Here is a 55,850-nt window from a genome sequence, read left to right on the forward strand (position 1 = left end):
TGTCAACGCCGGACGAAAACTGACCCCCTGTTGCCGATCGAAAATTGACCCCTCTCATGGTTGTTGTTGGTTCTACTTGGTTGGTTGGCGACGGTGGCCGCGGGTGCGGTAGGAGTCGCCGTCGAGCCCGATGACGTGGGCGTGGTGGACGAGGCGGTCGATGGTCGCGGCGGCGACGACGTCGTCGCCGAGGGTTTCGCCCCAGCGGCTGAAGGGCAGGTTTGAGGTCACGATGACGGTGCCGGTCTCGTAGCGTGAGGCGATCAGTTGGAAGAACAGGGCCGCGGCGGTGGTGTCGAAGGGCAGGTAGCCGACCTCGTCGATGATCAAGGCGCGGTAGCGTTTCAGCCGGCGCAGCTCGCGTTCGAGGGCGCCGGAGGCGTGGGCGGCGGCGAGCCGGTTGATCCAGCCGGTGGCAGAGTCGAACAGCACGGGATGGGCTGCTTCGGCGGCCTTGATGCCCAACGCGATCGCCAGGTGCGTCTTCCCGGTGCCGGGTGGGCCGAGGAGGACCACGTTCTCGCGTTTCGGGATGAACGTGCAGGTGGCCAGGTGCGCGATCAGGTCACGGGACGCGGCGGGGATGTGGTCGAAGACGAAGTCCTCGACGGTCTTGACGGCTGGAAGGTGAGCGGCCGAGATCCGCAGCCGGGTGCCGTTGGCGGTGCGGGAGGCGACCTGGCGGCCGAGGACGGCGGCGAGGTACTCCTCGTGGGACCAGCCCTCGGCGCGGGCCCGGTCACCGAGGTCGGTGAACGTCTCAGCGATCACCGGGGTCTTCAGCTCCCGGGCCAGGAACCCGATCTCGCCGGTCAGGTCCCTCGCGGTGAGGCTCATCAGGCCACCGCCCCGGACGCGCTCGCCGGGTCGATGCCGGGCAGGTCGAACAGGTCGTCGTAGACGCTCAACGGCCGGAGTCCGACGTCTTCGCCCACGCCGCGGGCATCGACGCGGACAGCCTTCTGGTGCGCCGCCCGCAGCGTCTTCGCGGTCGCGACGTGGGCAGGGTCGGTGAGGGTGCGCCGCTGGTCCCAACACCGCGCATGAGAGGCCACGGGTTGGCCGGCGCAGGTGACGGTGACGGTGTCCATGTCACAGCCGACGTCGACGAACCGGCCGATCACGGCGGGGTCGACCGAGTAGTCGTTACCCGCGACCCGCACGTAGTAGTCACGGCCCAGCCGGACCCGGCTACTCGACCCGACCAGCGGCGCCACCGGCGGCAGGCTGCTCATCGCCGCCACCTCCGACGCCAGCATGTCTGCTGGTCTAGCGCCGGTGCGGCGCAGCAGCCGCTGATTCGCCCGCGGTAACCAGTCCGCGAGTTGGGTGTTGAAGTCGGCCGGGGAGACGAACTCGCGGCCCGGCATGAACGACGTCTGCAGGAACCCGTTGGCCCGCTCCACCACCCCCTTCGCCTCCGGGTCACGGGGATTGGTCTGATAGATCCTGGTCCCCAACGTTCCGGCGAAGCCCCTCGCGGGCACCGTGAGGCGTCGGTGCTGCCCGATCCCTGCCTCGTTGTCCCACACCAGCATCCGCGGGACCGCCCCGAAGCTCCCCGCCAATAGCTGCCACATGCCCGCCAGCAGGTCCCCGGTCTGACGGGTCGGCAGCAACAGGGCGGCGATGAACCCCGACCAGGCGGCCACCATCGTCAACACCGGCGGCGCCGCGAGCACCCCGTCAGCCACCGGCACGACCCTCGGCGGGAACCACAGATCGCACTGCACGATCTCCCCGGCCCGATACTGGGTCCGATCCGCCGGGTCCGCCGGCAGATACAACGGCCGCAACTCAGCCACCCTCGCCCGCAGCACCGACGACGAATGCTCCCAGCTGATCCGCTCCGCGATCACCGTCGCCGGCATCCGCGGCGTCGCCGCCAACAACGCCCGGATCTGCGGCTCGACGGCATCGACCAACGACCCCGGCGACTCCCGCTCATACCTGGGCGGAACGTCCGAGGCCAACGCCGACCTCACCGTGTTCCTTGCCACCCCCAACTGGCGCGCGATCGCCTTGATCGCCAACCCCTCCGACCTATGAAGCCGTCGGATCTCGGCCCAATCCTCCACACTGATCACTCCCTCACTCTGACGGAGAGGGGTCAAAATTCACTCGGCGCCACGGGGTCAGTATTCACTCGGCATCGACAGCAGTCTCTGGTTCGATCACTCACACACCCGCGAAGAGGGCTACCTCATGTGGCACTGTCCGCACTGCCAAGCCAAGCAAGGAGACTTCTATCTTCGCCCCAGCCGTGCGGAGATCGTTCATGGGGGCACAGTGATCCCTGACCCCAGAGGCATGTCCCTCTGGAACGCGTTGGAGGAACGCCTCGCCTGGGCAGGAATCGACCCCGTTGAACGGGTAGCCGATGAGCGGCCCGCAGCACCGTCCGACCCTGAGAGTCGCGACGAGGCCGCCGAGAAGTCCCCGCGCCAAGTCGACGCCCTCCCCCACGCTCTCCCGATTGGCACGCAACTCGATCACCGGAACAAGACAGAACCAACCTCAACAGGTCAGGCGCGCGCCCAGAGGACCAGCATCCAACAAGCCGAGATCGACGCCATCAACAAAGAGGCGGAAGCAGACACCAGGTCCCCAGACGACCCCGGCCGGATCCAGGCGTTCTACGCGCGGACCCTGCGAGCCGCAAAGCTCCATGACCCCGGGCAGGTGTGATGTGGGTCTAGTGGCCAGCCAGACCGACATTCAATTGGTGAAGAAACAGTCCGAGGGTGCTCCGCACCGATTCGGGTTGGGTCATGCCCTTTTCGCGGTTGGTCAGCTCGATCAGGCGTACCAGACGATGACCGGTCCAGTTCGTGGGGTCGATGGGGAGCCGCATCAGGCCGCGGGCCAGGTTGCCCAGGTGTCGGTGCCCGAGGTGAGGGAGCACTGTGACCACCTGTGCGGCTAGTTTTTGCCAGGCCAGGGGGATCGGTGGCAGCTGCGGTCGCTTTTTGGAGGTTCCTGCGCGTCTTGGTGAGTTAGAACTCTCTAGAGCTGTAGGCCTAACGGAACCACTACGTGGTAGGTGGCGGGCCGCTAGGCGAGCCATTCCGCGGGGCATGGTCAGGTGTCGGGTGGAGGCGATGCGACGCTGCCGGCCGCCGTGGTGGGCATGGGCTGCGGCACGCTCGTTCGCGGTGAGGTAGCGGCCTTGGACGACGGTGACGGACATGCCGATGGCTTCTAGGACGTAGCGGGCGTGACGGACGGCGTCGCGGCTGACACCGAGCTGACGGGCAACGGTTTCGTGTGAGGTTCGCACTCCTCGGCCGGTAGAGCCGTCGGCGCTGTCGGCGTCGTGGCGGGCGACCTTCATCACGAGGGGTCGGCTGGACTTGCAGCGGTTGATGGCGGCCTTGCCGCGGGTGCTGTGCAGCTCGAGCGAGGTAGCGAGGAGCCAGCGTTGCCGGCCGTTCCACACGGGGATGGTGGCGGTTGTGCCGACCGGATCCGGTGCCCACGATCTGCCCAGCTGTTCGAGGCCGGCGATCAGGGACAGTGCGCGTCGGGTGCGTTGGATCAGCGGCGGGGGCCATCCGTGTTTCTTGGCGAGGGTGCGGGCCGAGGTGCGGCCTTCGCGGCACAGCGCGCCGGCGATCTGCAGCACGAGCTGGACTTGGTCGGCGAGGTCGGCGCGATTCAGGACCAGCATCCCGGCGACGCTGGTGATGCGGTCGGTGATCCATGTCGGTGTCTGCGGCGACTCCGGTGTGGTCTGCTCGACGGGGCGTAGTTGGGCCAGGACGTCGCCGAGGAGTCCGTGGAGGGTCATGGGTGGGCGAGGTTCGCGAACCGGGAGAACTGGCCCTGGAATGCGAGGGCGGAGGTTCCGGTTTGGCCGTTGCGGTTCTTCGCGACGATGACGTCGGCCTCTCCCCTGCGGGGGCTGTGGGGGTCGTTGAGGTCGTCGCGGTGGAGCAGCATCACGATGTCGGCGTCCTGCTCCAACGAGCCTGACTCGCGCAGATCCGACAGGGCCGGCTTGCGGTCGGCCCGTGTCTCGGCTGAGCGGTTCAGCTGCGACAGCGCCACCACCGGGACGGCCAACTCTTTGGCCAGCAGTTTGATCTGCCGCGAGAACTCGGAGACCTCGACCTGGCGGGACTCGACGCGTCGCCCTGAGCTGAGCAGCTGCAGGTAGTCCAGAACGATCAGCCCGAGGCCTTGGCGGCGAAGTTGGCGTGCCTTGGAACGCAGCTCGAGCGGGGTGACGCCGGGGCGGTCCTCCAACCACAGCGGCGCGTCCTGGACGGAGGAGGAGTGTTGGGTGATGGCATCCCACTGGCGGGAGTCCAGCTTCCGGTCCTTCAATGCCTGCAGGGGAACTGTTGCTTGTGCGGCGAGGAGCCGCAGCATCAGTTCCTGCCTCGACATCTCCAGCGACAGGAACAGGGTGGGGACGCGGTCGAGGATCGCAGCCCGCCGCGCGATGTCCATCGCGAAGGTGGACTTTCCCATCCCGGGGCGTGCCGCGATGATGACCATGTTGCCGGGCTGCAGCCCGCCGAGCAGGCGGTCCACATCGGTGAACCCGGTGGGTAGCCCGGGTGCGGTGTCGGATTCGAGCCAGTCGAAGGTTTCTTCCAGCAGTGAGCCGGCCAGCGGGGTTGTTTCTCGGCGGCTGTTCTCGGTGGCGGAGTAGATGGCCTGCTGGGCCTGGTCGGCGATGTCGGCGGCCTCCCCGTGCGCGTCGAAGCCCAGCTGGGTGGCTTTCATGCCGGCGGTGATCACTTTGCGGCGCAGTGAGTGGTCGCGGACGATTTCGGCGTAGTGGTTGGCGTTGGCGGAGATCGGGCTCGCGGCCAGCACCTCGTGGAGGTAGACGCTGCCGCCGATGGTGTCGAGGGCTCCGCGTTTCTCCAGCTCGTCGGCCAAGGCGATCGGTTCGGCGGGGCGGCCGGCGTGGGTCAACGACACGATCGCGGTGAAGATCATTTCGTGGCGGGGCTGGTAGAAGTCCTCGCCGGTGAGGATCTCGGTGATGTCGTCGACGACGGTGCCGGTCATCATCATGCCGCCCAGCACGGCCTGCTCGGCTGCGTGGTCGTGGGGCGGGGTCCGAAGGAGGGTGTCGCGACTCGCCGGGGCGTCGGTCGATATAGGGGCCGTATAGGGGGTGCGTGGGCTGCGGGGAGCCGACATGGGAAGTGTCCTATCTGTCCTTGTCAGAGCTGGAATGCTCGGGGGTGACAGACGGGCCGACGGCTTCCTGGCGCACCGAAAATGGGTGCACTGAACCCGGCGTGCCACTAGACACGCCTGATATAGGGGGTAGAATCGGACGCAGAGATCGCGAAACCTAGGTCTTCACCTGGAGCTGCTAACTCCGATAGGTGACCTCTCCTTGGCAGTTGGAGAGTCCGGGGAAAAGCGATCAGACGATGTGTCGATCTACAGGAAGGCCGGTCCCGTCAGGGGCCGGTTTTTCTATGCCATGGGCCTCCTCGCACTGCGTATGAGGCTCATCAGGCCACCAGGCTCGGCTGGTTGGCGCGCTCGCGGGCTGCGTCGTCGATGAGCTTCTGGATGTCAACGGGGACCTTCAGTCCGGCGCCGAGGGCGGCGTAGTAGGCCAGAGTGTCGGTCAGACTGAGACCCAACTCGTCGGCCATGGCCTCGAATCGCATCTTGTCTTCAGGGACGAGGCGCACCGTGGTGCGAGTACGAAGAATTCCCCCACGGGGACTACGGCCTGGGCCGGGAGCTCGACGCGCTGACATGCTGACATCCTGTCGCAGGACACGCATCCCGCCCGGGAGACACGCCGCAGCATCGTAGGACGCATACAAGCCTTTTGCCATTGTCACCACCCTCTCAATTCAAGGAGGCATCCCCGACTCCACAGGTGTGACAGGCAGCACAGCAATTTTCTCATCCCAACCGGGTCACATCGGTGGCCCGCGGGCGGCTTCCTGCTGGGTAGAGGAGGTCCAACAAGATGCTCGACCCTGTCGAGGTGGCCTACCGCCACCACGCCCCCACCGAACCCGCAGCCGTCTCGTCGGTCGGCGTGTGCTGCCGCTGCGGCCAGACCGTTCCCGTGCAGTCGATCAGCAGCGTGGTGTCAGCCAAGTTCACCGGCTTCGACCTGCTCGGCGCCGGCGACGGGCTGTGCCAAGGCTGCGCCTGGGCGTTCAGCACGCCAGCTCGCCGACTGGTGCTGTCGATCACCGCCACCACGGCCACCGTCCTCGACACCCCTTCGCTGTTCGACTCCCTCCTGCGTCCCAGCGGCAGCTCCGCGATCGTGGTTCCCCTGAGCGGCCGCAAACATGTGTTGCCCTACGCGCAGTGGGGCACCGTGCGTGTCGATGACATCAACCTGACGTGGCAACCCAGCGACGTTCACAGGTTGAGGATCGTCGCCGATCTGCGACTCCTGGGCGCCCCGGCCACCTCGTTGCCCGGATCTGCTCCGCCGGCGCGGTGGCTGACCAGTCGGCACCCCTCGGCGTGGGAGGCGATCGGCCGGCAGTGGCGCCAGCTGGACCCGTGGCGCCCCACGCCCCACCTGGATCTCGCGATCAAAGCAACCCATCACCTGAAAGGAACCCTTCGATGAGCCTGGTCACCGCGGCGCTGCTGGTTGTCAGCGACGACAACAAGTTGACCCACCTGGTCGGATCCACCCCGGCTGTCGCCGGCGCCCGCCCCTCCGACCGTGACGTGCTGTGCGGAGCCGACTACGCGTGCGACTCGCAGGTGCCGGTGGTCGAGATCGACTGCGGTGAGTGTCTGATCGCCTCACAGCCCTACTGGGGTCTGCCCAGCTGGACCGAAGCGCAGCTGCCATGACCGGAACCAGGCCAGGCGCAGCCTTCCAGGATGACCTGGTGACGCTGATGCGCAAGCACCAGTTCCGGGGGGTCCCGGCACGGGTCAGCACCACCATCAAGACCGCCGCCCTCAACAACGATCAGCAGAGCCTCCGGGAGTGGCTCCCCCGCGCCGTCTCGCAGATGATCAAGGACCACCGATGACCCTCACCGACACCAGGCCGACCCAGATGTGGCTGCACGCCACCGCCGGCTTCATGCCACCCCTCGAAGGCCCCGCCGGCACAGCGGAGCGTCTCCTGCTCCTGCTCCACTACAGCATCGACTGGGACACCAGCTGGGTCGCCGGCTACCGCACCACCTACTGGGACAAGCTGCTGCCCGACCGGATCCTGGTGGCCTCCCAGCAAGCCGCCAACCTGCGGCAGTGGTGGACCCAACTCGCCGACGATCTGCAAGCCTTCCCCACGACCGCCACCGCCCGCCACGAGCTCGCGCACCTCCTCGACGCCTCGGACCCGGCGGCCGTGCTGCGCGTCCTGCGCCAGGAAACACTGGCCCTCGTGCTGCGGACCCGCATCGTCGCCGAGACCCGCAAGCACCGATGAACATCACCTGGACGGGCACCGCCACCGCCACCTCATCGATCAGCCACGGCAGCGAAACCCGCGGGCTGATCACCATGCTGCGCCGCGAGACCATCATCGGCCCCGACCACACCCCGGTGACCATCCCCCTGATCTCCGGCAACGCCTTCCGCGGCCGGCTGCGCCGCGTCGCCGAACAGCAGCTCGCCGAAGTGCTGCACTACCGCGGGAAACTCACCCTCGCGGCCGCCGCCGCCCTCCGCAGCGGCGGATCGCTGGTCAAGACCAGCGCCGCCCCCATCTCCGGCTCCCGCCTGGCTGAACTACGCCACCTGGTCCCACTGATCGGGATTTTCGGCACCGCCGGCGCCGGCCGCATCATCGACGGCTGCCTCCAAGTCGGCAAACTCCTCCCCCACGCCACCGAAACCGCCCACCTTCTGGGCCAACCAGCCCCCCTCTCCGTCCAGGACCTCACCCAGATCGAGACCTACAGCCGCGTCGACGACAGCTACCGCCACGACGCCGCCACCCCCGCCGTCGATGACCACGCCAGCCAGCTGCAGTACCGCATCGAAACCTTCCGCGCCGGCACCACCTTCGACGTCTGGCTCAACCTCACCTCCCCCACCGACCTCGAGGCTGCCTTCTTCACCGACGTCCTCGCCCACTACAGCCACACCGCCACCATCGCCGGCCGAAGCGCCATCGGCCACGGCCGACTCCGACTCGACATCACCACCACCGCCACACCCCCCACCCGCCTCGACTGGCGCACACAGGTCGCCGCCGACACGGACCGCGCCATCGACGCCCTCAACCAGCTATGACCACGCCCGCCTACCGGCCCCTTCGAGTCACCGCCATCCTTCGACACGGCATCGCCCACGCCTCCCCCTGGACCGTGTCCCTCGACGGACTCCTCGCCTCCCAGCTGTGGACCCGACACAAACACACCCAGCCCCCCGGCCCACCGGCCCTCGAGCAACCCGACCCGCCCGACATGGACCTCCCGCTGGCACGCTGCACCGCAGACCCGCTCTGGTGGCACTGGGCCGCCACCTGCGGCTGGCCCGACCCCGTGCCCCAGGACCCGGAGGTCCGCTACTGGGGAACCAGGCTCGACCACCGCCACGCCGAACACACCACCACCGGCCTGCCCCAGCACCTCCACGACTCGAAAGGCCGCTGGAAAGCATTCTGGATGCCGCTGCCGGTCACCGTGGCCCACAGCCTCACCTGGCACGCCATCGGCGACCCGGAAGCCGTCGCGCGGCTCCTCGAACCCATCACCGCGATCGGGAAGAAACGCTCCCAAGGGGAAGGCCGCATCAGCAGCTGGCAGGTCGATGTCGTCGACACCCTCGACCCGTTCACCGCCGGACACCTCTCCCCCACCGGTGCCCTGGCCCGACCCTGCCCCGCGGCATGCCTGACCGGCCACCCCGACATCGTCGACGCCGGCCCCGGCTATGCCGGCGTGCGGCCACCCCACATGCACCACTCCCGGAGAACCGATGTCCGACTCCCCGCACCCCACTGACCGTGGCCTGGACATCCGGCACCTGGCCGGCCTCCGGAAACCGGCCCACAACACGGCTGATCTGGTCGACCGCATCGCCGGCCACCTCGACCAGCACGACGGCTACCTCGCCTTCTCCGGCGGGAAAGACTCCCTCGTCACCCTCCACCTCGCCCGACAAGCCGACCCCAACGTGCCGGTGTGCTTCTTCGACTCCGGCCTCGAATACCCAGAAACCCTGCGCTACATCGCCGACCTCACCGACACGTGGCACCTCAACCTGGACGTCATCCCAGCCGCCCGCCCCACCCTCGAGGTCCTCGTCGCCAACGGAACCTGGTCACACCACCGCACCGTCGGGGCACACGCCAACCTGTTCAACAACAACATCGCGATCCCCTCCGCCCACGCCCACGACCGGCACGGCCCTGGGGAGCTGTGGGGGCTGCGCAGCTACGAGTCCAGCTCCAGGCGCGTCATGTTCGCCCAAGCCCTGCGCCACGACCCCGCCGGCGGCACAGTCCACCGCACCAACGGCACCGTCACCTACTCGCCGGTGTGGAACTTCACCGAGACCGCGATCTGGGGCCACATCGCCCGCCACCGGTTGCCCACCAACCCGGTCTACGACAAACTCGCCCACCTCGGAGCACCACCCCACGCCGTGCGCGTCTCCAACATGATCGACGCCACCCAGCTCGAGAACGGGCGTCTGGTGTGGCTCAAACGAGGCTGGCCCAGCCTGTACCAGAGCATCGTCGACGCACTCCCGCGGGCTGCGGAGTACGCCTGAGAGTCCCTCAACGTCCCCGCGTGGCGGGTTCGATCATGTGACAAATGTCACCTTGAGGCGTGAGCGATCCATTCAACCTGCTGAGGATGTGAACTACCGACGGTCACCGGGGGGAGGGAGTCTGGAGATACCCCATCGGGCGAGAGAGCGACCCCGAGGTGGACCAGGACTTCGGAGGACACATGAACATGATCGAGGCGCACGGCGTGGTACGCCGGTACGGGAAGGGCCACAGGATGTTCGAGGCGGTTCGTGGCGTCGACATCACACTGGTCCGCGGGGAACTGCTGGCGGTCCTGGGCGTCAATGGGGCGGGCAAGACCTCGCTGCTGGAGATCCTGGAGGGCATGGCCCCAGCCACCGCCGGCGAGGTGCGCGTCTTCGGGTTCGACCCGCACAGGGAGCGGGCCAAGGTCCGCCCCCGCACGGGGATCATGCTTCAGGCGGCCGGCTTTGCCGGCGACCTCACTGTCGCCGAGACCATCACCATGTGGGCGGGCACCCTCTCCGCGCCCCGTCCCCTCACCGAGGCCATGGAGATTGTCAACCTCGCCCACCGCGCAGAGGTCCGCGTCAAGTCGCTATCCGGGGGTGAACGTCGGCGGCTGGACCTCGCGCTGGCAACGCTCGGCCGCCCGGAACTGCTGTTCCTCGACGAACCCACCACCGGTCTGGATCCGGCTTCTCGTGAGGCCACGTGGGAAGTGGTCCAAGGCATGCTCGACCACGGCACTTCGGTTCTGCTCACCACGCACTACCTGGAAGAGGCTGAGCAGTTGGCCGACCGGCTCGTGATCATGGCCGCCGGCCGGATCGTGAGGCAAGGAACCGTCGCGCAGATCACCGCCGAGCAGCCGTCGATGGTCCAGTTCGCCCAGTCGGTGCTCATGAGCATCCCGTTCGACGAGGTCGCGGCGCTGCCCGCCCTCGCGGGTCGCCCGTTGGTGGTGCGCAACGACGTGGTCCTGACCACGCTCGACCTGCAGGTCACGCTCGGGGCCCTGCTCGACGTCGCACAAGCCCGGGGTGCCCGGCTCGACAACCTCGATGCCCGTTCCGGCTCCCTGGAGCAGGCCTTCCTCTCGCTGTCGGCGGCGCACGGACAACCCGTCGTCGACGCTGCCGCTGCCTGAAAGGAACAGATATGACCAGCACAGATTTCCGCTACTCCCCCGCCACCGACCCCCGGCCCAGCAGCCCGCTGCGCAGGACCGCTGCCATTGCCCGCGCCGAGGCCAGGCAGTTGGGTCGCAACCGAACTGCCCTGGCGACGGCGCTGTTGATGGGCCCCACGATGGCGGCCTTCCTGGCCATGGTCAACCTGGGCAACGACCTGTCCGGTGGCACGTTCACCACCTTCGTCATCTGCATGCTGATCACCTGGTGCGTGCTGATGGCCATCTACTACAACCTCACCAGCATCTTCGTGGCACGCCGCGAGGATGGGGTCTTCAAGCGGCTCTCGACTGGAGAGGCAACCAGTTGGGAGGCGCTGGTCGCAGCAGCGGTCCCCTCCGCCGGTATCGTGCTGGCGCAGGTGGCTCTGGGTGGCGCCGCGGCCATCCTGGCCTTTGGGATGCCTTCGGTGACCAACCCGTTGCTGGCACTGGTGGGCCTGGCTGGCGCGATGGTGGTGTGCATCGGCCTCGCCGCCGCGTCAACCGCGATCACCTCATCGGTGGAGGCAGCCCAATACTCGACGATGCCCGTCTTCATGATCCTGGTCTTCTTCTCCGGCACCAACTTCCCGCTCGCCGCGATGCCCGAGATGGTCCAGGCCGTCGCCGCGCTGACCCCTCTGAACGCCGCCTCCCAGCTGGTGTCCATCGGGCTGAACGGCAGCACCCTGCTGGGCGACCGGGTCGACGGCTTCCTCGGATCGTTCCCCGCCGCCGGTTTCCCGCTGCTCGTGTTGGGCGGGTGGGTGGTCGCCTCCGTCCTGCTGGCCCGCCGCAACATGCGCTTCGAGCCCCGGCGCTGAGCCGCGGGAAGTGACAAGGTGGAGAGTATGAGCCACCCGCAAGCATCCGAGGTACGCGCCCACCCGGCGCGACAGTCGGAGCCGTACCGGAGGTTCGACCGCTACACGATGATGTCGCTCTACGCGGTTCCCCCGTTGGCGCCGTTCACCTCTGGCTTGATCCTGGCCAACGCGGCGACGTACTCGTGGCTCACGGTCGCCCACCTGGCGGCGTTGGTCGGGGCTGCGGTTCTGTGTGCGCTTGTGCTGCGGGCTGCCATCGACCGGGTGCTGGAAGGATCGCCTTGGCCGCGGACCCTGGTCGTGGCGTTCATCGCCACTTGCCTGCTGGCGGCCGGGTTCGGCGTCTTCGCCGCCCCACCGACCGGGGACGTCGGGCTGGACCTGCCAACCAGCGCGGTGTTGATCTCCCTGCTGACCTGCGTCTTTGGATTCTCCCCGGCGACCACGTGGCGGGCCCTCCCGCTCCTGGCGCTGGCAGTCGCGGCCCTCACCACGCTCAGCTGGATGGCCCTCCACCCAGGCGACGTCACCGCCGGACGGTGGTTCCCGGCCCTGTTCAGCTCTTTCCTTATCGCCCTGGGTCTGGTCGTGTCTGGCGCGGTGACCACCTGGATGCTCCGCCAGATGCGGGAACAGGCGGAACTCACAGTCGTCCGCTCGGAGTTGGCGGTGGCCGAGGAGCGCCTCCGGTTCTCCCGCGACCTGCACGACATCTTCGGCCGCACCCTGACCGCTGTCGCCGTGAAGTCGGACCTGGCAGCCGAACTCGCCCAGGCCGGCCGGGTGGAGCTCGCCACCGTCGAGATGCGCGAGGTCCAGGGCGTTGCACACGAGGCGCTGCGGGAGGTGCGCGCAGTGGTCGCCGGCTACCGCACCGTGGATCTCCCCGCCGAACTCAAGGGTGCGCGCGCCATGCTGCTCGCAGCAGGGATCCGGGCCAGGCTGCTGGGAGCCGCGGAAGGCATCGACACCCGCGCCGCGGAGGCACTGGCGTGGGTGGTCCGGGAGGGCGCCACGAACGTCGTCCACCATTCCGATGCGACGTCTTGCACCATCTCACTGACCCTGGACCAGGGCTGGGCCACAGTCAACATCACCAACGACGGCGTCGGCTCGGCCCAGCAGCGGCCCCACGGTGGCGGGATCACCGGGCTGCGCGAACGACTCCGGCAGCTCGGCGGCACCGTCGAAACCCACACCAGCGCAGGCACTTTCGCCCTGACCGGCCGCGTCCCCCAGGAGACCGAATGATCCGTGTCCTGATCGCCGACGACGAGACCCTCGTCCGCGACGCACTCGTCACCCTGCTGTCCATGCAGGAGGACTTCGAAGTGGTGGCACAGGCTGCCTCCGGCGACGAGGCGATCACCGCCATCGCACACCACAAACCCGACGTCGCAGTGCTGGACCTCCAAATGCCCGGGCGGGACGGGATAGAGGTGACGCTTGAGGCAGCCCAGGCATCGCCGTCGACGCGGTGCCTGATCGTCACATCACACGGCCGCCCCGGCCACCTCAAGCGTGCACTCGCCGCGGGCGCACGAGGGTTCCTCTCAAAGACCACCCCCGCACGGGTCCTCGCCGACGTCATCCGGCAAGTCCACGACGGTCACCGATACGTCGATCCTGAACTCTCAGCCGCCGCGATCTCCGCCGGCGACTCACCGCTCACCCCGCGCGAGGCCGACGTCCTCGAACTCGCCGACGCCGGGGCAGCGATCGACGAAATCGCCACCCGGGTCCACCTCTCCAGCGGAACTGTGCGCAACTATCTCAGCTCCGCCGCTTCAAAGCTGGGAGCGGTGAACCGCCACGAAGCCGTCCGGATCGCCCGCAGCAACGGCTGGATCTGAGCGCAGACTACCCAGTCGCGGATGCCGCCGCAGAGCCACTCCTCAGCAAGGATCCGGTTGTAGCGCTCCACTTTCCCGTTGGTGGCGCGGGGTGTAGGGAGCGATCCGTTCCGCGTTGAGCGGAGCGTTCGCGTGTGTCATCACCTGACGCCCGGTCAGGCTTGCACAACTTCGCCACGTGCCAGGGCGAAGGGCAGACGGTCGAAGATGATGCGAATCTCGGCAATCCGGCCGTCCTGAACGCGGTAGAGCTCGGCACCTGGAGCGCTCGGCACGGCCAGGTTCGCCGTGTCGTACATGACGAGCGCCTGGTCGCCGTCGCCGAAGGCCGCCAACAGCGTCGAGCTCGTCAGCGAGGCAGCGAATGGACGCATGAATCCACGCAAGGCTTCGGTCCCGGTCAGTGTTCCGGGAGGCGCGTAGCAAACGACGTCGTCCGCGACGTGCTCCAGCGCGGTGTCAAGGTCACCGGCGGTCCATGCTCGGTGGTAGGCCAGTGCAGTGTCCACCGCGGGGGTCTGCTGCTCGGTCATGGTGACTCCTACTCGTGGAAGGTTGATAACCGTGTAGACACCACCGGGTGCGTGATCGGAACGGTCGGGTTCGAATCCTGCGAGGATTGGCTCCGTGGAGTCGTTGCAGATGGAGGCCGCGCAAGGCGGCGACGAGCAGGCTTTCGCCGCGCTCATCGAACCGTTCCGCCGCGAACTCCACCTTCACTGCTATCGGATCTCGGGATCGATCGACGCGGCCGACGACCTCCTCCAGGAGGTTCTCCTGGCGGCATGGAAGGGTCTGCCGCAGTTCGCAGGCAGGTCGTCCGTCCGAACTTGGCTGTACCGGATCGCAACCACCAAGTCGCTCAACGCGGTGCGGGACCAGGCCCGACGGCCAAAATTGGCCCCTGCCCCGCCGTTTGAGCCACCGACACCATCCGACCGATTCGATCTGCCGCACTTGCAGCCCTACCCGGACGTGCTTGTTGATGAGCTCGACCCGGCGATGCGTGTCGTAGCGCGCGAAAGCATCGAATTGGCCTTCGTGGTGATGCTCCAAGCTCTACCGCCCCGTCAGGCGGCAGTCCTCGTGCTCTGTGATGTTCTCGACTTTTCGATTGGCGAGGTTGCCGACGTGCTCGGTGCGAGTCGCACTGCAGCCAAGGGAATTCTTCAACGCGCCCGCTCGGCTATCCCGGTTCCGCGCACGAGGGTCGGCTCGGCCGCCGACGACGAGTTGGCTCGCTCGTTTGCCGATGCCTTCGAGCGCGACGATGTCGATTCCATCATCGCGCTGCTGACCAACGAGAGCTGGCTGGCAATGCCGCCGGCGAGCGAGCGATACGAGTCGTTCCGCCGTCGAAGCTTTCCTGCGCGCGAGCGCAGCCGGCCGCCCAGGTGGCCGCTACACGCTCACCGCCACATCAGCAGCCAGTCGCCCAGCCTTCGTCTGTTACCTGGACGGCCGCGCGCGAGGACTCCTCGTCATTGAGCCATCGGCAGACGGGACACGCATCGCCTCGATCATGCGGTTCCTCGACGACAACCTCCACCGCCACTTCGGAATGCCCGACACCCTCACCTAACGTCAATAACGTCATGGCCAGCAACATCTAGCCCCGCAACATGGCGTACAGCGCCCAGTCAGCCGGCCGTGGTTCAGGGTTCAGCCGTCTGTGTTCGGCCACCGCGTCGATCAGTTGGGTCGTCAACACCGGGGCGGACTGCCAGGCCTTCGTCGTCTGCCTCGATCGGCGGGCTCGGTCGCGGGCGTGGGTGAGGGCTGCCCAGAGCGCGTCGTCCAGGTCGGTGGGGTCGGTGAGGCGGGTGCGGTGTTCAGCGATTCCTAGGGCGAACTGCCCTGCGGTGGTGTGGGGCGCCGGAGGTGCATGCTCGGGTTTGACGTCGACGTCGCGGGCCTTGTTCAGTCGGTTCCATGCGTCGTCGCACATGCGGCGGAACTTCCGCAGCCGCGGCGACTCGGGGTCAACGAGCAGCAACTGGTCAGCTCGATTCAGCCAGTCCTCGAGGACGTCGAAGCACCGGTTGGCCAAGTCGTCGTTGAATGCCAGCAGCATCCAGAGCTCCTGGAATCCGAGTCGGTCGGATCCCGGGACCAGGTTGGAGCGCAGCAGTGCCTCGAACTCGGCCTGTGGGAGCAGCCGGAGCACCGTGGCGGTGCAGGGTTCAGGAATCGGGGTGGGGTCGTGGCGTTCCCAGGGCGCTGGGATGGTCATGCGGCTCCTCGGTTGCGGGCGCGTTGGTTGTGGATCCGGTCATTGTGCGCGTCTTTGCACTCGCGACAGTGGCACCCTTGCCGGTAGAGCGATGCGGAGCCGGGTCCTTCATGGGTGGGTTGCTGGTCGCTGCGGCCGCGGCCTCGGCGCTGGGCCGTGGTGGTGCCGGCCCAGTAGCCATCGGCATCCCAGGCCATCGCCCAGGCGAGGCAGGCGGTTTGGGCGGGACAGGCCTGGCACAGCGTGGCCATGCCGGCGGGAACAGTGTCGGTCTCCACTGCCGGGATCCAGTCGAACTGGGTGTCGCCGGCGCACGCTGCCCCGGAAAGCAAAGGCGCGTTGGAGGGGGATCCCTCCAACGCGACCTGGGTAACTTCAGTGATCTCAGGGTACATCGGTCACGCCCTTCTGCGTGGAGGTGCTGGTCAGACACCTGGTGTGTGCGGGGGGATAGCCCGCTTCAAATCAGACTAGCCCTGGCTCACCACAGCAGGCAACCAGAAACGCCGACTACTAGTGCGGGCCCCAGCGGCAGATGGGACTTGCGTGACCGCCCGACAGCCAGCAGCACGACCGCCGCGGCCGCGGCGAGGATCAACGACACCAGCACCCCGCGCAGCGTCAGAGGCCATCCCCCGACGTGGCCCAGCACCAGCCCAACAGACAATCCGAACTTCACATCCCCCACGCCCAGAGAACCGAACACCGCCCACGCCAGGAGCACACCGGCCACGGCGGCCGCGGCCAGCACAGCTGCCCACCACCGCTCCCAGTGCCCTGACGTCGCCGCGTCCGCGGTGATGATCAGCAGCAACACAACGGCCAGCGGCCACGTGAGCGCGTCGAGCAGCAGATGGGCATCCAGATCAGTCCAGGTGGCTACCACTCCCCCAGCGACGAACACGCACCCCAGCAGCAGGGACACGGGGTCGTCGATGCGCCACGCCATCAGCCCCATCGCAACCGCGCACGAGGAAGCCGCGATGACCACCGCCCACCATCCGAACGCCGGCTGTTCCGCCTCGAGGTAGCGGCGCCGGCGAAGGACTGCGCCCAGCGTGGCCCCCACTGCCGCCCCCGTCGCCAGGAGGAAGAGAGTCACTTTGTCTCTGGCTTGGGCGGTTGCTTCTTGTCGTCGACGCGCAGCAGGTTGTAGCTGCCCGTTACAAGCCACTTAGGCAGGAAGAGCTCCTCTCGCCCGTCGTCCAGCAGTGGGGCTTTGCGCTTTCGGGGCTTGTTCTGGTCGGTGGTGGTCATGGTTGTCATCCTTCCTGATGGATCTCTTGGAGGCGGATCACTCGCCTGGTTCCGGTGTGGCCGTCGGGGCCCTTCCACCGCGCCTCGTAGACCTTCTCGACGGTGAAGCTCATCCCCCGCGGCAACAGATGCTCAGTGGTACTGCCGCCTTCTGACTGACCGAAGTACATGCCGCGGCGGGTGGCCAACTCGATCACGTAGGTGTTGTCATCGGTTTGGCCAGCTTCGGAGAGCTCGTGAAGGTTGTGCGTGCCGGCAGTCCAGCGGTCGAGGTGGACCGCCGGGTAGTTTTCCAGCTTGGAGGCGTCGAAGCCTTCCGGCAGCTGCACGTTCGCGTAGACCAGGTGCTGCCGGTCGTTGCGTTCCTCGTACTGGCGGATGGAGCGGTCGATCCGCTGAACGCTCTGCAGGGCACGTGCAGGCAGCAGGTCGGTGTCACCCTGGGCGGCAGAGAGGTGGTCGGTGAGCTGCTGCCACGACGTCGCCGACGAGGTGGCCTCCTGGACCGCCCGGTACTGCGCCCGTGTCCACCGGCGTTGCGTGGCGCGCTTCAGCTTGGACCGAGCCTTCATCTGACGACCCGACACGGGCGTGCGGATCTCGTCGAACTCGGGCACGCGCATCTTGGTCGCCGCATTGGCAGGCCCGGATGCATCGCGTGGAATGATCCGTTCACGGTCCTTCTGGGCTCGGGTCAGCCGGTTGCTGGCCTCCGTCATCCGATCCAACTCGGCCAGACCTTCACGGTTGGTCTCCTTCGCCTCGAAGTCGGCCAGCGGTGTCGTCGCCGCCATCGCCAGACCCGGCATCGACCCAGCGCCGGCGTCTAGCTCCAAGACACTCTTGCGTGTTCTGCCTGCCATCGTTGATCCCTCTCTCCCCTCGTCTCCAGAAGAAGTGCACGCGCCGAGCTGCGCCCGTGACACAGCACCGCCCTCCACCTTGTTGCGACATAGGGCCCTATATAGGGGGTCATATAGGGCCCCACATAGCCCCCTATATAGGGCCCTATGTCCAGTGACGATCACCGGCCGGCCGAATTCAACCCCCTATATGGAGCCCTATATACGCGCAACATAGGGCCCTATATCAGGCCCGATATAGGGAACTGACCTCCGGACGTGGGAGGCCAAAGCCCTGCAACCCCCATATAGTGCCTATATAGGGCCCTATATTGGGCCCTATACTGCGGGTGTTGGGGTGATTCTGCCTCGCCGGCGGTGTGTTGCGCTACGACTTGTGGCGTCGACGTCGGAGGATGGACCACGATGCTGGGCAAGGACCCGGCTCCAACAAAGTGGGCTGTCACGTCTGGTGACCAGCTCAGGCCTTATCTGAGTCGGAAGGGATCGACGACATGGACCTCTCACGAGTGGTGTCACTCGCCAACGGCAAGGGCGGTGTGGGCAAGACCAGCCTGACCGCCAACCTTGCCGGTGAGTTCGCGCGGGAAGGCTCGCGCACCCTTGTCGTCGACCTCGACGTTTCCGGCAACCTGAAGCTCGACCTCGGGTTGGTCGGCCACGAAGGCGACGACGCCGGACGCGGTGTGGTCGATGCGATCGTTGAGGGAACTCCGCTGAACATCGTCCGCGACGTGCGCCCCGGCATCGACTGGATCCCTGGAGGGGCTCGCCTCAACTGGTTGCTGCCGATGACCTACGGCGCGGGCCCTGGTATCCCTGCCGGTTCGGTGGGGGAGGGGTGGCGTCAAGCGCTGGGGAAGGCCATCGCCGAGGGCGAATACGACATGGTCCTGGTCGACACCCCGCCTGGGAACCGCGAGTTGCAGCAGATGGCCTTGACCGCGGCACGCTGGATCCTGGTCCCGCTGCGAAGCGACCCCGCGTCCTGGGAGGGCCTGCAGGTGCTGGGTCCGCTGGTCAGCCATGCCCGCAAAGACAACACCGAACTGAGATGGCTCGGCATGGTGCTGTTCGGTCATCAGAGCACCGCCACCCGGGTGCGGCAGAACGTGCTGGACAACCTCGCCGACGACCACAGCGCCATTCCGCTGCTGCAGACCGCGATCCGTTCCTCGGAGAAGACCGCGCAGGAATGCCGCCTCAAAGGCCTCCTAGTGCGTGAACTCGTCGACAGGGCAGCCAGCGACCCCAGCGAGAGGTTCCGCGCACTCCGGGCCCGCCGCAGCGACCCCACGGTGAGCATCCCGGAATCGCTGCCCCAGTCCTCCACCTCGATGGCCGAGGACTACGCCGAACTGGCCGCCGAGGTGGCCGCGCTGATCCTCGAGGCGGAGGAGGCGTCGTGAGCGACCAGTACGCCTATCCCGCCAGAAGCCGGCTGGCGCACCCCGAGGATGTCGAGGATCTGGGGGCGCTGCCGGACTACCTCAAGCCCGCCGCGACACCAGCACCCGCCACACCCGCACCCGCCACACCGACCCGAGACGCCGCCGCCTCGGACGAGCACCCTGCCGGGAATCCGGTGCGAGGACTGGCCCGCCGGAAGACCCCTCCGCCGGCGGTTGCGCCCGTGGACACCACGGCCGCGGCCCCCGGATGTGACCCGCCGGTGGGGGAGAATCCCGTGCGGGCAGGAAAGGAGCCGCGAGATCTACACCGAGCCTCATCAGCGAACCTCCCCACCGGTCTCGTCACGGCCGTGGCCCGGCACCGTGAGGCCACCGGCATGTCGGCCGGCGACATCGTCGTGGCCGCCATCGAGAAGCACTTCGACCAGTTGCCGGGGATCCTTGCCGCCACCCAGGAACCGCCACCACCTCACTCCAGCGGGTTCGCCGCGAGGGGACCGAAGGCGGCGCCGGTGGTCGACAACACCAAGCTGTTCGCCTACCGGCTCGTCCCCTCCGACTTCGACTACCTCGATCAGCTGGTCAACCAGCTCGGGGCCCGCGACCGCACCCATCTCATACGAGAAGCCCTCACCACATACTTCAAGGACTGAACCATGTTGAAGACCACCCCACCCACCGCAGAGCCGACCCCGGATGTCGCGCTGACCCAGGTCAAGCACCGCCGCCGCCCGTTGCTGTGGGTGCTGGCAGCACTGCTGATCGCCTTGGGCGCTCTGCTGTCGGGAGCGGTGGTCAACATGGTCAAGGACACCGTGCCGGTGGTCGTGGCAAGCCGAGACATCCCGCGCGGTGCGCAGCTGACCGTCGAGGATCTGGCCACCGTCGACGTGCATCCCGATCCTGCGCTGCGGACCACCCCGGCCGACGGGCTCCCCACCCTGGTGGGACAAACCGCCATGGTCGACCTGCCTCAAGGGGCGCTGCTGGTCCCCGGCTCAACAGGGTCCGGGATCACCCCCACCGAAGGCCAGTCGCTGGTCGGTGTGGCGCTGACCCCACCGCAGATGCCCGCCGGCGGCCTCAAGCAGGGGCAGGTGGTGCAGCTGATCTCGACCCCCCGCCAAGGCGACGACGTCGTGGCCGGCGCCCCGGTGATTGACGTGGAGGCCATGGTGGTGACCACCGAGGCGGTCATCGACACCAACATGACCGTGGTCAACGTCACCGTCGACGCCGACCAGGCGCCGCTGGTGGCCACCCTTTCGGCCACCGGCCGTCTCGCGCTGATCGTGAAGGGGGCCTGATGGCTGTCATCGTGTTGTGCTCCGCCGCCGGGTCGCCTGGGGTGTCCACCACCGCCATCGGTTTGGCGTTGGCCTGGCCGAGGCCGTGCCTGCTGCTCGAGGCCGACCCCACCGGCTCATCGGCCATGCTGACCGGCTACATGCGCCAATACGCCCCCAACGGGGTGGTGTCAGTGTTCGACCTGGCGGTGCGCTACCGCCAAACCGGGACCATCCCGCCCCTGATGGACGTGGCCACCCTGGTCCCCAACACCGAGATCCGGCTGCTGTCCGGACCACGATCCCCCTCCCACGCGGCCGTGATCAACGACGCCTGGAACCCGCTGGTGGCACAGCTGCAGCAGCTCGACGGGGCCGGCATCGACGTCCTCGTCGATCTGGGCAGGCTCGGGATGACCGGGAGCCCGACGGCACTCCTCCAAGGAGCCGACCTGGTGGCCCTGGTCACCCGCAGCACTCTGCCGGCGCTGGTGCCCGCGAAGTACTGGGCAGACCACCTCACCGAAATCGTGGGCGCCGACTCCGGGCGCGCCGGGCTCCTGTTGATCAGTCCCGGGCACCCCTACTCGGCCGATGATGTGGCCAAACAACTCAAGCTGCCCGTGATCACGACACTGCCCAACGACCCGACCACCGCCGATGTGTTCCATCTGGGCGCCAAACCTGGCCGTCGCTTCGATCGCAGCCCGCTGTACAGGTCGCTGCCCCCCGCGGCCTCGGCGATCCGCACCCAGATCGAGGCGTCGCGCCGCAGCGTGCAAGGAGTACAGGCATGAGTCAGCCCATCCCGCTCGATGACTTCGAGTTCTTCCGCGACGGCTGGAACCGCATCGACGCTGCGGATCCGCTGCGGGTCATCGACCCCCAACCCGTCGCCGTCCCAGATGCCGCCCCGTCGGTGGTGGCGTCGACGGTGCGGCATCTGCCAGCCTCGTGGGCGCACACGCCGAAGCGCAGCGCGCCGCGGACTCAGCACACCTTCGGTCCTCCGCCCGGCTACGTCGATGAGGTGTGGGATCAGTCGGATCTGGATTGGGCCCAGATCAAGGCGCTGCGGATCGCGGCGACCAACGCGATCGCCGAGCAGCGGACGGCCAACTCGACCGAGGACGAGGAACAGGCGCTGGGCCGGGGGGTGATCGCCGAGCTGGTTGACCGGATGATCGCTGACGAGATGCGCATGGGGCTGCAGCCCGATGATGCGAAGGCCGGCAAGATCCGTCGGGCGGTGTTCGATGCGCTGTTTGGTCTGGGCCGTCTCCAGCCACTGATCGACTCGAAGTGGATTGAGAACATCGAGCTGCACGGCTGCGATGTGGTGCACATCGAGCTGAAGGACGGCACCATGTGCGACGGGCCGGCGGTGGCCGACAGCGATGAGGAGCTGATCGCCGACCTGCAGTTCTGGGCTTCGCGTTCCAAGGAGCATCCGCGACCGTTCAGCCCCGCCACGCCGGAGATGAACCTGCCGTTGGGGGAGTCGGCCCGGTTGGCGGCGTTCGCCTGGGTGACGCTGCGGCCGATGGTCACCATCCGTCTGCACGGCATGGTCGACGTCGACTTCGACGATCTGATCGCGAAAGGCACCCTCACGCCGCTGGCCGCCAACTTCCTCGGCGCGGTGGTCCGCGCGGGGGAGTCGATCGTGGTGTCCGGTGCGCAGGGCGCTGGGAAGACGACGCTGTGTCGGGCGCTGTGCGCGGCGTTGCCGCCCAGCGAACGGATCATCACGTTCGAGACCGACCGCGAGCTGCATCTGGAGCGGATGCCGAACAAGCATCCGCGGGTGTTTGGGATCGAGGCCCGCCAAGGGCAGGGGGAGTTCCGCCCCGACGGCCGCGAGGCGGGGAAGTTCGAGATCTCTGAGGCGTTGATCGGCTCGCTTCGGCACAACGCCGACCGGCTCCTGGTCGGTGAGGTGCGCGGCGGCGAGATCATGGCGATGATCCAGGCCATGCAGGGTGGCCGTGGCTCGATCTCCACCACCCACGCCCGCTCGGCCCGCGACACGTACAACAAGCTGGTCACCTGCTGCCTCGAGGTCCCTGGCGTGTCGGAGAGCTACGCCACCCGCACCATCGCCTCAGCGATCAACTACGTGGCTTTCATCAAGAAGGTCAACATCGCCGGCAAGGGGGAGCGGGTCCGCCGGGTCCGGCGGGTCACCGAGATCATCGCGATCGAACTCACCGCGGACGGGGTCAGTTTCACCGACGTGTTCAAAGACGACGGCACCGGTGTCGGCAAGGCCAACACGGTCCCGCCCTACGTGGAGGACCTGGTCGATGCCGGCTTCGACTACGACGGCTTCGTCCGCGAACGGGGCCTCAGCTGATGAGCCCCGCGATGATCGCCACGGTGGCGGCTGCGTTGATCGGCGTGGGGATCGCCCTGGCAGTGCTGGGGTTCATGCCTGTGCCGGAGGCCACGTCGAAGCCGCGGCGCACCCACGCCACCGGCACGGGCACACGCGTGTCGCGGGCCACGTGGATCAAGCTGGGCGTCGGCGCCGTCATCGGGTTGGTGACCGGGCTGCTCACCGGATGGGTGATCCTCATCGTGGTGGTGCCGGCCGCGCTCGTCGGGTTGCCGTACCTGCTGGGCAGCGGGGCGGATCAGGCCGGCATCAAGCGGCTCGATGCGCTGGAGGAGTGGACCCGGTCCCTCTCAGGTGTGCTGGGGGCCGGTGTGAGCCTCGAGCAGGCGATCGTCGCGTCGCAGGCCTCGGCCCCGGCAGCCATCCAGACACAGGTCAACACCCTGGTGGCCAGGTTGCGGTCGCGGATGAGCAGCGAGGAGGCCCTCCGTCGATTCGCGCAGGATCTGGGCGACACCACCGCCGACAAGATCGTGTGCGCCCTCATCCTGGGTGCCAGGCGGCGCAACATCGGCCTGACCCGGATCCTGGAAGACCTCGCCGAATCGGTGGCCGAAGACGTGGCCGCTCGCCGGATGGTGCAAGCGGAGCGGGCCCGGCAGACCACCACCGTGCGCTACGTGACCTTGATCACGGTGGTGGTGTTCGGCGGGTTCCTGCTCCTGGGTGGGGCCTACGTCGCGCCCTACGGCACCCCGCTCGGGCAGCCGATTCTGGCCCTGCTGCTGGCCTGCTACGTCGGCGTGCTGGTGTGGCTGAGGAAAATGAACCGGGCCGAGCCCCTGCCGCGCCTCTTGGAGAGGGTTCAGTCATGACGGAGCTGCAGTTGGCGTTGATCGCGGGAACCCTGCTGGCCGCCGGCCCCGTGGTGTTGATCATGCGGTACGCGCCGCGGCACCCCGCGCTGGGCGCCTATCTGGAGTTGGCTGGAAGCAGCGCCGGCGTCAACAACCCCACGGGCACCGGCACGGGTGTGGTGGGGCAGACGGCGGAGGATCGGCTCGGGTTCTGGCTGCAGCGCCGCATTGGGGCCCGGATTCAGGTGCCCCAGGCGGAACTGGAGATGCTGCGCATCCCACCGCACCGGTTCCTGGCGCAGAAGGCCACCTTCGCCGCGGTCGGGTTGATGCTTCCCACCGTCATGTCGGTGCTGCTGTATCTGCTGGGTGTGCCGATGCCGATCGGGATCCCGGTGGTGGGCAGCTTGCTGCTGGCCGTGGTGCTGAGCTTCATCCCCGACTACAACGTGCGCGACAACGCGCGGAAGGCGCGAGCCGAGTTCACCTACGTGCTGGGCTCCTACATGGACCTGGTGGCGATGGAACGTCGCGCCGGCACCTCCCCGAGGCAGGCGCTCGAGGACGCCGCCGAAGTGGCCGACTCGTGGGTGTTTCAACGGCTCGCCGAAGAACTGACCCACTCACGGCTCTCCGGGGTGGCCCCATGGGAACGGCTCGGCGCCTTGGGGGAGCGGTACATGGTCACCGAACTCACCGAGCTCGGCCACATCATGCGCATCGCCGGCACCGAATCAGCGGGCGTCTACGAAACCCTCAAGCAGCGTTCCAAGGCCATGCGCAAGGCCCACCTCGCCCGGGAGCTGACCGCAGCCAACGAAACCTCCACCAAGCGAAGCGCCCCCATCGCGTTGCTGGGGTTGGTGTTCCTCGCACTGCTGGTGGTACCGGCCCTGCTCGCGATGCTCACCATGAACTGACACCGGCGCATCCCCGTTGCCGCTACGCCTCATAGCTGGGTGAACACCTCGCAAGGCAAGATCTGCCAAGTAACCAGCGGTCACCTGTCACACCTGGGTGCCGAAACTGGCCCTCTCGAAGGAGAAGGCCCAACCTTGAAAGGACTTCAACTATGAATGCACTCCACTGGCTGGTCGGCGTCATCGTCGCCGCCCCCGCCGTGCTGCGAGCCAAGAAGCAGCGAGGCGACATCACGCTGCAACAGGTGATCTGGGCCGCCGGTATCGCCGTCGCCGCTGTCGCCGTCATCGCAGCGATCGTCGCCATCATCAACGGCTACGTCGCGAAGATCCCCGTCTAGAACAGATCTGACTGTGTCTCGGCGGCGGTGCGCACCAGGTCGGCAGCGCGGGTCGGTCACCATCGAGATGGTGATCCTGTTTCCCGTGCTGCTGATCATGCTGTTCGGAGCCGTCCAAGCGGGGTTGTATTTCCACGCCCGCAACCTTGCGATGTCGGCCGCCCAGGAAGGCGCCCGAGTCGCAGCAGCCTATGACTCCACCACCGGTCGTGGCGCAGCTGCAGCCCGCGAGTTCGCCACCGCGGCCGGCGCCCGCAACGTGTCGGTGTCCGCGTCAGCCACGGCCACCACCACCACGGTGATGGTCACGGTCGACTCACCCAACCTCCTCGACTTCCTGATCCCCGACATGCCGATCCACCAGAGCGCCACCATGCCGCTGGAGAGGATCACCTGACATGCGCCCCCTCGTCCGCGATCAGCGAGGATCAGCCACCTTGGAGCTGGTCATCGTGATCCCCGCCACCCTGCTGATCCTCAGCGCCATCATCATGGCCGGCCGGCTCGCGCTGGCCCACCAAGCCATCCAAGCCGTCGCCTACGACGCTGCCCGCGCAGCCTCCGTGGCCCGCGACCGCGGCACTGCTGCCAGTGACGCCGCCCGGGTCGCCGGCTTCTCCCTGGCCTCCAACGGGTTGTCCTGCACCCACACCAGCACCGACGTCGACACCTCCGGATTCACCGCCGCCGTCGGACAGGCCGCCGCCGTGACCGTGGCAGTCACCTGCGTCGTCGGCCTCGGCGACCTGTCGCTGCCCGGCATCCCCGGCACGATGACCCTGACCGCCGACGCCATCAGCCCCATCGACACCTACCGGGAACGCTGATGCGCCGCCGCAGGAACGAGCGCGGGTCGGTCACGCTGTGGGCAGTGATCATCACCACCGCCGTGCTGATGATCATGGGCCTGGTCGTCGACGGCGGGGCGCAGCTGCGCGCCACCCAGCGAGCCGATCAGGTCGCCAGGGAAGCAGCCCGAGCAGCCGGGCAGGCCGTCTCCGGCGACCCCATCCTGGGCCGCCCTGGCCTCGTCGACGTCTCCCGCGGCCGCCAGGCCGCCACCGCCTACCTCGCAGCCGCCGACGTTGCCGGCGACATCACCGTCACCGGTGCCACCATCACCGTCACCACCCGGGTGGTGTTCACCCCGGTGATGCTCTCCGCGTTCGGTGTCGGCAGCGTCACCGTCATGGGACGCGCCGAAGCCGAAGCCAAGCAGGTCTACCAAGGAACGACACGATGATGAACTTCACCCGCCGAATCCTCGGAGTCCTCGCCCTCCTGGTCCTAGCCGGGCTGCTGGCAGGCGTCCCCCTGCTGCTGTGGTGGATCACCGCACCACTCCTGCCCACCGGCCTGCCCTCACTCACCCAAATCCTCGCCGCGTTCACCGCCCGCGACGACGGCACCCTGATCTCGGTGATCCTCACGATCATCGCCTGGCTCGCCTGGCTCTACCTCGCCATCGCACTGCTGGTCGAGATCTGGGCAGCCATCCGCCGCGTACCCGCCCCCCGCATGCCCGGCTTCGCGCTCCCACAAGGAGCCGCCAGCCGCCTCGTCGGCGCCGCCATGCTCGCCTTCATCGCCGCCCCCGCTCTCGCCGGCACCGCCAACGCCGACACCACCACAACCAGCCCACAACCCATCACCACCACCACTGCGGTGACCGTGACCAGCCCCACCGACGCTGCCAACACCCCGGCCCCGGCCGCGCCCGCCAGGGCCACCGCGACCCACACCGTGGGCCCCGGCGACTCGCTGTACAGCGTCGCGGCGACCTACCTCGGCGACGGGGACCGCTGGCCCGAGATCTTCGAACAGAACCGGGGCATTACGCAGGCCAACGGCGCCCGCCTCGCCGATCCCGATCTGATCGTCGACGGCACCCAACTGACCATCACCCTCGACACCCCAGCCGCCACCGCCGCTGCTGTGCCGTCGGAGGAGACGATCACCCACACCGTCGGACCCCACGACTCGCTCTACGACATCGCCGAAACACACCTCGGCGACGGCGATCGCTACATGGAGATCTTCGACGACAACCAGGGCATCACCCAGGCCAACGGCGCCCGCCTCGCCGACCCCGACCTGATCGTCAACGGCACCCAACTCACCATCACCCTCGACACCCCCCAACCCCCAACCGTCGACGCCACCCCAGCCGCACCACAAGCTGCCGAGCCGCCGTCCGTCACCCCTTCGACGCCGGACGCGGCCACCCCAACCGAGGACACCGTCGACCAGACGCCACCCGTCGACCACACACCCAGCACACCGCCGACCACCCCGGCGCAAGACCCCGCCACCCCCAGCCGGGCACAGGCGGACCCGCGGCGTGCCGCCGCGGAACCGGTCATCACCGACAACATCGACCAGGACGACAATCTGGTGGGTGTGCGGGCCTCCTTCGGGGTGGGAGCTTTGGCCGCCAGTGGTGTGGTTGGGCTGATCGCCTCGCGCCGGTTCTTCCAGCGCCGACAGCGTGCCCGCGGCGCACAGCTGGCCATGCCCGAAGGCGCCGCCGCGGCCGTCGAGTTCGAACTCCGCGCAGTGCAGAACCCGCTGGCCATCGACGAGGTCGACCTCGCGCTGCGCGGACTCGCCCAGCACTGCCGAGACACCAACACGGCGCTGCCCGAGATCCGAGTCGCCCGCCTCACCGGCACCACCTTCGAGATCTACACCCAGGAGCCCGAGCAGCTCCCCGCGCCCTGGATCGGCACCGCCTCCGGGATGCTGTGGTCCTACCACTCAGACGACGACACCCAGCTCGACCGCGACGCCCTCGCCGAGATCCCCGCGCCCTACCCCTCACTGGTGTGCCTCGGCCAGGACCTCGAAGACGCCCACATCCTGGCCGACCTGGAGTCAGTGGGATCCATCAACGTCGACGGCGACCCCGCCGACGCCGAAGAGATCCTGGCAGCGATGGCCATCGAACTGGCCACCTCCAACTGGGCCGACGACCTGACCGTCACCATCGTCGGCGCCTTCCCCGAAATGGAAGACGTCCTCAAAACAGGCCGCATCCGCTACCTGCCCACCGTCGGACGCCTATTCGACGACCTGCAACGCCGCGCCCAAAGCGATCGCCTCGCCATGCAGCTCGACGACGCACCCGACCTCCACCACGCCCGCGTCACCGCCGTGGCCCCCTCCACCTGGTTCCCCGAAGTGGTCATGCTCACCCAGCCACTCACCCCCACCCAGCAACACCAACTCGAAGGGCTGCTCACCGAACTGCCCCGCGTCGCGATCGCCTCCGTCGCGATCGGCGCCACAGCAGGGGAGTGGACCATCAACCTCCGCGACCAGAACAACGTCATCCTCGAACCCCTCGGCCTGGCCCTCATCCCGCAACGCATCACCACCGAGGGCTACCGCCGCGTCCTCGAAGTCGTCGACGTCGCCAACCACGCCCAACCCATCCACAACGAAACCAGCCCCGACATCATCGACACCCTCCTCGACGACGCCACCGACTGGCTCCACCACCACACCAACCCCGACACCCCCGCCGACCAGCCCACAGCCACCGAACCCGTCGAGCCCCACCAGGACCACACCACCACCGCGCACCCCAACCTCGGGGAAGCGGAGAGCTCCCAGCCGGCTGTCGCCGCGGATCCCGCTGCACCGGCCGTGGGGCCCGTCGTCGGCACCCCCTACCTGCGGGTGCTTGGCACCGTCGAACTGGAAGGCGCCGACGGTGTCGTTGAACCCAACCGGGCCGCACGGCTCACCGAGTACCTGGCCTACCTGGCTTTGACTGACGACGCGATCACAGCGCGCGGCATCGACGACGCGATCTGGCCGAACCGGAGGAAGGAGAACAACTCCACCACCCGGGATCCCGCCACGTCACGTTTGCGGAAGTGGCTGGGCACCATGGCCGACGGGCAGCTGCGCCTCGACGTCAACACCTTCCAACTCACCGGGGTCGACTGCGACTGGCACCAGTTCGAGGCCGCCACCCGCGCACCGCTGACCAAGATCAGCACCGAGCAGCTCGCCGACGCGATCAGCCTGGTCCGCGGCACACCATTCAAGAGCGCAGCAGTGCGGAACCTCTACTACGCCTGGGCCGAGCCGATCCAACAGAAGATGATCTCCAGGATCGTCGACGTCTGCTACGAACTGGGACTGCGGCAGCTGGTCGACGAAGAGTGGCTCGCCTGCGAACACACGCTGGCCACCGGCATCGACATCGAACCAGGCGATGAACAACTGTGGCGGATGCGGATCCTGGCCGCCTACGCCCGCCACAACCGCGGAGCCGTCAACGAAGCAACCAGCCGCCTGTTCGCCCAGCTGGAAGGCTTCGACTGCCCACCCGAACCCGAAACCACCGACTTCCTTCGCCGACTCGACGAGGGTGCGACAGTGACCGACCTGATGGAGATGATCTAGAGATGAACCCACGACGTCTAGCCATAGCTGCCTTGACCGCGGGCATCCTCCTCGCCGGCTGCACCCCCGACCCCCAGCCCACACAAAGCCCCAGCTCGACCCCATCGTCGGTCACCTCCAGTGCAGCCCTAACTCCCAGCCCGTCCCCGACCGCATCCCCGTCCCCGACGGTGATCGAGTCGTTCCCCGACAATCCGACCACGGAGTCGCCGGTACAGGCCGAGATCCGCGCCGCCTGGGAGGAATACAACAGGGTGAAGGACAAGTTCGCCCGCGACCCCGAACTGAACGATCTGACAGAGATCCAGTACGTCACCACCGGCCAGGAAGCCACCGACTCAGTCCAAGTCATCGTGCGGCTCCGAGAGAACAACCTGATGCGCAAAGGCACTGTGATCTTCCGTGACGCGGTGATCTCCGAACCGACCACCAACACGGATGGCGTCACGACCGCCGAGATCAACTACTGCTTCGACCCAGCTCATCTGCAGACCGTCGACATCGACACCGGCCAGCCGGGCGAGAACGTCATCCAGCCCGATCAGACCATGAAGATCAAGGTCCTCATGGAGCAGATGCCCGACGGCAGCTGGCGGGCGGCACTGTCCGAGACGGAGCTCGCGAAGTGCTGAAACGGCTACTGGCAGCGATCTCGCTCGTCATCCTCCTGAGCGTTGTCTGGGTGCCGACCGCCTCCGCCTGTCCCACCCAGACATGCGACGACGGTGGTAACTGCTGGGTTGAGGAGTGCAGCGCCGGCGAAGGTGGCGGTAGCGGTCAACCCGATGACGAGGGCGGGGGACGCGGAGGCGAGGAGGCCACCACGTGCTCCTACCAAGGCGTCAAGATCAACTGCTCCACCGCCGCCGGCACCTGGAGCAACGCAGTGGGCGCCTGGTGCAAGCCGGCCAGTCCGCAACCTCCGCTCACCCACGTGAACTGGGGCGGCCACACCGATGGCGCCATCTACGACTGCTCCCCGCCCACCTCCAACCGGTCCGACCCCGACTTCGGCCTCGCCTTCCAACGATGGCTACCCGCAGCTCCAGATCTCCCACCCCCCGACCCAGAAGTCCTCGCTTGGCGAGCCCTGGCCCGAGTCAACCTACAACCCATCGACATGGGCATCGCGCCCGAATCTCTCGCCACGAACGCCGACTCCCTGGGCGCGGTGGGGCTTCCCGTGTGGCTGTGGGCCGACACCACCAGCCCCAACACCACAGGTCCCATCGCCGACTCGGCCTCCGAGCGCGGCTATACCGTGACCATCACCGCCCGCTTGAAGAACATCACCTGGAACCTCGGGGACGGCACCCCTGCCATCCAATGCGGCATCGGCCAACGGTTCGACCCACGCACCATGGGGCCACAAACCCCCGTAGCCTGCGGCCGCCAAGCCGGCTACAACAAGCAAGGCGAATACACCATCACGGCGACCTCGAACTGGGACGTCGCCTGGACCGGCATCGGCCAATCCGGCGTCATTCCCTACCAGCGCGAAACCAGCAGCACCGTCAGAATCGGAGAGATCCAAGTCATTGTGAAGGACAACTGAGGGCTGTCCCTGGCGAGCCGGATCCGGGCCTGGGCGACCACCCGGGCGATGCGCTGGAGGAGGACATGAGGTCCTTTACCGAGCGCTGCAACCGGCCCTTGGCTAGCACTCCCGAATCGTCGGGTAGGACACGGTCCGCCGAGTTGCAGAGGGCTGCAGTCACTCCTGGTGGGTCAGCCCGGTCAGAATCTGTTCAGTTTCCTCGCCGACGCGGCCACCGGGGTGCGTGAACAGGAACTCTTCCCACGTGTAGCCGCGCAGCGACATGAGAGAGATCGACAGAGCGTCGGTCCATGAGCTCATGGCAAAGGTACTGCCCATTGCCATGGCGTTGCCGGGATCGGAGTCGCCTGCCGGGATCAGCACCGTGATGTCTGCGAGTTCGACCAGTGCTGACTCTTCACGGCAGGTGACGGCGATTGCTTTTGCGCCGCGCTGTTGGGCCCGGGAGGCGAATTCGGTGAGTTCTCCGGTGCCGCCACCTTTGGAGAATGCGATGACGACGTCACCGGCTGCGACGGCGCCGAGGCTGCCGTGGAGGCCGTCGGTGGGATTGAGATAGAGCGCGGGTGTTCCGCAGACGGACAGGAGGTGGGCGGTCCTTCGTGCGACTGTTCCGGAGGTCCCGGAGCCGGCGGTGATGACCTTGCCCGTCGTGGCGAGCAGGAGGTCGATCACTCGGGTGAATGCCTCGTTTCCGACCAGATCTGCGATCGCGCCGACCGTGGCGGACTCGCGACGGACGAGGTCTCGGGCTTCGGCGAACACTTCGTCGCGTGAGGGCTTTGTCATGGGTGTCGGCTCCTTAGGATGCTGTGGTGAGTGGTTGGGTGGGGCGACGTCGCAGTAGCCGTGTCAGCCCGCCGGGCTTGCTTTGTCGCATGGCGGCGACGACGAAGATGGCGAGGATCAGGCCCTGAACGATCTGGTACAGGTAGGGGCTCAGCTGGAGAAGGTTGAAGCCGTTGCTGACCATCTGCAGCAGCAGGGTGGCCAGGATGACGCCGCCGATGCGGATCTTGCCGCCGGTGGGGTCGGTGCCCCCCAGTACGGCGATGGTGATGGCCAGCATGATGTAGCTGCCGCCGAAGCTCGATGATGCGCTGGCTGCTCGTGCGGCGATGAGGATCCCGGCCAGTCCGGCTGCTGCCCCGATCAGGGCGTAGGTCTGGAGCTGAACGCGTGAGATTTTGAAGCCGGAGTATCGGGCGGCTGTCGGGTTGGAGCCGAAGAGCACGGCGCGCAGGCCGAAGCCGGTGCGTGTCATGATGAACCAGATCAGCAGCGCAGCGGCTGCGAAGATGAACACGACGATCGGGATGTAGGCGAAGGTCACGATCCCGAGGCTCTGGATGGGCAGTGGGATGCTGTAGAGGGCCTTGCCGCCCGTGATGACGATGCCGATGCCGGCATACAGCTGTCCTGTGGCCAAGGTGGCAAGGATCGGCCGGATGTTGACGTAGGCGACCAGGACTCCGTTGAGCAGGCCGCACAGGGTCCCTACCGCGAGCGCCACGACAATGGCCAGGAGAGTGCCGGGCACCGACCCCAGCGACATCGTCCCGACGAGTGCCACCCCGATCGCGCTGAGGTTCGCTATTGCGACCAGGGAGAGGTCGATGCCTCCGCTGGCCATCGCGACGGTCATGGCGAGCGCGAGGAGGCCGATCTCGGGCAGTGCGAATCCGATGGACTGGATGTTTAGGGGGGAGAGAAACTGTCCGGGGCGGAGAGCGAGGAACAGCGCTCCGACGAGGATGACCAGCCCTAGGAGCCGGAGAGTCTCTGGGTGGGTGTTGGGCAGCTTGAGGCGTGTGGGGTTATCACGGGTGCTCATCTCAGGCAGCTCCCTCGAGGATCGGTGACGATTGGCGGGCTCGGCGGTTGCTGAGAGCCTGAACGGTGACGCCCACGAGCACGACAGTGCCAACCGCGAATGTGTGCCAGAAGCTCGGGACCCCGAGCCGGATGAGGCTGTTCTGCATCAGGGCGATGAGGAAGACGCCGAGAACGGTGCCCTTGACAGAGCCTCGGCCACCGGTGTCGAGCGCACCGCCGATCACGACGGCGGCGATGACGTTGAGTTCGCCGCCGACAAGATCGAATGGGTTCGCGGTGCGGTTGATGGTCACATGGATGAGCCCGGCGATGCCGGCGATGATTCCTGAAACCAGGTAGAGGAATGTTTGAACGCGCAGCACCGGCACACCGGCGCGGCTGGCCGCGTCTGGGTCCCCGCCGATGGCGTAGACCGATCGGCCGTAATAGGTGCGGTTGAGGACGAACGAGACCGCTATGACGATTACTAGTACCGGCACGACGAGCACGCTGACCGGGCTGGTGCCGAGGTTGAACAGTGAGGTCTGGCCCAGTTGGTTGAGGCCGTCGGGAATGTTCGCGATGTAGGACGAGCCGACGAAAGCGAGGAGGGCGCCGCGAATGATTGTCTGCGTCCCGAGGGTCGCGATGAGCGTGGGGATCTTGTAGACCCCGACGAGGATGATGTTGGGGATGGCGAGGATGCCGCCGATGACGGCGGCCGCGAGGAACGGCCAGATGGTGCCGTCGAGTCCTGTGGTGTTCATCACTTGCACGGTCGCGTAGCCGGCGAAGATGGCGATTGCCATGAACGACACGTCGAACCCGCCGGAGATGATGATCATCAGCAGCCCCATCGCGAGTGCGAGGTTGACGATCGCGGAACGCAGGATGTCGCCGGCGAAGCTGGCTGTGAGAGTCCCGGGCGCCGCCACGGCCATGATGATCAGCAGTGCGACGATCACAGCAAGTAGCACGCCCTCGTTGTTGCGACCACGTAGGCGGTGGAGCAGGTCAGTTGTCTTCATGCTGTGCCTCCTCAGAGACGAGTTCACGGACGTGCTCCTCAGTCATCTCGGCTCCGCCGATCTGGTGAGTGATGAGGCCTTTGTCCACAACGAGCACTCGGTTGCAGACGCTGACGACCTCCTGGAAGTCGTCAGAGACGATGACGATGCCCATCCCCTCGCGGGCGTATCCGCGCAAGATGTCGAGGATCGCGAATTTGGAGCCGATGTCCACGCCGACCGTGGGCCCATTGAGGATGAGGACGCGTGGCTTGGTCTCGGCCCATTTGGCGAGGACGACCTTTTGTTGGTTGCCGCCCGAGAGAGTGCGGATGGCGTCGGACTCTTTGCCGTACTTGACCCGCATGGATGACAGGCCGCGGGAGACAAGGGCTCTGACCGGTGCGCGCCCGAGAACCCCGATCTTGGAGGTCACGGCCGGAAGTGATGCGGAGATCAGGTTGTCGTTGATTGACTGGTCGAGGAAGACTCCTTGGGTGAGTCTGTCGGCGGGCACGTAAGCGATGCCGGACTCGATGGCCTTGATCGGGTCCCCGTGGGGGACACGTTGACCGTCGACCTCGACGATCCCGCCGTCGATGGGAAGCAGCCCGAAGAGCGCTTCAGCGATCTCGGAGCGGCCCGAGCCGCGGAGGCCGGTCAGACCGACGATCTCACCGGGGGCCACGTCGAATGTGATGCCCTTGAACAGTCGTTCGGAGCGAAGCTCTTGAACCCGCAGGACCGGGGTGTCGGCTGACTGGGGTTCGATGATCACCCTATCTGTAGCCGTCTTCTCGCCGACGAGGGCCTCAGCGAGACTGTCATGGCTGAAGGATGAGGATGGCCCCTCGGCGACCAGGACTCCGTTGCGGAGAACGGTCACCTGATCGGAGATGGACAACACCTCATCGAGCTTGTGGGAGACGAACACGACGGCGACACCGTCGCTGCGCAACCGGTTGACGACGACGAACAACTGGTCGACTTCACGCCAGGTCAACGCGGTGGTTGGTTCGTCCATGAACAACACCGAAGCATCCTGAGCTAGGGCTCGCGCGATTGCCACCAGTTGTCGATCAGCGATCGGCAGGTCCTCAACGAAAGCGTCGAGGTCGAGCTCCACGCCGAGGCGAGACACAACTTCCCGGGCATGCTCCTTGTCGGCGGTGGGTGTGACCAGTGGACTGTTCGACAGGGATCGACGCAACATCACAATGTTCTCGGCAACAGTCAGGTTGGGCATCAGTGCCATGTCCTGATAGATGACCTGAATGCCGTGGTGCATAGCGTTACGAGGAGAGTTGCTGACCAGCTCGGCGCCCCGCAACATGATGCTGCCAGAGTCGGCCTGCTCGACCCCGCTGATGATCTTGATCAGTGTGGATTTGCCGGAGCCGTTGACCCCGGCCAGGCAGTGAACCTGGCCGGCGTCAAACGTAACCGAGACGTCATCGAGAGCCTGGACTCCGCCGTATCGCTTGGAGATGCCGCGCACCTCCAGCATCGGCTTCGTGCTCATGAGTGTCTCCTTGGGGATGGGGTTGGATCAGAAGGGGTAGTCGGCCTGGTTGTCGTTGGTGACGTCGATCCAGGCCTGACCGAAGAACGTCTTGGGGAACTCCGGGCTCTCGGCCAAGCTCTCGTAGCCCTGGATCCCAAGATCCGTGCCCTCAGTGATCTCTTCGCCAGCGCTGACCTTCTGCGCGGCCGAGAGCATCGCCTGGCCAGCCAGGCCCGGATCCCAGAAGGTGATGATGTCGACCGCTCCTGTTTCGAGCAGGCTGCCGCTGATCGACGGCAGCGAGGTGCCCACGACGCAGACGTCGTCTGTCTTGCCTGCCTCCTCGACGGCCCGTCCGATGCCAGCGACATCTGTCGAGGCGGCACCAAGGAAACCCTTGACGTCGGGGTTGGTAGCCAGGACCTCCTTGGCCCGCTGGTATGCCGTCTCCTGGCTCTCGTCGGAGGAGATCGCGTCGCCCAGTCGGGTGATGCCGGTGTACTCGGCCTGCGCCTGCTCGAGGGCGCCGTCGGCCCACAGGTTGTGTGACTTCACGGTCAGGGAGCCGACGAGCTGCGCGTAGGAACCTTCCTCGCCCATGCACTCAGCCAGGAGATCCATCTGGTGGGCGCCGTACGCCTTGTCCTCGAACGCCTCGATGGATGCGTCGGTGTTCTGAATGCCTGCCGCCTCGTGGGTGATCACGGTGATGCCGGCGTCCATGGCGCGCTTGAGGACTGCTTCTACCGACTCAGGTGAGTTCGGCACGACCAGGAGAGAGTCGGGCTGCTGCGGAATGACGTCGGAGATGATGGAGATCTGCTTCTCCTCACTGGCGTCGTCGCCAGCCAACTGCTTGACCGTGAGCCCGTTCTCATTGGCGTATTCCTGGGCCAGGTCGTCCATGCGGCTGAACCAGTCGCTGCCGGCGAGCTTGACGACGAAGATGTTCTCGCCGCCGGTGCTGGCGCTGCCTGAGGTAGCAGTGGTCGCACCGGGAACCTCGCCTGCGGTGCCGCAGGCGGTCAGCGCCAGGACGCCAGCTGTCACGGCAGCGGTGGCGAACTTCTTGTTGATCTTCATGGGAGTTCCTTTCCTGTGTCGGGGGCCTTCCCCGTAGTGCTAGAGGTAGTTCTTGGCTTTGAGCCCGTGCATCACGGTGCTGTGGTCCACTCCGAAGTGCTGATGCAGATCCCGGTAGATCGACATGAGGTGGTCGATCCGAGGCTTCGCCTCCGGGCGGGGATGGTAGGTGGTGGCGATGCCGCCGCCGAGCTCGGCAGCCTCTGCGAGGCTGTCGAAGCCACCAGCGGTAGAGCCGGCCGCGACACTGGCGTGGAGCGCCGCACCCAGGGCGGAGAGGTTCTCAATCTGGGTCACCTTCACATCGCGGGCGGTCACGTCTGCCAGCGTCTGCATCAGGACTGGATTCTTCGAGGCGAGGCCCCCGCAGGCGATGATCTCGGTGATCGGGATGCCATGACGCTCGAATGTCTCGATGATGATCTGTTGGCCGAAGCAGGCCGCCTCAATCAACGTTCGGTAGATGTCGTGAGCTCTGGTGCCCATGGTTAAGCCCAGCAGCAATCCGCTGAGGTCAGCGTCGACAAGGACCGAGCGATTGCCGTTGATCCACTCGAGGGCCAAGAGGTCGGGCCGGTCGGCGCCCGAGCCGTCGGTCATGATCTGCTCGATCAACACCTGGTGGGGACTGACCCCACGAGCTGAAGCCTCGACGTGGACTGCGTGAGGGGCCATGTTGCGGACGTACCAATTGAGAACGTCGCCGACTCCGGCTTGACCAGCCTCGTAACCCCACAGATCTGGCAGCATTCCGCTGAACACTGCCCCAGAGATTCCTGGGACTGGGGCCTTGTCCTCACCCATGAGCATGTTGCACACCGACGTACCCATCACCAGCAACATCGGTCCCGGGCCCGTCAGCCCCGCGGCGACCACGGCGCCGTGGGCATCCATATTCCCCACCGGGACCGCTACACGGCCATGGAGACCGAGACGGTCCGCCCACTCCTCGATCAGATACCCGGCTCGAGTGCCGGGATGCGCCAGGTCCGCATCGAGCTTCGCCATGAGTGCCGAGAACCCCTCAGCGGTGGCTTCAAGTAGCTCGGGCGACGCGTACGAACCTCGTTCCCACCGGTAGCAGGCCTTGTATCCAGCAGCACCTGAGTTGCGCAACTCATTGCCGGTCAGCTGCCACACCAGCCAGTCTTGAACTTCGATGATGCGGTGGGCTGCGTCGAAGACGGCCCTGTCCTTCTCGAAGATCTCCAAGGCCTTGGGTACAAGCCATTCCGACGAGATGACCCCGCCGTACTCTGACAACAACTCGGGGTCCTGCTCCTCACAGACCGCAGTGAAGTGCCGCGCCTGCGGCTGGGCGGCATGATGCTTCCAGACCTTTGCGTAGGCGTGAGGGTTCGTCCGGAACGGAGCCACAAAGGCAAGCGGAGTGCCGTCGTCCAGAGTCGGCAGGACCGTGCATGAGGTCGTGTCAATCCCCAAGCCGACCACCTCGGCGCCATCAATCCCCGCCCGCGCCATAGCGGCAGGCACGACGGCCACCAGCACATCGAGATAGTCTTGGGGGTGGTGCAGAGCGAATTCAGCTGGTAACCGCGAACCGTCGAGGAAGCGCTCGTCCATGACCGCGTGGGGATACTCCATGCTCGCGTCGCCGATCACACGCCCATCGCGCAGGTCCACAACAACGGCGCGGCCAGACTCCGTTCCGAAGTCCACGCCGATGACGAACCAACCCATCCCATCTCCTTTGACGAGCAACCAACTGCTATGTCTCAGAATCCTGTTGCATAAGAGCAGAGATTTCCACTAGCATGCTCAAATGAGCGAAGACGGGGACCAAGAGGGCAACCAGGGGTCAGAACATGATCTCAAAATAGCGGTTGCTAAGATGTACTACCTGGATGAGCTCTCAAAGTTGCAGATCGCCGAGGCGCTGTCCATATCGCGGTTCAAGGTCGCGCGCCTCCTGCAGGCGGCGCAGGACCAAGGCATTGTTGAGATCCGCATCCATGAGGACCAGGCCGGTGGCGCAGACGTGTCTGCAGCACTCAAGGAGAAGTTCGGGCTGCTCAGCTGCGTCGTGGTCCCCACTCCGCGTAGCGGTGGCTCAGAGGAGAGCCTGCGATCTGCCCTGGGTGCTGCGGCGGCCAAACTCCTCGGCAAGGTAATTGGTGAGCGAGACATCCTGGGCATCGGCTGGGGGCGCTCGATCCAGGAGGTCATCCCACACCTGCCACCGCTTCCTCAGTGCCCCGTGGTCCAGCTCACAGGTATGACAGGGGCGCCGGACCAGAATTCCACCGAGATCGTGCGACGCATCGCGTCCTGGACCAAGGGCACTGCCTTCCCGCTCTACGCACCCCTTCTCCTGCCGTCCCCCGAGACCGCCGATGAACTAAAGAGGCTCCCCGGCATCGCCACCACCTTCGGCATGCACGAGCGTATAACCGTGGCCCTCATGTCCATCGGCAGCTGGAACCCTCCCAACTCCCAGCTCCGGGTGCAGTTTTCGCGCGACGACCAAGCCGAGCTGGATCGGTTGGGGGTACGTGCCGAAGTAGGGGGCGTCCTCCTGAACGACGACGGACAGGTGGTAGGTGAGCGCCAGTTCGCCGGTCGCATCCTCGCGATCGATGGAGCACACCTCCAGCAAATCCCCAATGTGATCGGGGTGGCTGGAGGCAAGACCAAGCGCGAAGCCATCCGCGTCGCCATCACCAGTCGTTACATCAACAGCCTCGTCACCGATGAGGAGACCGCACGGTCACTACTCAGTGGACCATCTCCCAGCCCGACCTGGTAACGATCCAAGGAAACGGGGGAGTCGAGGCCGCCTCGCGGAGTCTGAACGCCGCTGTTACCTCGGGTTCCGTGCCACATCCGGCGTTCGCAAATTGGGCAAGGTTCTGGGCAAGAGGGTCCGAGTTGAGTTGGAAGGGCCAACTCCACTGAAAGGTCCTGCTCATGCTGGTCTTCCGCTCCCATGACACTGTTCCCGATGTCATCACTTCACCGACCTTGCGTAGCCTGGCGCAGGAATGGGTGGCGATCAACGCCACCGCTGAGTACCACCGCCAGGTCGCACAGATGGCGATCTCGGGGTGCACCCGACCTGGTGATGTCCTTGATCTGATCGATCGGTCCACCAGCGAGGTCGCCAACGAGCTGCTGTACAACCTGGTGGTTCATGACAGTTACCTGTCTTCGAGGATGGTGCTGCAGGCGCTGCTGCCTCGTGTGCTCAACATCGCCTGCGGCCGTGTCATCTACTCGGGCACACTCGACAACCACATCCAGTCACTGATCAGTGACGTGTGGGAGGCGATCGCCACCTACCCGTCGCACTGCACGAGGTACGTCGCTCTCAACCTCACCCGACGCCGCGGCTTCGTCAAGGAGACCGATGACCGCTGCATCCCTGTGGCAGAGGTCTACGACCTGGTCGATCCCATCCCCGCCGCAGAAGACGCCGGGCTGGAGCTGAACCTGATCTTGGAAGCAGGCCTCAGCGATGGTGCTGTATCCGCTGATGACGTTGATCTGCTGCTGGAGGTCTACATCCAGGGTTGGAGTGCCAGCGAGGCGGCTGAACGCCGCGATGTGAGTGCGGCGGCGATCCGGAAGCGGTGCGAGCGGACCCGCACCCGATTGGCGAAGTCTGCTGCTGCGCTGGCCTGACCACCGATCTCTCATGGCCCTGTCACAGGTGCGCCCGCTGCTGGGCCCTCTCAAAGGTGAGGTGAAGGAGAAGGGAGTGGAGATGAACGGCATCGACCGCAGGACCCGCTGTCGAGTGGGGGAGTTGGCATCGAGCCCGCTCGACGTCGCGGCCGCTGCAGAAATCCGTGCCGTCATCGCCACAGCCCTGCACCGCACCTCACCCAAGTCCGGCGGGACCCCCCGATCCCGGTCCCGCCGGACTGCACGAAAGGAAGCCACGGCATGAAGCTACTCAACACCCGCAAGGCCGTCGGTCAAGCCCCCGCCGAAGACCAGGCCCCGGTGAACATCGCCGCAGCGAACTGGACCCGGGGCCAGCAGCTGGCAACCAGCGTCGCCCGCGTGCTGTTGTGGGGGCTGGTCGCCTGCGCACCCCTCGGGGTTGCCGTCGGAGCGGTCGCGCTGACAGCCGCGACCCGTCCGGCCGCTGAGTCTGCGGCCGCTGCAACGCCCGAACCCGACGGCCGGAGCGAGGCCACCGGAGTCGCGGAACACGCAGTGACCACCTGGCTGGCCGCGACCCGCTCAGCCGACCCACAGCCCGACGGGTTGGCGCCGGTGGCAGACCTGCCCACCAAGGCCCTAGAGGTGTCTGACCCGGGTGCGGTCGAATCACGGTGGGAGGACGGCGCCTGGGTCGTGACCGTCGGTATCACGGTGACCAGCACGACCCCTGCCACCGATCAGATCAGCGAGCCGGAGACGGTGGCGCGGCGCCGGTACTTCCAGGTCCCGGTCGCCGTCGATGCGAACGGGCAGGTGAGCGTGTTGACCCTGCCCGCGGAGGTGGCTGGCCCGACGCTGACCCCGGCCCCCGATAGCGGCTACCGCAGCACCGTTCCGCCGGCCCACCCGGCGGCCGTGGCGGCGGGGGACTTCCTTGCCGCGCTGCTGACCGGCGCAGGGGACATCACCCGCTACACCGCTCCAGGGGCTGAGATCCGGGCGGTGACCCCCGCGCCGTACATCGAGGTGGTCGTCGAATCGGTGGCGGCCGCCGATTCGCCGCCGGAGAGCCCTGTCGAGGGGGAGACCGTGGTGTTGCTGGTGCGGGCACGAGCCCAAGACGCGACCGGCGCCGTGACCCGCTTCGACTACGTGCTGTCGATGGCGGTGCGCTCCTCGCGGTGGGAGATCACCCAAATCCGAGGCGCCCCGCAACCAGCTGGGGAGGTGTCAGCCGCTGACTCTGCTCCCACCGTCCCGTCCACCAACCAGTAGCCCGAACACATCATCCGTTTCTAGAAAGGACCACCCATGTTTCCTTCAGCTGGCGTCTTCGATTTCGTCAACGGTCTCGCGGCCGAACTCAAGTCCACTGTCACCGTCGCTGTGGTGGCGTTGGCGATCACGTTCATCGTGGTCAACGCGATCGCCTCCAAGCTGTCGGTGGCCAAGATCGTCGGTGCGCTGGTCACCGCCGGCATCCTCATCGCCGGCGTGCTGGGCATCGAGGGCATCGCGAGCATGTTCACCACCGAACTCACCTAGAGGCTCGTGATGGCGTTGAAGTGGTACACGAGGGCACGGAAGTTCCCTCAGCTGATCGGTAGAACACCGGATGGCACACGCATCCCCGGCGGCCCCTACACCTACACGCAGGTGGCCGCCGGGGTGGTGACCGCCGTCGTTCTGGCGCAGACCACCTGGCTCTGGGCCCACGGCGGCCTGATCCTCAACGCCACCATCTTCATCGGCGCCACCGTCGGCGCAGTGTTCGCCGCCGGGAAGCTGACACCCGGGATGCGGAACCCTATCGTGCTGGCCTCCGGCGCCCTCAACCTCATGAGCAGCGGCTACCGCCTCGACGGGGCCGCAATCAGAGACCCGAAGCCCAACACCGCCACAGCAGCCGGACCCGTGACCGTCTTCATCCCCGCCCCAGGGCTCGCGAAACCCACCACTGCACCCCTCACCGAGCCGGTCGCTGTGCCCGCACCGATCCGCTCACTGCCTGCCACTGAGCCTCGACCGGTGCCGGGTCCGGCGTTGAGTTCGGTGCAGCGGCTGCTCTTAGGAGAAGCATCATGAAGATCCCCACCGTTGCCCTCTACGACAACCTGCGGTTCACCACCACGGGCCAGGTGTGGGCCGATTTCCTGCTGACCGGGGTGAACTACGGTCTCCGGGCCCCCGACGAGAAGGAACGGGTGCGGCTCCTGCACCAGGCGTTGCTGCGCTCGTTGCCGGGGGAGTCGCTGATGCTGGGGCTGTGTTCCACCCTGGACCCCCACCAGGTCGTCGACCGGATGCTCAACGGACTAGACCCCGCCCAGTGCCCCGAGTGGGTCGCCGAATGCGAAGCCACGCTCCACACGATCGAGCAGCTGCGCCCCGGCTACCGGATCTTCTGGCTGTCGGTCCCGCTCGCCAACGACGGCACCACCCTCTCCACAGCCTGGAAGGCAGCCCGAAGCAACATCGAGGCCACCCTCGGTCTTCCAGTGGGGAAGCCCTCACCTGAGCAGCTCAAGGCCGCCGGGATGAAAGCCAGGCAGGTGGCCGAGTCGATCCCGGCACCCTTCCACCCGACCCCCGCCACGCCGGCGCAGATGGTGTGGCTGCACCAACACATGATCGACCGCGGCCTCTACCTCGACGGACTCCTCCCCACCCCCGGCCCGAGCACGGTGGCGAAGCGCCGCTCCGCGCTGCCGGCCCCTTTGCTGGATGAGGGTGGCCGAACCGACGACGAGAAGAAGACGACGGGCGTCAACCCGTTGAGGCGCCGCTACCTGAAGGTCCAGTCCCCGGCACCAGGCGATGAGGACGCCGCCTCCTACCAGGCGATGCTGATGGTTGCCGACGTCCCCGACGGTGAGCTGCCGTTCCCCGGCGGGGAGATGCTGGGCCGCATCGACGAGTGCGGCCTGGCGGTCGACTGGGCCATGCGCCTCACAGTGCGGTCCTCGAGCGAGGTGCTGCGCTCCAACCAGCGGGCCCTCGAAACGCTGAATGAGCAGTTCAACCAGCGCGAAGGTGAACTGTCCCACGGCGTCTCGGCGCTCGACCGGCACGCAGGCGATCTCAGCGAGTACGCCGCGCTGATGGAAAGCAACAAGCTCGAAGCCGAATGCCAGGCCACGTTCATCCTCTCCGTGGCCGCAGCCGACCCCGACGACGTGCGCGCCCAGGCCAAGGCCCTGGCCAGCTGGTTCAGCGAGGCCGGCTACAAGCTCGCGCAGCCGGTCGGGTATCAGCAGGAGATGTGGTGGCAGACCCATCCCGGGGTGCCCACCTCAGCGTTGACCCGCGAGTACGCGCAGTTGACGACCTCGGAGGCGTTGTCGGCCATGGTGCCGCTGTCGACCGCGCACGTCGGTGACAGTGCCGGCACGCTGCTGGCCATCAACATCAACAACGGTCCCATGCTCGACGAGGACACCCCGTGTGGCTCGGCACCGCTGATCTTCCACAACCCCGATGGCGCCACCGACCGCAACGTGTCGGGCTCCACCGCCTACATCGGCGATCTCGGCTCCGGGAAGTCGTTTGCGTTGAAGAAGGAGGCCGGCGCCATCCTCGATCGCGGCGGCCGCGTCATCGTGACCGACCGCACCAACATGGGGGAGTGGGCAGTGTGGGCCGAAGCGTTGACCGACCCCCGCATCGTCGACGTGTCGCAGCCCGCCTGGTCGCTGGACCCGTTGCGGATCTTCGACCCCGCCACCGGCTCGCGCGTCGCCCAATCGTTCCTCACACCCCTGCTCGACATCGCCCCCACCTCCGAGCAGGGCGTGCTGCTCTCCGAAGTCCTCGAAGTCGACTACCTCACCCGCCACAACATTCGCGGGTTCGGGTCGCTCGTCGACCACCTCGCCGACCGGTGCACCATCACCGGCGCCAAGGAACTGGCCCGGCTGATCCGAGTGTTCAGCCGCAAGGATCTCGGCCGCGTGGTCTTCGACGACACGCTGCCGGCCCTCAACCTGGACCATCCGGCCATCGTGGTGCGCACCCACCAACTGACGCTGCCCAAACGCTCCGAACTGGACCACGAACACCTGTTCCGCCAGATGGGGCTGGAGAAACTGTTCGGCCGGGCCGTGTTCGCCCTGATCACTGCGATCGCCAAACACGAGTGCTTCCGTGACCGCGACCAGCTCGCGGCGTTCGTCGTCGACGAAGCCCACGCCGTGACCAGCTCCACCGAAGGCACCAACGAACTGGTCGACTTCATCCGCGACGGCCGCAAGCACCGCGCCGTGGTCTACCTCGGCTCCCACGACCCGGATGAGGACTTCCCCTCCGAGACGATGCGAGGCCTGATCCCGTTCAGGGTGCTGATGCGACATAAGGACAAGACCTTGGCGCAGAACGGGCTGCGATGGCTCGACCTGGACCCCAACGACCCGGCCCTGATCGAGCTGATCACCAAAGACACCTCGCCGCAGCTCGGCGACGAAGTGCCCGTCCATCGCCGCGGCGAATGCCTGATCCGTGATGCCTCCGGCGCCGTCGGACGCGCCCGGATCCTCCCGCCCGCCTTGACCAGCCGCGACCAGGCCGCCCGCACCGGCGGCCGCCGAGACCTCGCCGCATGACCCCAACTCAGCCTCGACGACGGCGGCGATGGGTGCAGGTTTTGATCCGCACCCTCATCGCCGCCACGGTGTTGACGCTCATCGGCAACGTCGCGTTCGTGGCCGCCGACAGCGACGGCAACCCTCTGGGTCAAACCATCCCGGCGCTGTCCTGGATCCAGTTGGCCGACCACAAAGGCATCAGCCTGTGGAACTACGAGCTGACGATCAACTACCACAGCGACATCTTCAACGCCGGCGCGATGATCTCGGCCCTGTTCACCGAGATCTTGTGGCGCGGCTACCTCGGCTGCGCAGCCGTCGCGATCTGGTTCATCGACTGGGTGGTGTCGTTCGAGTGGCTGGACATCATCACCGCACCCCTGATGGCCATCGGTGACGCGCTACTTGACGTGATCAGCCGCCTCGGGCTGGCGCCGGCGTTCCTCACCGTCGCCGCCCTGGCCGGCGCCATTTTCGTCATGCGCGGCAAGATCGCCCGCGGCATCTACGAGATGGCCATCGGCGCCCTGGTGGTGGCCCTGTCAGCAACGGTGCTCAGCAACCCGATCGCACTGGTCGCCGGCCCTGACGGCTGGATCTACCAGGCCCGAGACCACACCCTCGAACTGGTCGCAGCCATGGGCGACCAAGCAGAAACCGACCCCAACGCCATCACCTCCGAACTGATCACCACCTTCATCCGCCAGCCCGTCCAACTGGTCTCGTTCGGGCAGATCCTGGACGGCACCGCCTGCGAAACCGTCTACGACGACGCCGTCCTAGGCGGGCCCTACGGCTACGACAACAATGTGCGAGAGGCCGTCGCCGCCTGCAACGAAGACGCAGGCACCTACGCCGAGAACCCCAGCGGCGGAATGGTGACCTCCGTGTTCCTCCAATCACCAGCCGGCCTCGTGGTGCTGCTGATCGCCATCCTCATCGGCGGCACCGTGATGCTCTCCCTCGTCTCGACGATCCTGGCCTCACTGAAAGCCATCATCAACCTGGTGCTGGCCGTCCTCCCCGGAGGAGCCCGACGACCCCTCGGTCACGCGTTCGCCGAGATGTTCGTCGGCATCGCCACCTTCGTCTTCGCCATGTTCTTCCTCGGCACCTACCTGATGGTGATCCAGGCCGTGTTCCGCGCCCACGAAGGCCAACCCTCCAAAGCGTTCCTCATCACCCTCATCGTCATGATCCTCGGCCTGATCGCCTTCCTGCGCTACCGCAAGGCCCTCAAAGCCGCCACCAACCGACTCACCGACTGGATGACCCAACGCCCCGGCGCCGGCTCCCCACGACCCCTCGCCCCGGCCGGACAGGGCGCCCACTGGATGAAAGCCGCAGGCCTCTACGGCGCCGGCAAAGCCTTGGCCTCACCCCAAGGCCGAACCGCCTTGAAGAACACCGCCGCCGTCGGGGCAGCCGCCCTGACTGGAAACCCCGCCCTGGCCAGCCGGGTCCTGCTCAACCACGCAGCAACCAAGAAGGCCAAGACGGTCCTCGGCAACGCCGCCACGCCCCCGCCGCCACGCGCCGGGGAGCCCGACGGATACCTGGCCTTCTCCGGACGAGCCGCACCCCGCCCCCGGACGACCACAACCCCCACCGCCCCGGGCACCGGTGCTCAGACGGCCGGGGACGACACCGTCATCGACGGGGTGATCGTCGACCCCTCGCACGGAATTAACCGGTTAATTCAGGCTGGGTCACCCCAGCAGCCACGACTGCCCATGCGCCGCGTCCCCGTCCTCCCCCTTCCGCCCACCCGACCCGCCAGCCTGCGCCCGACACCGCCACGCCCCGAACTGCCCCCGCCCCCCACCGCCTCGGGTGACGCCCCCCAGCCGCCGTCCCCGCCGTCGCGCCCGACCCCGCCCCGGAAGCCGGCCGCACCACTGCACACCACCCGCCGGCCACAGCACGAGCCGCCCCCCCGCACCACCCCAGCGTCCTCGGCGCCGGGTAGTAGGCAGACGCGGGCGCTGCGCCGCAGCGGGCAGCGGCGGCCGCGATGACGAAGTGGATCGCCCTCACCGTGGGGGTGCTGCTCCTGGCCGGTGTGGGGATCCCGGTGATGATGGTCATGGCCATGGCCACGATGATCGGCGGCGCCCAGCAGCAGGTCAGCGCCGCCAACGCATCGCTGTGTTCGGCCAGCTGGCAGGGCGACGGCATCACCGAAGCTGACCTGACTTCGCAGCAGCTCGACGCCGCAGCCACCATCTACGCGGCCGCCCTCGACAGCGGTCTCGGCGCGGCCGCGGCGATTGTGGGGATCGCCACCGCGGCCCAGGAATCCAACCTCGGCGCCGATCCGCGCACCCTCACCCCCAACGGTGACGGCGACGTCGGCCTGTTTCAACAGCGCAGCCTCGTCGGCTGGTACGCCAACGGCGCCACCCAGGCAGACAACATCGCCATCCTCAACGACCACGCCTACGCGGCCCGCACCTTCTTCCTCGGCAATACCACCAGCGGCTATCACATCCCCGGCCTGGCCGACATCGACGCCTGGCAGGACATGCCGGTCACCCAGGCCGCCCAAGCTGTGCAGCGCTCCGCGTTCCCTGACGCCTACGCCAAACACGAAGCCCTCGCCCGCGCCCTAGTCCAGCGGCTCGCAGGCGGGGCAGCCGGCCAGATCCTGTGCGCCGGCAGCATCGGCGGCACCTTGGACTGCCCGGCCACCGGGATGAGGACTGAAGCAGGCCTCCAACCTGATGCCCTGCGCGGCCTGCGCTGCATCAAGCAGAACTGGACACAGATCACGGTCATCGGTGGCACCAGACACGACCCCGACTCCGACCATCACGTCGGCAACGCCATCGACCCGATGATCCCCGACTACCGCAGCCCCGCAGGGATCGCGCTCGGCACCGACATCGCCGAATGGGCCCGCACCAACGCCGAAGGCCTCGGCGTGACCTACATCATCTGGCGCAAGAAACTGTGGTCAACCGGACGGGCCAGCGAAGGGTGGCGAACCTGCGGGGTCACCGCCTCCTGCTACTCCGGCACCGACCCCTCCGCCGCCCACCTGGACCACGTCCACATCAGCTTCCACGGCGCCATGGGCACAGGCAACCCAGCCAGCACCGGCGCAGTCGTCGGCGGCATCTCGCTGCCCATCGACCGCGGCAGCTACCGCCTCACCGCCCGCTACAACCAGGCCGGGAAGGCATGGGCCTCCGGCTTCCACACCGGCCTCGATTTCGCCGCCCCCGAAGGCACCCTCCTGCGCTCCATCACCGCCGGCACCGTCACCACCACCGCGTGGCACTCGGCCTACGGCAACCTCACCCAGATCACCGCCGACGACGGCACCGTCTTCTTCTACGCCCACCAGCACAGCCGCACAGTCCACCAAGGCCAACGAGTCACCGCCGGCCAACCCATCGGCACCGTCGGCAACACCGGCAACTCCTACGGCGCACACCTCCACCTCGAGGTACGCATCGGCGGCCGAACCGTCGACCCCGAAACCTGGCTCTCCACCCGAGGACTCACCCCATGAACCTCAAACCCGCCTTCGCCATCGTCACCGCCCTGATTATCACCGGCATCCTCCTCGGCGACAGACCCACCACCCCTGCGCCGGCCGCCGCCCCGACGACCACCCCGTCCACACCACCGCACACCAGCCGTCGCCAGGCCACCCCGAGCCAGCACAACGACACAGTCGGCGATGGATTCCACGTCCCCGACGAGTCCCCGGTCGCGACCCCCAGCTACGACGGGGGAGAGGACCCCACCTGGACACTGCCCGCCGCCGATCAACAGGGCGCCGTCAGCGCCGCCGCACAGTTCATCGACGGGTGGCTCCAACCCGACCCCACCCTTCGAACCCAGATGCTCCGGCCCGTCGCCGCGGAAGCCCTCGTCGCCGACCTTGCGGGCGAGGATCTGCGGATCTGGACCACCACCGCCACCCAAGATCCGCAGATCGTGGAGCTGGCCTCCACCAACGCGCTGCTCCGTCAACCTTTCACCGACGGCCGATCCATGGACCTGCTCCTGACCGCCGAACCCAGCAGCCTGCACGGGTGGATGGTCACCCACATCGCCCCCACCACCGGCCGCTGAAACCGCGCTACACATCGTCGCTAGCGCGCAACACCGGGCCTAGAGTGAAGCCATGACAGAGACAGTCGAACACGACGGCGTCGGCTGGCGGATGGTCATCGCCGAAGGCCGAGACCACCTGACGCTGACCATCGAGCAGCAGCTCGACCACGACTGGCTCCCCACCCAACGCTGGCATGAACCCGCTCCCGAACCCAGGCACCGCAAGCAGGCCATCACCGAATCAGCCCGCGCCCACGGCTGGATCACCCCCGCAGAACGCTGGCCCCGCACCCGCAAAGACGGCACCCTCATCCTCGAAGACCTGTTCCCCTACGACTGGGAACGCATCCTCCGGGACGCCACCCGCCTCCGGGAAGAAGCCCTCGCCCACGCCGCACAGATCGACCGGGCCTGGCGCCTCACCATCAACGCCGCCGGCACCACCGGCGGCATGCGCATCCACGAGCTCGCCGAAATCTCCGGCCGCGGCCGCCACGCCATCTACCGGATGCGCACCGACGACCTCGGCGCCGACGACACCGCCCTGCTCACCGAAATCCGCACCACCAAGGACCACGCGTGACCCCCCAACGCCCCGCCCCGGTCAGACCACCAGACGAAGCGATCATCTGGCTCGACTACACCACCGGCCAAGGCCTGGACCCCGCCGGCCAAGCCATCTCACCGATCATCGCCGGCCGCCGCAAAACCCCCACCCTGTTCGACCTCCTCGAAACAGCCCGCTACGCCCGCGCCACCCGCATCATGCTCTGCGGAAACCTGCCCACCGGCTCCGCGTGGCTGCTACCCACCCAAGCCCAGATCGCCAAAGGCACCGACCCCACACCCGGCTGGACCGACGTCGGCCACTACCTCGACACCCCACCCCGCGGCCGCTTCCGCCACACCGACACCCAACACCGCATCACCGTCACCACCACCGCCGAATGGTTCGGCGACCGCACCCTCACACCCATCGAAGCCGAGTTCGCCTACAAAACCCTCACCCGAGTCATCGCCCACGCCATCGACCGCCCCGACTGGGGCCTCATGCGCAGCCCCTCCGCCACCGGACTCAACATCTGGAAGCAACGCTTCGACGGAGTCCGCGACTTCCTCATGGAACCCATCGACCCCGACATCGGCCACCTCATCCAATCCACCGAACCCCAGCACCGCTTCGAGCACTACGTCTCCGGCCCCGGCCTATGCAGCTGCGGCGACTGCGTCGCCCTGATCACCAACACCGACGAAGACATGCCCGGCTTCGCCTACGCCGACGGCCGCTTCATGTACCACGGCGTCACCCGTGGCCTCACCGGATCCGCACCCGCCACCATGCTCACCGCCACCCAAGCCCAAGAGCTCTTCGAGGGCGACGACAACTACCCCGCCCGCTACAAGATCCGCTACACCATCAGCGACTGGTGGGATCACATCGGGTTCTTCCCCATCAAACTCGAAGGCGCCGGCCGCGGCTGGCACTGGCCCAACCGCCCAGGATTCACCGGCGAAACCTGGATCAACTCCAAGGAACTCCGCGCAGCCCGCCTCGACAGCGACTGGAACATCGAGATCCTCGAAGGCATCGCCTTCACCCCGAAATCCAACGTCATCGAACCCTTCGCCAACGCCATCGCCTCCATGCTCAAAGGACTCGACACAGGCCTTACCCGCGGCGCCATCGGCCCCGGCGCCCATTCCGCCGCCTCCTCCGCCATCAAACACATGTTCCGCGTCACCATCGGCTCCTTCTCACGCCGATCCCGCACCACCACCCGCTTCGCGCCCAGCTTCGAGCAGGTCGCCCCCAACGCCGTCGGCCGCGTCCAGCCCGCCCCCAACGGCGGCTTCGTCTACCAGGTGCCGTCCAAGGGCCGACCCGACGACGCCGAAACCTTCCACCCCGAGATCGCAGCCCTGGTGTGGGGAGCTGCCCGCACCCGCGTGCTCCGCGACCCACGCCCCCGGAAATCCTCAGCACTCTACGGCGCTCTGCAGATCGAACCCTCACAACTGATCGGCATCCAAGGCGACGCCATCTACACCACCCACATCCAGCCGTGGACCCTCCCCGAGGCCCGCGGCGGAGCCGACGACGGAGCCAACGGCCGCATCCGCCTCAAGGGCTACCTCCCCGGCCCGATCAAACCCCCACAGACCATCGACGTCCGCCAACAGCTCTCCAACAGCGCCGAACAAGCCGGCTGGGAAGGCTAACCAGTGGCCACCTCCCAAGAGCTCATCCTCGAGCTCCGAGCCCAAGGCTTCTCCAACGCCGAGATCGGCCGCCGACTCGGCCGCGACAGCTCGCTGATCGGCCAGATCGCCAAGGGCGCCAAACCAGGCGCGAACCTGCAGCAGGCCCTCACCGAGCTCGTATCCGTCGGCGAAGTGAAAACCCCACCGTTCCGCCGTACATCCTCCGACGGAACCCTGGCGAAAGTCCGCGCCACCAAAGGCCACGAATCGGTGGTGCCTCCTGCACCCCGCGGGCAACGGATCCGGACCGTCACCAAGTCGACAGCGCAACCCAAGACGCTGCCCAAGAAGCGCCCCACCGGCCAACGCAACCTGCTCTCACACCAGGCCAACAGGCTCCCCAACGGCCGGGAGCTGCATCGCGTGACTGTCCCGAAAACGGACCGGGCCCGCAACCGCTCCGCCGGCTCGAAAGTGATCGCGGACGTCGTCGCCCGCGCCGCCGCCGCAGGCCGACGGATCTCCGGAACTGTGTGGGCAGAGGTACAGCGCAAGGACGGCACCAGAGACCGCATCCCCGTCCAGATCGGTGGCCACGGCGGCTACAGCGCCCAATCGATCCACGACTCGATCCAGCACAACCCCGACGCCGCATTCGAATGGGTCGACGGACAGATCCAAGGCCGCTACCCCGAGTTCGAGGGCGGATTCACCGTCGTCGCATTCGACCTCGACGTATGGTGACCCACCCCCCACCCCCCGCACCCTGCCCATCGACGCGCCCCTACGGCTGGGGGACCGGGGCACTGCTGGCCTGGTGGGTGACCCGACACCAGCTCCAGAAACCCATCATCACCATGCTGGCCGCCGCCCTCGCCTTGACCACGGCAGCGATCGCCTGGCCGCTGGGAGCTTTGTCCACGGCCAGCCTCATCCTCCTAGGACTGGCGACGTTCTACGGCGCAGTCGCAGCCACCACCGTCGCAGCGCATCTGATCACGCTGCGCCGCTGGGCGCGAGGCGGATGGCTCGTTGGGTACTTCACCGCCGACGCCTCCCAACTGGTGCACCCCGAAGACGGGGCGTGGGTGCTGAGTGAACACCACGCCCGGCGCCGCGGCCGCGGGCACGGCGCGCGGTTGCGGGCCGTGGTGTGGCCCCACCTTGTCTGTGAAGCGGACCGCCTCGGGGCTGTTGTTCGTGTAGCTACCCGAGCGAGGAAGCTAGCAGATCAGTACTTGGCAGAGGTTCATGGTCTGGTTGTGGATCGGCTTGATGCAGGTGTCGTGACACTGACGCGTGCCCCCATCAGTCAGCGCGAGCGAGATGAGATGGGCCGCTCCCGCGGCGCTTCGCCCATACCCTGATCCCTATGGATTCGGTGCTCACGACACTGCTGACAGGGGTTATTGCTGTCGTAGTCGGGTCCATCGCCCAATTCCTCGACCGGTCCTGGCGGCGGGCGAGGGGGAGCACGTCCGCGGCAGAAGCCTATAGCGACCGTGTTCAACGACTCACAAGAACGCTGACCGAGTCGGCAGGAGAAGTAGAATCCGTCGCCCGCGAGATGTCTGAACTACTCGAACGACGTACTGAGGCGTTGGTGGCTGCCGAGCAGTCTCTGGCCGAAGTGGAGGTGAGAGAGAAGGCTCTTGCCGTGCGTCTAGAGAACCTTCGGCAGGTCGCCCCCGATAGCGTGAAGGTGTTCGAGGAGCTCCTTGATCGCAAGATGGAGCTAAGTAGCAGGTCAAGCCGTGTCTACTTCATCTGGGGAGTCGTCGCGACCGTCGTTGTTGGCCTTGTTGGTCTCTTACTCGCGCCGTACGTCGCGGCGGCCCTATGACGGCAAGTCAGTTTTCAGCTGCCCCGCTCGTGACCGTGTCCCATAGCCCGATCTGCTCGTGCAGGTGTCGACGCTCGCGCTCGCCTTCGGTGAGAGCGTAGTCGAGGCTGGCCGACTCGAACCGCTTGAACTGGTAGATGGCGTGGTTCAGATGTTGGGCGTTGAACAGACCGAGGTCGCTGAGGGACTTGAAATCGTCGACGGACAGCCCTGTGACACGCTCGAAGAGGACTGAGTCGAGCGACTCGATGACGTGCTTGAGGGCTTCTTCGCGGTAGTCGGTGGTGTACATGAACACAGGGATCTTTGCGAGGAACTTCTGCAGCTTCTCGCGGATCTCGGCGCGGCGCTTCGCGGTCTCCGACTGAGTCTTCTTCTGATCGGGGGTGAGTTTCCCGCCTTGCTCACGCTTGGCCTTCTTCAGGTCCTTGGTGTTGGTGATGACCTGCTGGGCGTTGTCTACGAGTGCTCGGAAGTCCTCCAGGTTCTCCAGAGCCTCCAGTAGGGCCGGCTGGGCTAGCACGCTGGCCAGGGTGTGCTCGTTGACGTCGACCAGCAGAGGCGAGTTCCATCGGCGTGCGAGTGCTGCAGCGCCTATGCCGGCGCTGGCCCAGTCCAGGACGGCGGTGGCGTCGAGCTGGGTCATGGCTCCGCCGGTGAAGCCGAAGATCGGCAGGTAGTTGATCAGCTCGCCGATGGCCTGGGAAGGCGTGGTGTCGCCGGTGGTGGCGAGCTTGGAGCCGTACTCGGCAACGAGCGACAGGGCGCGGTTGGGGTCGAACTCGAAGACGTAGCAGGTTGTCTTGCGCAGGTCTAGGTTGCCCTCGGCGTCGCGATAGGACCAGGGCGACTGGACGCGGAAGGCGGCCTGGAAGTAGGACTCGGGGCTTTTGAGCGACCGCAGCATGAGGATTGCGCCCCATTCGCGCACGGTGATGCCGGTCATCAGCTTCCCGCACGACAGGGTGATTGAACCGATCCGGTCGCCCTTCTTCACGTCCTCAATGGCACGTTCGACTGGCGGCAGTGCTGCGACGCCCTGGCCGGCCTTGTTGCCGGCGGCGATCACGATCTCGAACTGGGAGAAGTATGGATGCCTTTCCAGTTGCTCGGCCATCGCGAAGCAGGCCGCGACGTTGTTCATGTACCAGACCGAGTGTTTCACAGCGGACTTGAACCGCACAGCCTCGAATGGGAAGGGCGGCTTGTCCTGGGTGAGCACCTGCAGCTTCATCTGGTCCGACAGCTTGCCGCGCAGCATTTCCAGGAACTCGCCGACCTCATCGGGGCGTTCGAACTCGTGCTTGCCGTCTGGCAGCCGTTTGGCCTTGAATAACTCGTTGAGGCTGAAGCCGCTGAACTCGCCGTCCTCGGCGTAGTCAGCGGCGTCCTTGCCCATGTCGTAGGAGTACATCTGCATCTGCGGCAGCGTGATGTACGGGTTGGACGGTGGGTCGGGCCACAGCGCCTTCTCGCGCTGCTCGTCGACATATGTCCAGTTGAAGATCGCGTCCTCGGTGAACTCGCCGTCGGTGATCGCCCGAAACGGTGTGCCCGACAGGTAGAGGTAGTGCTTGGCCTTGACCTCCAGTTCCTCGGTCAGGTTCTCAGCGGTCACCTGCTCGTCGGGCTCGTCGACCTCGGCCTCGGCCTTGTCGGTCGGGTCGTACAGCGCGCGGGCGGAGTCGCGCCAGGCGCCAAAATGGTACTCATCCAGGACGATCGCATCCCAGTCGATCAAGTGGATGACCTCGTTCTTGGCCTTGATGTGGCCCTCGGCGTCACGGCCACCTAAGTCTTGCAGCGACGCGAACCAGACCACTGGACCGGCGTAGTCCGCAGCGTCGTCGCGCTCCGCCTCGCTGGATTCCTTGTCGACGTAGCGCCAGCCGTCAAAGTCGACGTGCGAGACCAGATCGTCATGCCACGCGGTCGCTACGGCGGGCTTGAAGGTCAGCACCAAGACGCGCTCCCAGCCCATCTCCTTGGCGAGCTGGTAGGTGGTGAAGGTCTTGCCGAACCGCATCTTGGCGTTCCACAAGAACTTCGGTGCCTTGCTACCGGCTTGGTTCCAGAAGTAGGCGGAGGTCAGATCCACAGCGGCCTGCTGCTCGGGGCGCATTGCGAAGGATTGGGTCCGCTTGGGCTGGTAGGCGATGCCGGAGCGCACCACCTGGATGGCAGCCTTGACCTCGTCAAGGGTTGCCTCGAACCACTCCCCGCCAGTGCGATTGATGCCAGCCGCGACTAGGGCGGAGTGCACGTCGTGGTCGGAGAACTCGACGCCGTCGGCGCGAACGGCATCTTCATCGAGTAGGACTGAGACGCCCTTGAGCCCAGGGTAGGCCGTGTTCAGTTGCTGTTTGATCCGCGCGCGCGCGGTCCCCTTGGTGGTCTGGCCAACCTTCAGCAAGCCATGGCCGGTGATGAGCTTGGAGCCCTCGGCGCGTTCCCAAGGCTCGGCGTCCTTGCCGACGACGGAGTAGACGTAGATCCGGTTCGTCACTCGTCGTCTTCCGACTCGTCGTCGCCGGACTTGGCCGGCCGGTACTTGGACCCACCGGGGAGGTGGGAGGCGGGGATCGGCGAGTCCAGTGATAGGTTCACCGATCGTGGCTTGATCGACTTCTCGATGTAGTCGATCTCGTCTTGGGTCAGCTCGAAGTGGGCGTAGAGGTCCTCGTCGGTCCAACGCCGGGTCATATCCAGCATCGGCACGAACCGGAAACGATCCGGCGTTACGTGCTGCGTGGCCTTCCGCTGCAGAACGAGGAATCGCACGAATTTCGTAGCGAGGTAGTGCGCGAAGTTCTCGGTCTCCTCCCTGGTGTCGAACATCCCGGGGATGAAGTAGGTCTGGGTGCAGGCTGAACCGGGTGCGAGAGCAATCGGCTCGCCGATGACGGTCTGCCGGAGGATTCCATCTTCGACCTGCTGTCCGCCGTTGTAGGCCATGGGGAGGAGCACTTTCCACCGATCGATCCACGCGTGATTTCGCTGGATTTGGTCAGGGCGGCTGTACCCAACCTTGTTGACGTAGATCAGTGGAATCGCCCCTCCGAAGGGGGTATCCACACTCCCGGCGTAGTTCGAGCGCACCGTCA

The 55,850-nt window shown here is 66.8% G+C and carries 59 protein-coding genes (1 of these 59 running past the window's edge); 40 read left to right on the forward strand and 19 right to left on the reverse strand.

Translation table 11 applies throughout. The features are described 5' to 3' along the window. Positions 1–72 precede the first annotated feature (72 nt). Both istB and istA read right to left on the reverse strand, forming a co-directional pair. Positions 73–837 (reverse strand): IS21-like element helper ATPase IstB, encoded by a 765-nt coding sequence (gene istB / locus ACZK5D_RS15360; RefSeq protein ID WP_463664796.1) that lies wholly within the window; start codon positions 835–837, stop codon positions 73–75. Then, complete coding sequence (gene istA / locus ACZK5D_RS15365; RefSeq protein ID WP_463664797.1) at positions 837–2,087, reverse strand: IS21 family transposase; 1,251 nt, start codon at positions 2,085–2,087, stop codon at positions 837–839. Before istA ends, istB begins: the two co-directional genes overlap by 1 nt. A 223-nt stretch (positions 2,088–2,310) precedes the next feature. Between istA and ACZK5D_RS15370 the strand changes: the two genes are divergently transcribed. Next, entirely contained in the window at positions 2,311–2,688 is a 378-nt protein-coding gene (locus ACZK5D_RS15370) for a hypothetical protein (protein ID WP_463665909.1), read from the forward strand. Positions 2,689–2,695: 7 nt separating this feature from the next. Here the strand turns inward: ACZK5D_RS15370 and ACZK5D_RS15375 are convergent, their stop codons facing one another. The 3 genes from ACZK5D_RS15375 to ACZK5D_RS15385 form a co-directional block, all read right to left on the reverse strand. Continuing rightward, positions 2,696–3,790 (reverse strand): hypothetical protein, encoded by a 1,095-nt coding sequence (locus ACZK5D_RS15375; RefSeq protein WP_463665910.1) that lies wholly within the window; start codon positions 3,788–3,790, stop codon positions 2,696–2,698. Continuing rightward, positions 3,787–5,160, reverse strand: a complete 1,374-nt coding sequence (gene dnaB / locus ACZK5D_RS15380; protein WP_463665911.1) for a replicative DNA helicase — start codon at positions 5,158–5,160, stop codon at positions 3,787–3,789. The genes ACZK5D_RS15375 and dnaB overlap by 4 nt, the downstream gene beginning before the upstream one ends. A gap of 323 nt (positions 5,161–5,483) precedes the next feature. After that, positions 5,484–5,645 carry a hypothetical protein gene (locus ACZK5D_RS15385; RefSeq protein ID WP_182800676.1) on the reverse strand — a complete coding sequence of 54 codons (162 nt, stop codon included), beginning with the start codon at positions 5,643–5,645 and terminating at the stop codon, positions 5,484–5,486. Between the two features lie 311 nt (positions 5,646–5,956). On the opposite strand from ACZK5D_RS15385, the gene ACZK5D_RS15390 reads away from it, so the two are divergent. The 11 genes from ACZK5D_RS15390 (at position 5,957) to ACZK5D_RS15440 (ending at position 13,533) form a co-directional block, all read left to right on the forward strand. Continuing rightward, on the forward strand, positions 5,957–6,580 hold the full coding sequence (locus tag ACZK5D_RS15390; protein ID WP_463665912.1) for a hypothetical protein: 624 nt from the start codon (positions 5,957–5,959) through the stop codon (positions 6,578–6,580). Continuing rightward, the gene (locus tag ACZK5D_RS15395; protein ID WP_463665913.1) at positions 6,577–6,813 is read left to right on the forward strand and encodes a hypothetical protein; all 237 of its coding nucleotides are present in this window, start codon (positions 6,577–6,579) and stop codon (positions 6,811–6,813) included. The genes ACZK5D_RS15390 and ACZK5D_RS15395 overlap by 4 nt, the downstream gene beginning before the upstream one ends. A 38-nt stretch (positions 6,814–6,851) precedes the next feature. Next, entirely contained in the window at positions 6,852–6,998 is a 147-nt protein-coding gene (locus ACZK5D_RS15400; RefSeq protein WP_463665914.1) for a hypothetical protein, read from the forward strand. After that, positions 6,995–7,402 carry a hypothetical protein gene (locus ACZK5D_RS15405; protein WP_463665915.1) on the forward strand — a complete coding sequence of 136 codons (408 nt, stop codon included), beginning with the start codon at positions 6,995–6,997 and terminating at the stop codon, positions 7,400–7,402. The genes ACZK5D_RS15400 and ACZK5D_RS15405 overlap by 4 nt, the downstream gene beginning before the upstream one ends. Continuing rightward, positions 7,399–8,211 (forward strand): hypothetical protein, encoded by an 813-nt coding sequence (locus ACZK5D_RS15410; RefSeq protein ID WP_463665916.1) that lies wholly within the window; start codon positions 7,399–7,401, stop codon positions 8,209–8,211. The genes ACZK5D_RS15405 and ACZK5D_RS15410 overlap by 4 nt, the downstream gene beginning before the upstream one ends. After that, positions 8,208–8,924: a Csf3-related protein gene (locus tag ACZK5D_RS15415; protein ID WP_463665917.1), complete on the forward strand. Its 717-nt coding sequence runs from the start codon at positions 8,208–8,210 to the stop codon at positions 8,922–8,924. The genes ACZK5D_RS15410 and ACZK5D_RS15415 overlap by 4 nt, the downstream gene beginning before the upstream one ends. Further along, complete coding sequence (locus tag ACZK5D_RS15420) at positions 8,899–9,696, forward strand: phosphoadenosine phosphosulfate reductase domain-containing protein (RefSeq protein WP_463665918.1); 798 nt, start codon at positions 8,899–8,901, stop codon at positions 9,694–9,696. Before ACZK5D_RS15415 ends, ACZK5D_RS15420 begins: the two co-directional genes overlap by 26 nt. 182 nt (positions 9,697–9,878) lie before the next feature. Further along, complete coding sequence (locus tag ACZK5D_RS15425) at positions 9,879–10,829, forward strand: ABC transporter ATP-binding protein (protein ID WP_463665919.1); 951 nt, start codon at positions 9,879–9,881, stop codon at positions 10,827–10,829. A gap of 11 nt (positions 10,830–10,840) precedes the next feature. After that, positions 10,841–11,677 (forward strand): ABC transporter permease, encoded by an 837-nt coding sequence (locus ACZK5D_RS15430; protein WP_463665920.1) that lies wholly within the window; start codon positions 10,841–10,843, stop codon positions 11,675–11,677. 27 nt (positions 11,678–11,704) lie between these two features. Then, positions 11,705–12,931, forward strand: coding sequence for a sensor histidine kinase (locus tag ACZK5D_RS15435; protein ID WP_463665921.1), 1,227 nt, complete (start codon positions 11,705–11,707; stop codon positions 12,929–12,931). Beyond that, positions 12,928–13,533 carry a response regulator transcription factor gene (locus ACZK5D_RS15440; protein ID WP_463665922.1) on the forward strand — a complete coding sequence of 202 codons (606 nt, stop codon included), beginning with the start codon at positions 12,928–12,930 and terminating at the stop codon, positions 13,531–13,533. The genes ACZK5D_RS15435 and ACZK5D_RS15440 overlap by 4 nt, the downstream gene beginning before the upstream one ends. Positions 13,534–13,688: 155 nt before the next feature. Here the strand turns inward: ACZK5D_RS15440 and ACZK5D_RS15445 are convergent, their stop codons facing one another. Then, entirely contained in the window at positions 13,689–14,066 is a 378-nt protein-coding gene (locus ACZK5D_RS15445) for a nuclear transport factor 2 family protein (RefSeq protein ID WP_463665923.1), read from the reverse strand. A 94-nt stretch (positions 14,067–14,160) separates the two neighbouring features. Between ACZK5D_RS15445 and ACZK5D_RS15450 the strand changes: the two genes are divergently transcribed. After that, on the forward strand, positions 14,161–15,021 hold the full coding sequence (locus ACZK5D_RS15450) for an RNA polymerase subunit sigma-70 (protein ID WP_463665924.1): 861 nt from the start codon (positions 14,161–14,163) through the stop codon (positions 15,019–15,021). Between the two features lie 121 nt (positions 15,022–15,142). Here ACZK5D_RS15450 and ACZK5D_RS15455 read toward each other — a convergent pair whose 3' ends face one another. From ACZK5D_RS15455 to ACZK5D_RS15475, 5 genes are all read right to left on the reverse strand, one after another. Next, the gene (locus ACZK5D_RS15455) at positions 15,143–15,766 is read right to left on the reverse strand and encodes a hypothetical protein (protein ID WP_463665925.1); all 624 of its coding nucleotides are present in this window, start codon (positions 15,764–15,766) and stop codon (positions 15,143–15,145) included. Beyond that, positions 15,763–16,161 (reverse strand): WhiB family transcriptional regulator, encoded by a 399-nt coding sequence (locus ACZK5D_RS15460; protein WP_463665926.1) that lies wholly within the window; start codon positions 16,159–16,161, stop codon positions 15,763–15,765. The genes ACZK5D_RS15455 and ACZK5D_RS15460 overlap by 4 nt, the downstream gene beginning before the upstream one ends. Positions 16,162–16,247: 86 nt before the next feature. Next, positions 16,248–16,868 carry a prepilin peptidase gene (locus ACZK5D_RS15465; RefSeq protein ID WP_463665927.1) on the reverse strand — a complete coding sequence of 207 codons (621 nt, stop codon included), beginning with the start codon at positions 16,866–16,868 and terminating at the stop codon, positions 16,248–16,250. Further along, positions 16,865–17,023: a hypothetical protein gene (locus ACZK5D_RS15470; protein ID WP_463665928.1), complete on the reverse strand. Its 159-nt coding sequence runs from the start codon at positions 17,021–17,023 to the stop codon at positions 16,865–16,867. Before ACZK5D_RS15470 ends, ACZK5D_RS15465 begins: the two co-directional genes overlap by 4 nt. Positions 17,024–17,028: 5 nt before the next feature. Beyond that, the gene (locus ACZK5D_RS15475) at positions 17,029–17,886 is read right to left on the reverse strand and encodes a hypothetical protein (protein ID WP_463665929.1); all 858 of its coding nucleotides are present in this window, start codon (positions 17,884–17,886) and stop codon (positions 17,029–17,031) included. Between the two features lie 494 nt (positions 17,887–18,380). Here ACZK5D_RS15475 and ACZK5D_RS15480 point away from each other — a divergent pair, with 494 nt between their 5' ends. The 14 genes from ACZK5D_RS15480 (at position 18,381) to ACZK5D_RS15545 (ending at position 31,011) form a co-directional block, all read left to right on the forward strand. Further along, positions 18,381–19,295: a ParA family protein gene (locus ACZK5D_RS15480; RefSeq protein WP_463665930.1), complete on the forward strand. Its 915-nt coding sequence runs from the start codon at positions 18,381–18,383 to the stop codon at positions 19,293–19,295. After that, positions 19,292–19,951 (forward strand): hypothetical protein, encoded by a 660-nt coding sequence (locus tag ACZK5D_RS15485; protein WP_463665931.1) that lies wholly within the window; start codon positions 19,292–19,294, stop codon positions 19,949–19,951. The genes ACZK5D_RS15480 and ACZK5D_RS15485 overlap by 4 nt, the downstream gene beginning before the upstream one ends. 3 nt (positions 19,952–19,954) lie before the next feature. Continuing rightward, entirely contained in the window at positions 19,955–20,605 is a 651-nt protein-coding gene (locus ACZK5D_RS15490) for an SAF domain-containing protein (protein ID WP_463665932.1), read from the forward strand. Beyond that, complete coding sequence (locus ACZK5D_RS15495) at positions 20,605–21,381, forward strand: CpaE/TadZ family protein (protein ID WP_182800694.1); 777 nt, start codon at positions 20,605–20,607, stop codon at positions 21,379–21,381. The genes ACZK5D_RS15490 and ACZK5D_RS15495 overlap by 1 nt, the downstream gene beginning before the upstream one ends. Continuing rightward, entirely contained in the window at positions 21,378–22,940 is a 1,563-nt protein-coding gene (locus ACZK5D_RS15500; protein WP_463665933.1) for a TadA family conjugal transfer-associated ATPase, read from the forward strand. The genes ACZK5D_RS15495 and ACZK5D_RS15500 overlap by 4 nt, the downstream gene beginning before the upstream one ends. Further along, on the forward strand, positions 22,940–23,797 hold the full coding sequence (locus tag ACZK5D_RS15505; protein WP_463665934.1) for a type II secretion system F family protein: 858 nt from the start codon (positions 22,940–22,942) through the stop codon (positions 23,795–23,797). Before ACZK5D_RS15500 ends, ACZK5D_RS15505 begins: the two co-directional genes overlap by 1 nt. Continuing rightward, on the forward strand, positions 23,794–24,699 hold the full coding sequence (locus tag ACZK5D_RS15510) for a type II secretion system F family protein (protein ID WP_463665935.1): 906 nt from the start codon (positions 23,794–23,796) through the stop codon (positions 24,697–24,699). The genes ACZK5D_RS15505 and ACZK5D_RS15510 overlap by 4 nt, the downstream gene beginning before the upstream one ends. Before the next feature lie 152 nt (positions 24,700–24,851). After that, a complete protein-coding gene (locus tag ACZK5D_RS15515) occupies positions 24,852–25,040 on the forward strand; it encodes a hypothetical protein (protein WP_463665936.1) in 189 nt (62 codons plus the stop codon). A gap of 13 nt (positions 25,041–25,053) precedes the next feature. Continuing rightward, positions 25,054–25,437, forward strand: coding sequence for a TadE family protein (locus ACZK5D_RS15520; protein WP_463665937.1), 384 nt, complete (start codon positions 25,054–25,056; stop codon positions 25,435–25,437). 1 nt (position 25,438) lies between these two features. Then, positions 25,439–25,867: a TadE/TadG family type IV pilus assembly protein gene (locus tag ACZK5D_RS15525; RefSeq protein ID WP_463665938.1), complete on the forward strand. Its 429-nt coding sequence runs from the start codon at positions 25,439–25,441 to the stop codon at positions 25,865–25,867. Next, positions 25,867–26,283: a TadE family protein gene (locus tag ACZK5D_RS15530; RefSeq protein ID WP_463665939.1), complete on the forward strand. Its 417-nt coding sequence runs from the start codon at positions 25,867–25,869 to the stop codon at positions 26,281–26,283. The genes ACZK5D_RS15525 and ACZK5D_RS15530 overlap by 1 nt, the downstream gene beginning before the upstream one ends. Further along, on the forward strand, positions 26,280–29,456 hold the full coding sequence (locus ACZK5D_RS15535) for a LysM peptidoglycan-binding domain-containing protein (protein WP_463665940.1): 3,177 nt from the start codon (positions 26,280–26,282) through the stop codon (positions 29,454–29,456). Before ACZK5D_RS15530 ends, ACZK5D_RS15535 begins: the two co-directional genes overlap by 4 nt. Before the next feature lie 170 nt (positions 29,457–29,626). Continuing rightward, positions 29,627–30,088, forward strand: a complete 462-nt coding sequence (locus ACZK5D_RS15540; protein ID WP_463665941.1) for a hypothetical protein — start codon at positions 29,627–29,629, stop codon at positions 30,086–30,088. Next, a complete protein-coding gene (locus tag ACZK5D_RS15545) occupies positions 30,082–31,011 on the forward strand; it encodes a hypothetical protein (protein WP_463665942.1) in 930 nt (309 codons plus the stop codon). Before ACZK5D_RS15540 ends, ACZK5D_RS15545 begins: the two co-directional genes overlap by 7 nt. A gap of 159 nt (positions 31,012–31,170) precedes the next feature. On the opposite strand, the gene ACZK5D_RS15550 is transcribed toward ACZK5D_RS15545, so the two are convergent. From ACZK5D_RS15550 to ACZK5D_RS15575, 6 genes are read right to left on the reverse strand one after another with little or no spacing between them, the layout of a single operon-like run. After that, positions 31,171–31,803, reverse strand: a complete 633-nt coding sequence (locus ACZK5D_RS15550; protein ID WP_463665943.1) for an SIS domain-containing protein — start codon at positions 31,801–31,803, stop codon at positions 31,171–31,173. A 13-nt stretch (positions 31,804–31,816) separates the two neighbouring features. Next, positions 31,817–32,848 (reverse strand): ABC transporter permease, encoded by a 1,032-nt coding sequence (locus ACZK5D_RS15555; protein ID WP_463665944.1) that lies wholly within the window; start codon positions 32,846–32,848, stop codon positions 31,817–31,819. A 1-nt stretch (position 32,849) separates the two neighbouring features. Beyond that, a complete protein-coding gene (locus tag ACZK5D_RS15560) occupies positions 32,850–33,857 on the reverse strand; it encodes an ABC transporter permease (protein WP_463665945.1) in 1,008 nt (335 codons plus the stop codon). Beyond that, the gene (locus ACZK5D_RS15565) at positions 33,844–35,358 is read right to left on the reverse strand and encodes a sugar ABC transporter ATP-binding protein (protein WP_463665946.1); all 1,515 of its coding nucleotides are present in this window, start codon (positions 35,356–35,358) and stop codon (positions 33,844–33,846) included. Before ACZK5D_RS15565 ends, ACZK5D_RS15560 begins: the two co-directional genes overlap by 14 nt. A 27-nt stretch (positions 35,359–35,385) precedes the next feature. Further along, on the reverse strand, positions 35,386–36,423 hold the full coding sequence (locus tag ACZK5D_RS15570; RefSeq protein ID WP_463665947.1) for a substrate-binding domain-containing protein: 1,038 nt from the start codon (positions 36,421–36,423) through the stop codon (positions 35,386–35,388). Positions 36,424–36,462: 39 nt separating this feature from the next. Next, entirely contained in the window at positions 36,463–38,124 is a 1,662-nt protein-coding gene (locus tag ACZK5D_RS15575) for a ribulokinase (RefSeq protein WP_463665948.1), read from the reverse strand. Positions 38,125–38,206: 82 nt separating this feature from the next. Between ACZK5D_RS15575 and ACZK5D_RS15580 the strand changes: the two genes are divergently transcribed. From ACZK5D_RS15580 to ACZK5D_RS15640, 13 genes are all read left to right on the forward strand, one after another. Continuing rightward, positions 38,207–39,190, forward strand: coding sequence for a sugar-binding transcriptional regulator (locus ACZK5D_RS15580; protein WP_463665949.1), 984 nt, complete (start codon positions 38,207–38,209; stop codon positions 39,188–39,190). Between the two features lie 161 nt (positions 39,191–39,351). Beyond that, positions 39,352–40,065, forward strand: a complete 714-nt coding sequence (locus ACZK5D_RS15585; protein WP_463665950.1) for an RNA polymerase sigma factor — start codon at positions 39,352–39,354, stop codon at positions 40,063–40,065. 264 nt (positions 40,066–40,329) lie between these two features. Continuing rightward, positions 40,330–41,328, forward strand: coding sequence for a hypothetical protein (locus ACZK5D_RS15590; RefSeq protein ID WP_463665951.1), 999 nt, complete (start codon positions 40,330–40,332; stop codon positions 41,326–41,328). 36 nt (positions 41,329–41,364) lie between these two features. Continuing rightward, positions 41,365–41,598 carry a hypothetical protein gene (locus tag ACZK5D_RS15595; protein WP_182800708.1) on the forward strand — a complete coding sequence of 78 codons (234 nt, stop codon included), beginning with the start codon at positions 41,365–41,367 and terminating at the stop codon, positions 41,596–41,598. Positions 41,599–41,607: 9 nt separating this feature from the next. Continuing rightward, positions 41,608–42,138 (forward strand): hypothetical protein, encoded by a 531-nt coding sequence (locus ACZK5D_RS15600; protein WP_463665952.1) that lies wholly within the window; start codon positions 41,608–41,610, stop codon positions 42,136–42,138. Next, complete coding sequence (locus ACZK5D_RS15605; protein ID WP_463665953.1) at positions 42,135–44,651, forward strand: ATP-binding protein; 2,517 nt, start codon at positions 42,135–42,137, stop codon at positions 44,649–44,651. Before ACZK5D_RS15600 ends, ACZK5D_RS15605 begins: the two co-directional genes overlap by 4 nt. Before the next feature lie 41 nt (positions 44,652–44,692). Then, on the forward strand, positions 44,693–46,651 hold the full coding sequence (locus ACZK5D_RS15610) for a cation diffusion facilitator family transporter (RefSeq protein WP_463665954.1): 1,959 nt from the start codon (positions 44,693–44,695) through the stop codon (positions 46,649–46,651). Then, positions 46,648–48,150 carry a M23 family metallopeptidase gene (locus ACZK5D_RS15615; protein WP_463665955.1) on the forward strand — a complete coding sequence of 501 codons (1,503 nt, stop codon included), beginning with the start codon at positions 46,648–46,650 and terminating at the stop codon, positions 48,148–48,150. Before ACZK5D_RS15610 ends, ACZK5D_RS15615 begins: the two co-directional genes overlap by 4 nt. Further along, entirely contained in the window at positions 48,147–48,719 is a 573-nt protein-coding gene (locus ACZK5D_RS15620) for a hypothetical protein (protein WP_463665956.1), read from the forward strand. The genes ACZK5D_RS15615 and ACZK5D_RS15620 overlap by 4 nt, the downstream gene beginning before the upstream one ends. A gap of 52 nt (positions 48,720–48,771) precedes the next feature. Then, the gene (locus tag ACZK5D_RS15625) at positions 48,772–49,284 is read left to right on the forward strand and encodes a hypothetical protein (RefSeq protein ID WP_463665957.1); all 513 of its coding nucleotides are present in this window, start codon (positions 48,772–48,774) and stop codon (positions 49,282–49,284) included. Beyond that, the gene (locus tag ACZK5D_RS15630; RefSeq protein ID WP_463665958.1) at positions 49,281–50,921 is read left to right on the forward strand and encodes a hypothetical protein; all 1,641 of its coding nucleotides are present in this window, start codon (positions 49,281–49,283) and stop codon (positions 50,919–50,921) included. The genes ACZK5D_RS15625 and ACZK5D_RS15630 overlap by 4 nt, the downstream gene beginning before the upstream one ends. 3 nt (positions 50,922–50,924) lie before the next feature. After that, positions 50,925–51,647 (forward strand): helix-turn-helix domain-containing protein, encoded by a 723-nt coding sequence (locus ACZK5D_RS15635; RefSeq protein ID WP_463665959.1) that lies wholly within the window; start codon positions 50,925–50,927, stop codon positions 51,645–51,647. A gap of 628 nt (positions 51,648–52,275) precedes the next feature. Further along, complete coding sequence (locus tag ACZK5D_RS15640) at positions 52,276–52,746, forward strand: hypothetical protein (protein WP_463665960.1); 471 nt, start codon at positions 52,276–52,278, stop codon at positions 52,744–52,746. 7 nt (positions 52,747–52,753) lie between these two features. Here ACZK5D_RS15640 and ACZK5D_RS15645 read toward each other — a convergent pair whose 3' ends face one another. Next, a complete protein-coding gene (locus ACZK5D_RS15645) occupies positions 52,754–55,252 on the reverse strand; it encodes a GIY-YIG nuclease family protein (RefSeq protein WP_463665961.1) in 2,499 nt (832 codons plus the stop codon). Further along, on the reverse strand, positions 55,249–55,850 hold the final stretch of the coding sequence (locus ACZK5D_RS15650; protein ID WP_463665962.1) for an Eco57I restriction-modification methylase domain-containing protein. The gene runs 1,030 nt beyond the window's last position; only the last 602 of its 1,632 coding nucleotides appear in the window; its start codon lies beyond the right edge, outside the window; the stop codon is at positions 55,249–55,251. Before ACZK5D_RS15650 ends, ACZK5D_RS15645 begins: the two co-directional genes overlap by 4 nt.

The organism is Tessaracoccus yangjingae (assembly GCF_055326235.1).

What these genes read in the sequence shown, in the direction of transcription:
- ACZK5D_RS15595 (WP_182800708.1), top strand. Translation starts at nt 41,365, where the DNA reads ATGTTTCCTTCAGCTGGCGTCTTCGATTTCGTCAACGGTCTCGCGGCC.
- ACZK5D_RS15430 (WP_463665920.1), top strand. Translation starts at nt 10,841, where the DNA reads ATGACCAGCACAGATTTCCGCTACTCCCCCGCCACCGACCCCCGGCCC.
- ACZK5D_RS15440 (WP_463665922.1), top strand. Translation starts at nt 12,928, where the DNA reads ATGATCCGTGTCCTGATCGCCGACGACGAGACCCTCGTCCGCGACGCA.
- ACZK5D_RS15575 (WP_463665948.1), bottom strand. Translation starts at nt 38,124, where the DNA reads ATGGGTTGGTTCGTCATCGGCGTGGACTTCGGAACGGAGTCTGGCCGC.
- ACZK5D_RS15460 (WP_463665926.1), bottom strand. Translation starts at nt 16,161, where the DNA reads ATGTACCCTGAGATCACTGAAGTTACCCAGGTCGCGTTGGAGGGATCC.
- ACZK5D_RS15550 (WP_463665943.1), bottom strand. Translation starts at nt 31,803, where the DNA reads ATGACAAAGCCCTCACGCGACGAAGTGTTCGCCGAAGCCCGAGACCTC.
- ACZK5D_RS15560 (WP_463665945.1), bottom strand. Translation starts at nt 33,857, where the DNA reads ATGAAGACAACTGACCTGCTCCACCGCCTACGTGGTCGCAACAACGAG.
- ACZK5D_RS15585 (WP_463665950.1), top strand. Translation starts at nt 39,352, where the DNA reads ATGCTGGTCTTCCGCTCCCATGACACTGTTCCCGATGTCATCACTTCA.
- ACZK5D_RS15415 (WP_463665917.1), top strand. Translation starts at nt 8,208, where the DNA reads ATGACCACGCCCGCCTACCGGCCCCTTCGAGTCACCGCCATCCTTCGA.
- ACZK5D_RS15480 (WP_463665930.1), top strand. Translation starts at nt 18,381, where the DNA reads ATGGACCTCTCACGAGTGGTGTCACTCGCCAACGGCAAGGGCGGTGTG.
- ACZK5D_RS15385 (WP_182800676.1), bottom strand. Translation starts at nt 5,645, where the DNA reads ATGCGATTCGAGGCCATGGCCGACGAGTTGGGTCTCAGTCTGACCGAC.
- ACZK5D_RS15435 (WP_463665921.1), top strand. Translation starts at nt 11,705, where the DNA reads ATGAGCCACCCGCAAGCATCCGAGGTACGCGCCCACCCGGCGCGACAG.
- ACZK5D_RS15620 (WP_463665956.1), top strand. Translation starts at nt 48,147, where the DNA reads ATGAACCTCAAACCCGCCTTCGCCATCGTCACCGCCCTGATTATCACC.
- ACZK5D_RS15555 (WP_463665944.1), bottom strand. Translation starts at nt 32,848, where the DNA reads ATGAGCACCCGTGATAACCCCACACGCCTCAAGCTGCCCAACACCCAC.
- ACZK5D_RS15370 (WP_463665909.1), top strand. Translation starts at nt 2,311, where the DNA reads ATGTCCCTCTGGAACGCGTTGGAGGAACGCCTCGCCTGGGCAGGAATC.
- ACZK5D_RS15490 (WP_463665932.1), top strand. Translation starts at nt 19,955, where the DNA reads ATGTTGAAGACCACCCCACCCACCGCAGAGCCGACCCCGGATGTCGCG.
- ACZK5D_RS15535 (WP_463665940.1), top strand. Translation starts at nt 26,280, where the DNA reads ATGATGAACTTCACCCGCCGAATCCTCGGAGTCCTCGCCCTCCTGGTC.
- ACZK5D_RS15640 (WP_463665960.1), top strand. Translation starts at nt 52,276, where the DNA reads ATGGATTCGGTGCTCACGACACTGCTGACAGGGGTTATTGCTGTCGTA.
- ACZK5D_RS15420 (WP_463665918.1), top strand. Translation starts at nt 8,899, where the DNA reads ATGTCCGACTCCCCGCACCCCACTGACCGTGGCCTGGACATCCGGCAC.
- ACZK5D_RS15500 (WP_463665933.1), top strand. Translation starts at nt 21,378, where the DNA reads ATGAGTCAGCCCATCCCGCTCGATGACTTCGAGTTCTTCCGCGACGGC.
- ACZK5D_RS15590 (WP_463665951.1), top strand. Translation starts at nt 40,330, where the DNA reads ATGAAGCTACTCAACACCCGCAAGGCCGTCGGTCAAGCCCCCGCCGAA.
- ACZK5D_RS15510 (WP_463665935.1), top strand. Translation starts at nt 23,794, where the DNA reads ATGACGGAGCTGCAGTTGGCGTTGATCGCGGGAACCCTGCTGGCCGCC.
- ACZK5D_RS15515 (WP_463665936.1), top strand. Translation starts at nt 24,852, where the DNA reads ATGAATGCACTCCACTGGCTGGTCGGCGTCATCGTCGCCGCCCCCGCC.
- ACZK5D_RS15470 (WP_463665928.1), bottom strand. Translation starts at nt 17,023, where the DNA reads ATGACCACCACCGACCAGAACAAGCCCCGAAAGCGCAAAGCCCCACTG.
- ACZK5D_RS15410 (WP_463665916.1), top strand. Translation starts at nt 7,399, where the DNA reads ATGAACATCACCTGGACGGGCACCGCCACCGCCACCTCATCGATCAGC.
- istB (WP_463664796.1), bottom strand. Translation starts at nt 837, where the DNA reads ATGAGCCTCACCGCGAGGGACCTGACCGGCGAGATCGGGTTCCTGGCC.
- ACZK5D_RS15565 (WP_463665946.1), bottom strand. Translation starts at nt 35,358, where the DNA reads ATGAGCACGAAGCCGATGCTGGAGGTGCGCGGCATCTCCAAGCGATAC.
- ACZK5D_RS15390 (WP_463665912.1), top strand. Translation starts at nt 5,957, where the DNA reads ATGCTCGACCCTGTCGAGGTGGCCTACCGCCACCACGCCCCCACCGAA.
- ACZK5D_RS15395 (WP_463665913.1), top strand. Translation starts at nt 6,577, where the DNA reads ATGAGCCTGGTCACCGCGGCGCTGCTGGTTGTCAGCGACGACAACAAG.
- ACZK5D_RS15605 (WP_463665953.1), top strand. Translation starts at nt 42,135, where the DNA reads ATGAAGATCCCCACCGTTGCCCTCTACGACAACCTGCGGTTCACCACC.
- ACZK5D_RS15455 (WP_463665925.1), bottom strand. Translation starts at nt 15,766, where the DNA reads ATGACCATCCCAGCGCCCTGGGAACGCCACGACCCCACCCCGATTCCT.
- ACZK5D_RS15505 (WP_463665934.1), top strand. Translation starts at nt 22,940, where the DNA reads ATGAGCCCCGCGATGATCGCCACGGTGGCGGCTGCGTTGATCGGCGTG.
- ACZK5D_RS15475 (WP_463665929.1), bottom strand. Translation starts at nt 17,886, where the DNA reads ATGGCAGGCAGAACACGCAAGAGTGTCTTGGAGCTAGACGCCGGCGCT.
- ACZK5D_RS15375 (WP_463665910.1), bottom strand. Translation starts at nt 3,790, where the DNA reads ATGACCCTCCACGGACTCCTCGGCGACGTCCTGGCCCAACTACGCCCC.
- ACZK5D_RS15525 (WP_463665938.1), top strand. Translation starts at nt 25,439, where the DNA reads ATGCGCCCCCTCGTCCGCGATCAGCGAGGATCAGCCACCTTGGAGCTG.
- ACZK5D_RS15425 (WP_463665919.1), top strand. Translation starts at nt 9,879, where the DNA reads ATGAACATGATCGAGGCGCACGGCGTGGTACGCCGGTACGGGAAGGGC.
- ACZK5D_RS15495 (WP_182800694.1), top strand. Translation starts at nt 20,605, where the DNA reads ATGGCTGTCATCGTGTTGTGCTCCGCCGCCGGGTCGCCTGGGGTGTCC.
- ACZK5D_RS15530 (WP_463665939.1), top strand. Translation starts at nt 25,867, where the DNA reads ATGCGCCGCCGCAGGAACGAGCGCGGGTCGGTCACGCTGTGGGCAGTG.
- ACZK5D_RS15580 (WP_463665949.1), top strand. Translation starts at nt 38,207, where the DNA reads ATGAGCGAAGACGGGGACCAAGAGGGCAACCAGGGGTCAGAACATGAT.
- ACZK5D_RS15600 (WP_463665952.1), top strand. Translation starts at nt 41,608, where the DNA reads ATGGCGTTGAAGTGGTACACGAGGGCACGGAAGTTCCCTCAGCTGATC.
- ACZK5D_RS15570 (WP_463665947.1), bottom strand. Translation starts at nt 36,423, where the DNA reads ATGAAGATCAACAAGAAGTTCGCCACCGCTGCCGTGACAGCTGGCGTC.
- dnaB (WP_463665911.1), bottom strand. Translation starts at nt 5,160, where the DNA reads ATGTCGGCTCCCCGCAGCCCACGCACCCCCTATACGGCCCCTATATCG.
- ACZK5D_RS15405 (WP_463665915.1), top strand. Translation starts at nt 6,995, where the DNA reads ATGACCCTCACCGACACCAGGCCGACCCAGATGTGGCTGCACGCCACC.
- ACZK5D_RS15625 (WP_463665957.1), top strand. Translation starts at nt 48,772, where the DNA reads ATGACAGAGACAGTCGAACACGACGGCGTCGGCTGGCGGATGGTCATC.
- ACZK5D_RS15615 (WP_463665955.1), top strand. Translation starts at nt 46,648, where the DNA reads ATGACGAAGTGGATCGCCCTCACCGTGGGGGTGCTGCTCCTGGCCGGT.
- ACZK5D_RS15445 (WP_463665923.1), bottom strand. Translation starts at nt 14,066, where the DNA reads ATGACCGAGCAGCAGACCCCCGCGGTGGACACTGCACTGGCCTACCAC.